Raw genomic sequence first — 50006 nt, 5'->3', positions numbered from 1 at the left:
GATGGTAAGGTATTGAAATTGTTATGCTTTCACTCACTCACACAGTCGAATGAGCGCCTTTCTAGGTGTTTATTACCGTTCTGATAGATACGTCAGGTGCATGGATAACACTGGCTCCCTCTGAAATACACTTGGGCGAGTATTGGACACAATCGAGGCTCAAGCCCGAAGACGAAAAAGCCGAATCATAAGAGTCGGCTTCTGAGCTACTGAATATTTAACATAAATTCGGTAACTCTCAGGAAAGCATGGGCGGATTATTCCCCTTCGGGCCATCGTCGCAGGCTCCGATGTTGTCTCGCTGCGCCCGGCTCGAACCTGTGCTTCTCATCCGCTAATCCCAACAAAAAAAACCGACACAAAAAAACCGCCAGAAGGCGGTTTCTCTTTTGTATCTGGTAGGACTAGGCGGATTCGAACCGCCGACCTCTACCATGTCAAAATAGCGGGGACATATTCCCCAGATCAGTCTTATCTATTTGTTTCATCTCAGGTAATCAACACTCCATTTTCCAGGATTCTGGAAAGTGCGAAGGCGCTTGCCTGTCACTTAATTTCAATATCAAAACCGATCAGCGGAGATCTGGTATGACTTACATTTTTAGAGTTCAAGACAGTAAAGGCAGAGGGCCATGGAGGCCGGGTTTCTCTCATAAGTGGAAAGATATGGATAGAGAAATACCTGATCCCTTTTATGATGAGTTTCCTGATATCGATCTGGCCAACGAAACCGGAAACCTTGGATGCGGGTGTGCCAACGCTAACCAGCTGAAAAAGTGGTTCTCTGAAGAAGAGTATGAACTGCTACTAAAGCTCGGATACAAAGCAGTGAAACTAAAAGTTGACCGAATAGTAAGGCAAAGCGAAAACCAATGTGTCTTTTTAAGAAATAAGCCTCTTAGAAAAAACACAGTAAGAATTGCTTTATATGAAAACAAAGAGGAACAGGCCAATGAGCTTTACCATGAATGAGCTTGGAGAAGTAATAACAGAAACGCAGGATGGTGTGACTATGCCTATTGACTGCAGCTTTGAAAATGTTAATGACTGGATACATGGGACAGATGTTCAGTTTGAAGAAATCCAGTGGCTATGCTTGGGCATGGCATCTGAAAATGACAGATTAAGAGCAGAGCTGAAAAAATTGGAGCAGGCCAATGACTGACCAACAACTTAACTTCCACATCCTATGGGATGCCATGTCAGAAGAGCTGAGAAACCTTTATGCGAACGAAGCGGTATTTTATCAGATCGTTACTGCTCACTCTATGGAGTCGAATAGCTATCAAGACCTGCTGGAAAAGTCGGTGGTGTTTTTGCTCGAGTACTCTAAAGATCTTCATAAAGCATCAGTGGATATTTTAAGACAGCAGACAAAGCCAATAGTGATACTTCGGGAGAAAACCAATGACTGAAGATCTGGTTAAGCGAGTAAAGCTAAAATTTAACAGCGGGAATAGCATTCGAGTAGAGCGCGCCATAATAACGCATGACGAAATGCAGGCACTGCTGGATTACGTGCCAGATGGCATGGTTACGCGAGATCACATGAATGGAGAGATAATTAAAGCGGTATCTGCTGCGCGGTTGCGGTGGGCAAAGTCTGATCAGATATTGGATGGGATGGTGATGGTGCCTGTTGATTTATTAACGCGAGTAACGGCTGACGCTCATGATAGCGCCTACGGGGCTCTTCAGGAGCACGATAGAGCGCTGGGACGAACAACAAACAAAAACAGACGCACTGCTGAAGAATACGAACATCAAATGAAAGATGCAGAACTACTGGAAGCTATGATCAAAGCAGCGCGGGAGAAGTGATATGAAAGTAGCTATCGTTGGGGCGGACGCTATTTTGCGTCACAAAATCACTGAAACGATAAAGGAATATGAGATAGTAGGATATGTCATAGATGACGTGAGGGTTTCGCTAAACGAGAGCCCAGAGATCTTAAACGGCATACCAGGTCAGGACTGGCGCGGGAAAGGCAAGCAGAAGATGAGGAGGCAGCGGTGAGCATGAGTCAGAGAGAGGTAATCTGGGATTCCATCAACTATCTGATTGATGATATGCCGGGCGATAAGTATGAGCAGTTGGTTGAGCTAATCCGATCCCTAGACAGTCTTAAAGCGACCTTCACAGTAATAGCAGGCAAGTGGGACGATCAGGAAAGAAACTGTAAATACTGCGAAGACTTCGATACTCTGGCCCAGGCTATTGAAGCTTATGATAAAGTGTCCGGGTATCCGTGGGCTTTCATCGAGTATCAGGGGCGGGTTTTGGAACTGTGGGACAAAGGGGCTCACCCCTTGAGGTAGGAATGATGGCTGAATGGGCTGATTACGTTACCGCATACGCATTATTCTTTGTGATCTCGTTCATCGTAGTTCACATTGGAGGAGTAGTTCACCCCAGAAATCAGAATATGACAAGCGTCCTCATTATGTCATTTGGCATCCCTGCCGCTCTAGTTTCTGTTCTGGGGGTCATCGGCCTTATTGCATAGCTTCTACGCGATCAACTATACGTTTTTGGATCTCGGTCTGCCGCACCCGGATTAGATCCAATTGACGGCGTTTAACGTCGCCGGAGAGCTTGCTGTTCGATTGTATCATCTTGGCTCTGGCACTTAGGGCGCTCAGCGTCCTTTGCGCCTTGTGCAGAAGATCACGCGCTCTCAGCTTGCCGCCACTTTCTTCAAGAAGATCCGCTGCTGCCTCATTTTCTCCCAGCTTTCGGAGATTCATGATATCGGCATACGTCCGGTCAACCTCTTTCAGCACTTTGTAAAACTCGGTACCGTAGCGGGTATAGCCTGGCTTGCTGTCATTCTTGTAAAAACGGCGGATAGGCTGGTACTCATACCATTCCTTTGATGGAGACTGCTGCCCTTGCGCAGTCTTTGCAATAACGTCGACTGTTGCTGCGCCCATTGATCCAATCCATCCAAGATATCCCTGGATCAGATAGTCTGCTTGCACAGGACTTATAACTAAACTTTCGCTTATTTGTCCAGTGGTTGCGTCGAGTATCTTAGATATTGCTTTAGCTCCCTCGGTTGTGTTTGAACGCATCCGATTAACTTTGCTCAGCTTATCCATACCCATTGACTCTATCGGTCGTCCAGTGAAGCTATCCTTGTTTGCATACATGTCCAGAACCGGCTTAACCATCTGGGGGGTTGGGTTAAAGGAGAAGGTATCCATCACAACATGGCCAAGGCGCTCAGCGAATAGATCTCCATGCTTGGTATCATCAACCATCTGTTCTATACCGCGCTCAGCGATAGTGGCGATAGCGCCCACCTCAAACGGCTTAGGAATGAAAAACTTATGCTCCCCAAATCTGACGAACCAATACATATCACGTTGCCAGTCTTCCAGTTCCTGATAATCATCATCATCTTTATTGTGAAGATACAGTGCGATACTGGCTGCAGTCATCCCTCCGACAACGATAGCGAAACGCTTCGCCGCCTGAAGGTCTGATATTGAAGCTGACTTACCGCCCATGATATGCCGGATAGCATTGAAGCTAGGCTTAACACCGCCACGGTACATTCTATCCAGACCCTGAATTCGCGCATTAAGGAAAGGTACTGTATCAACCAGGAAGCGAACAGCAGGCCAGGCACCATGAGAACTAAAGTCCATCAAATCACGCGCTTGGAAGGCAGAGTAAAGCTTACCTTTCTCCATATTCTGCTCAAACATCGATGCCCGGTTAGCATTTTCAAACGCATCACCAAAGCCTGAATAATAATCCCAGGCCTTACGCATCATGCCGGGAACATCCGCCGGCGACCGAAGCACCTTAGCCCCTTTAATTTTGCGCTCAAGCTCAGCATGAAGTGCGTCAGCATCACCGGTGCCGTAAACGTGACCAAAACTAAACGCCGCGCCAGAGGCCAGCATATCGCCTTTGACCCGGCCTTTGTGGACAGGAGATCCGTACTCTTTAAAGCCGTGGGCGAAGTTTCTGAAGCCGTTATAGCTCAGGTTCCCGATTGCCATTGAATGCAGTGTATCCCGAATCCCGTTGGCTACCATGAATTGCGGTGATGCCGTGGTGAAGCTGGTGAATATCCGCTTAAAGCTGCGCATCATCCTCCGGGAGAATGACCCGGTACCAGGATCATTCAGCGAGGTGAGTGCTTCAAATACCAGCGAATCCTCAATGTTATACCACTGTTTGATACCATCATTCAGAACAAATGTAGAGTTCTTCTTATCCCGAGAGCTCTCGCTGGTCGCTTCAGCAATGCCAACCGATTCAGCATTAGTCATTGCCTGTCGAGCTGCATTATTTTTCAGGGATGCAGATAGTAAGTGCTGGAAATTCATAAGGGTGTTTTCCAGTAGATCATTCAGCTCTTGATTGCCACCCTTCAGCTTTTTGTATGCCTGCTGTCGGGACAATCCCCCTGATATCTTTGGCCCCTTAACATCAACCTCTTCCATCACCCGGTAAAAGGGTACGTAAAACTCGTTCGCCCACATGTCACGCTGATCTGTTGTCAGCGCATCATACTCGGTATCAAAGCTATCGATCAGATTTGTTTCAAGCAGTTCACGCAGATCAGCCAGTAACTGGCCCTGCTGTGCAGCTGCGTCCAGCCTCTCGTCTTCATCCATCGCTTGATTAATCTTGCCGTTCAGACGTTTAATACGATCAACCAGATTCTTACCCAGCCCGTTGTTGTTTGCTATTACAATCAATGCCTGGTCGTCTTCCATTGCTTTGCGCAGCAGTCCAGCCGTGTCAGCAATCGCTAAAACATCATCACGATACTGCTGAAACTCTTTAAATACTTGATTGTAGAGCTCGCTCCGGTCGCTACCATTCTTGGTGGTGCCACGATTCAAATCAACACCTGCGGCAACCTCCTCCTCAGTGAACAGATTCTCTCGACCTTCACTGGCCAGCTTCTGTGATCGATTTGCAGCTATCCAGCCAAGGAATCGCTCTATCTCTGGTCCGGATCCAAGCTGTGACAATACGCCCATTAAGCCTTCTGATCCTTCCTGCCCTGACTTTAACTCGATAACGCCATCATTTATTTGTATTCGTCCATAGCTCATAAGCGCTGCCAGAGCACCATCGGCCGCGTGACTCATCTTAGCCAGCACCCACGAACTAAAGGCTGTATGATCTTCAATCACGCTTTCGCCGTGAACCTGCTTATCAAGCTCAAACAGCGCTGCATATCGATCAACAACACCCTGGCGGAACTTCAATCCACCTCGATTCAACGCCTCTTTTATTCTATCCTGGATGCGTTCAGCTGTTGTTCGCGGGGCGATTTTGCCCAGAAAGGATTCCTGATCCTGGCTTAAATCATCGAACTGATCTGCTGTAGAGGGGCGGCGGGAGAACATAGGCTTACTACTATCCGCTGCCGCCTGCTGATCGAGCTCAAGCTCATCAGCCAGATTGCTTAACTCAATATCCATTCGCTCTTCATCGGACACTCGCATGAAGTGTGGACGATCTGATCCTGCCGCGCTGCCCTGGGCCGCCTTACGCACCTTCCTCAGTAAATAGGAAAGATCCGAATCAGAAAGATTAGGCAGTTCTGCAAAGCCAAACTTACGAATAGCGTCACGAATAGCGCCGATAAACTCCTTAATCGCCAGCATAATACGTGCCGGTAAATTTTTACCCGCCTGCTGCTGGTTCATATGCGCCAGAAACTCATCGACCAGGTAAGTGTTTCTTTCCTTGATGGACATGCTGCCATCCTGGATACCGGCATCAGCTGTCTCAAAATACGGCTTCATAGTATCGCCAAGCCCTGCATCTTCCGCCAAGGCCTGCATACGCTTAACGCCACCGATCTTCATCCACAACTTGTTATAGGCCGATACCATATCTCTGCCAAACAATGCTCTGCCACCATAATGCGCTGCCTCATGGAAGATAGCCGTCTCAACCTCTGATATACTGCGCATTCTGTCAGCAACAACATGGATTGCCTTATCGTGATACACCGCGCCTATCTGGCCTTCCGCGCCATCTTCTGCCGCTTGTTCAAGAATAGCGGCAGGCAGATCAGCCTCAGTAGCAACGACATTAAGCCTGATTCCACGGAGACGGAGGCGCCTGGCAACCCGGTCAGCAGCGGACCGCACTGCATCCACAGTAAGTCCGGCATTCGGTTTCAGGTTACCCGGGAGTGCTTCGATAGAGTCGGCCCCGGTGGTGGTGCGGGAAAACATAGCGACACCTGATTCTGTCTCCTTGGTGTCAATGACATCAAACAAATTGTCATAGGCGTTATTTACCGCCTCCATCTCCGAAGCCAGCGGATAGGCATACGCCTGATCATCACCTAGAATATCATTAATGCGCTGGTGATCTTCTTCACTAACAATATTTGCCAGATAGTCGCTTTCAAACCCTTCAGATTTAAGTCGGTCGATCACATAGCGCTCAAAACTGCGAGCTGTCATCTCTCGAACGGTTGACCAGTAATCTTTTGATCGGGTGCTATCCAGCTTAGCAGAGCGTTCAGTCAGCTTAGTCTCTTTATTAATAGCCCTTTCGAGCGACTTGAACGCATCATAAACTTCTTGCCGTACATAAAAATCAGACGGTTCTGTTTTTGCCGCTGTTTGTTTTCCATCAACAACCTTTAGTTTATACGCTGAACGCTGATCTTCAGTCAGATATAGGCCCTCTCCATTGGGTCCGTCCATTCGACCAAAGTAATTATCCAGAGCATGAAACCACTCATGCGCCAGGCTTCCAGCCCCATTCTTTTTGGTCAGATTAATGACGATGGTGCTTGGCTCATAATGAGCGTTTGCGGTATTCTTTCCGCCCTTCCCTCGCGCCCCAAACGCAAGCCCAAGCTGCCCATCAAATGAAAGCGCTTTAGGTGGAACACCAATCAATTCAGCCAGGTCCATTAGCCCATCATAAGCGCTGTTCAGATCTTTCTGGCGCTTATCATTCTCCACCCAGTTGCCGAACTGAACACCACGGAAGCCAAAGGTTGCAGCAAACAGATCAGGAGTAACATCAATTCCAGACCGGTAATCCTTGCCTACTCGCTCATTGTTTTCGGCGCGGCGAACACTGCGCACTTCTTTTTTCTTCTTGAGTAGCGCGACAAGTTCATCGTTATGCTGCTGCACATACTCCCTGGCAGCGATTGATGAGTCTGCTTTATGCAGCTCAATATACTTTCTGGCAGAAAGCTTTTTGCCAATAAAGTAACCATCTTTACCGCGCTCAGTCCAAATATCGAACTTAGCCATAGGCTTGCCGGTATCGCTTTCCGTAGTAACCTGACCTTTAATATAGGCCTTTGCTTCATCAACAGTGTCGAAGTGCTGCTGGTTACCCATGCCACCGAACCCGCCCTTCTTGGCGGTGTCGATTACCACAATCTTATCTACGTCCTTTTCGCCGCGGAAAATGCTGTAGTGATGGCCCTCGATCTTATAACTACCCAGGTCTTTTATCTGGCTCGGCAGAATCTCAGTGGCGAGATCCATTATCACAGGCATGTACTTTAGGTGGCCAGCGCCATTCTCCAGCCTTTCAATGAGCTTTTCAGGTGGGATTGTTCCATCCATCAAGGAAGCTGACGTAGATCTGGCTGACTCTACTGTTTCAGCCCACCGACTAACCTTATACTTGGCGCGAGGCTTCGCTTTAATTTCAGACCGTAGCTGCGCGACAAACGCCAACACTCTTGGGTCTGCGCCCGCAGTGACAAGTTTTTCATAATCAGGTTGAGGGAATGACTTGGATAGCGGAACGGCTTTTACATCGATATCAGCCCCAATCGCCTCCTTGAATTGATAGGAATGCTTATTCGCACCTTCAAGCACCTCGCCAAAGTCTTCGATCTTTGAGGCTGGCTTCGCCTGAGACTCCTGCTCAGTTGACGGAACCGCGACTGTTTTAAGGCTGTCACTTGGCGCTTGAACTGTATCCTTATCCTGCTCTATACTTTTCTTTGAGGCTTCCGCTCCCTCTTCGGAACGGGTAGGTGTAGGTCCGGAGTGCGTAGAATTGGTTTTGTCATGTCCCTTGCCAATCTCACCGGAAGTCTCGACATTCTCTTTCCAGCCTGTCAGCAACCAATGATTTGTCTGAGGTTCCTTTATCAACCAAGCCGTATAGCGTCCATTTGAAACCGACGTCTTTTGAGTTCCGTTGATATTTGATTGATTAACTATATCCCCTAATACCAAAGCTACAGCCACTTCATCGGCAACAGCAATGGCTTCGGCCTCGGTTAGCCCATCTTTCCTCATCCGCGCTTCAAGGATATGAGATACCCCTTTGGCACCTTTGCGCTTACCAGAAGATGATGGCGCTTTACCTTCATCACCCCAAATAAAATCGATATCACCTATATCGTCTCGATGAACGGCGGAGACAACATCTTTTTGCGTTTCAACCACCGTCCGAATAGCTTTCACGGCATCTTCAGTAGTCGTTATTATTTTATCAGTGGCATTTGTTTGACTGGTGCTTGCCTTGCTGGCGCCGAACATATCATTCTGGCCACGGGAGGCAGCGATATCTGCGGTTCGATCTGAACCAGATAGGGTAAAATCATTTACTTCAGAGTCGGCCTGAGCTTTGTCCTGAGCGGCTTTGGCTTTTGCTGCCGCATCTGCTTCGGATTTAGCTTTAGCCTCGTCTTGCGTAGCGAGATCTTGCTCTGTGTAGGAATCTAACTCGAAGTCTGATTCTGATCCCCAGACTTCTTCTGCGGTTGTTGGTCGGCCTTCTGGGAAGCCTTCTTTCTGCGCTCCAGTTCGCGCATTCCCTTCATTACCATTTCCGGCCTGATCCCTTTCGGCTTGTACTCGGTCGATTTCATAACGTAGCTCCAGTGCAATATCTAATTCGTTGTCAGCAAATTCAATGAGGATTTGCTCTATACGATCCTCAGAAACGCCAGCCTCTTTTGCTTCAAACGCTGCAACGGAGGTCAGAGATTCTTCAGAAGTCTGCCCTTCAACGATAGGATCTGCTTTAGTTTCAAGTTTAGCACGTTCCTCTGCCTCAATCTCAGCCTGATTGATGTATCCATCAGGGGTGTAATGCGGCTTACCAGATAGGTGATCATATAAGCGAGCCCGGAATTCTTCCTGCGTGTTGATATATCCAACACCTTCTTGGCTTAGCGTTTCAAATAGTTCGCCTTCTGTTAATCCCCCATTCTTAGGAAACAGAGGTTTGCCAAACACACCGCCGCGCTTATCTTTAAAGTGGGCCTCATCGATGCCCATATTAATTGCAGCTTGGCGATTCATACCGCCAGAATATGCGATAGCATGAGCAAAGCTGTGCTTCTCGGGCTTAAAGGTAATGCGCTTAGGCTTTTGAACCGGCTTGGCCGCCATTGGTTCAGTCGCACCGGTAGCAGTCTCTGAGCTTGGGAACTCATTCGCCAACTTGATTAGGTCAGTCGCTGGTGCATCCAGGCGAATAGCCTTGATGGTTTCACCTTTGTCGAGACTTGCTAACCACTGATGATGGCCATCAATAACATGGTTATCAGCAGAAATAAGAATTGACCGGGCCCCACCCTTAAAGGCTTTCGCCTTCTTAACCTTAGCCAGTGAGAACTCTGCTTGTGTCGGTTTAAGCTCATTAGCGGGAATCTCTTCCTGCTGATGCTCAATGCCGCGGGCATTCATGAAATTAACCATGGCCCCGCGGTGTTCCGCTTTAATCTGCGGCATTTCTGCCCGGGGGATATTCAGGGTTTGTGTCTCAGGCGCGAAAGCGGTCCACTCATTATCAATTTTCTCGCCTGCTACATCCTGACCCACAGCGGACTGAGGTGCAATAGATTGCTTCCCTGGGATCTGCAACCCGCCGCGAGCGGTGTTAACGACATCAACTGGAATGGTTCGATTAATATCGCCCTGCGGAAGTCCTGGAGCCATGCTGGCTTGGCGATTAGTGACATTCAGGCCTACACCTTCGTAGGCATTTGACTGCGCTTCAGGGGCTGGCTGATCCTGCCCTGCGTAAATCATGCCTTCCTGGCCAATCTTATTTACGCCATCAAACTGCAGGCCAGCCAGCTTATTTTCCTGCGGAGCATTCAGCATCTGCTCTTCGTTGGTGATCTGTCCAGGCTGCAGCAGGTCACCTTCCATCGGCGCCTGCTGGTAAGGGGTCTGCCCTTCCTGTCCATACATAGCACTAAAGTTATCAGCTTGTCGCTGCTCTTGCTGAGCCTTACGCTGCGCGACTGTTGCAGGGTCTTCAGCACTGTAAATAACATCATCACTGCCAATTCTCGGAGCAACATTATCATTGAGATCTTGCCAGCCTTGATCGACAACGCCAGTCATTTGCGACTCAAGCGCATCAAGATCGGAATCCGAGCCTGGGGATGGCTGATCCGCTCTGGATTTTGCATCTGCAGAATATTTCCGGGTTGCCGCATACACATCAACTGGCGCGGTCACCAGTTCACCAACCGCCTCAGCCGCTACAGCACGACCATCTGAAACCTCGCCCTCTGTTACTAACTGGGCCAAAGCTTCTCCGGAGGCGCCCGCGCCAGCCTGAACGCCAGTCTGCAGCCCAAGGTTAGTCACTTGCTTTAACATTCCAGTGCCAAATCCAAGTGTTTTGCTGGCGATACCAAAGCTGGCTGCATCAAGGGATCCGATAGCAACGGCGCGTTTAAGTGCTTTATCTTTCGCCGCCTCGTAAGCTTCAGGCTGTTTCGATAGCTGCGCTCTCAGGTTTTCTGCATTGGTAACATCGAAGCCATTTGAGCGAAGATCCTCTGTTACGGTGTTAGCAAATTCTATTCGACCAGATCCCATTCCGCTTCCGGCACCAATAGCAAGAGGACCGCCAACTGGAGCCATCAACAAACCGGTCCCAAGCGCCTCGACTGATCCATAGGCAGATTGCGCGCCTATTTCGGCAACAATAGTTACGGGGTCAGCGGCAAAATCTTCCCACCACGTTGACTCACCATCCCCTGTAAGAAACTGCTTAGTGACGCCCGAAAGCTTTACTTTCCCCGCCTCTTTCAGCGACTGATTACCGCTATCCAATCGGCGCTGCTCATCTGCAGTGAGCCGCTCAACCCCACCTTCTTGCCCGGCAATTAATCGCCGACGTAACTCATCACCAGAAATACCGAGAAATGATGAATTGTCAGGTTTTGCTTTTTCAATTGAAGAGAACTCAGGGTCATTCAGATCATTTAGGTTTGATGCCGCTTTGCTTATATCGCGACTGCCCATGATGTTTTGATAGCCAGAAACTGCAATATCCCACAAGCTTGATGACTCATCGCCTGAGCTTTCTCGCGGCAGCTCATCCTCAAATACATAGCGTGACTGTGCCTGAGCGGGCTGCTCATCATCGAAAACATATGCCATTAACCGGCACTCCTTACGGTAGAAAAGGGAGGGAGGTGGAGGTGTTACTCTGCAGCCACCCAGTTAGCGCCATCAGATACCAGTCGCTTACCGGTGGTTGTGTCTCGAATAGTGCGCCCTTTATGCTGCGCAGGGTCAGGAAGTGCGTCCATTTCACCGCCGCCATCTGCAGGCGGTTGTGGCCTGGGAGACACGTTCAATAACTGTTCAAGCTCTCGCTCTGCAGCACTAATCTGAAGACCGATCTGATCCTTTTGATCACCCATTAACATGGGATCATTAGCTGACTCGTACAACGCTTTCAGTTCGTTCTGCTTATTTGAAACCAGCTTATCAACTTCTGGCTGCAGATAACGGCGCTTATTAGTGCTGGTAGGTATCATCCCCGATGTGGAGGCAAACGCATTGAGCTTCTGTTTAACCTCAGGGGTCAGATTCTGAGTCAGCATATTAAGCGTATTGAAACCGTATAGCTGTTTCGATACATCACCAATATTGACCTCTTTGACCTGATCATCATCGGTGGTACCGCGGTTGGCTGTCATGGGTGCTGTGTACTTAGTTCCGTCTTCTTTGGTAATTTCAAGCTCAAACGCAAGCATTCCCGGTTTTGACCCAGGGTAAACATTTACGATTCGCTTGCTTCCGCCATCGCCTTTATTTATCTGTCGCCCGTAGATAGCGTTAAAAGCATCAAGCGACTGAGGAGAGTTGGCAAAACGCAGAATATCTTTATCAGTTTTCAGAGTGCCCGACTTAATGTTATCGGCCATATACTTGATAGAGCTGGATGTTTTTGGATCAAGGAAGTTAAGCGGGCTCAGCGATGGATACTGTTCAAACAGCGCCATATCCTGCTCGTTAAGATGGGCTCCAGACGAGAGCCGCTGATAGGCTATTGTTATTTTTTTTAGATCCTTCTGCTCGTCCTCCTTGCTCTTCTGGTCTTTGCGATCGGTGTAATATCTGTTTTTAGAAAACTGATTTGCATCCTGCTGAAGCTCATAGGTTCGATCGGCATTTTTTTGGGCTTGTTCTCTGGCCTGCGCTGTCATTTCCAGCTGTTTATCAGCCCTCTCTGATTGCCGGTCCTGAAGCTCGTATGACTTCTGACGATAATCCCGGTTTTCAGCATCCAGTACACCCTGACGCTCTTCAGCTCTATCTCTTCGGTATATGCCATCTACAAATCCATAGCCACGATAAAAGCCATCAGCCATCCCGCGAGTATCAAGTCCTGCCATAATCAATCACCTCAAAATAGATCAGAAGCCAAATAGCCAACAACCGCACCAATAGCTGCGCCCCACGGCCCACCTATTGATCCAATTTCTGCACCCACCATGTAGCCTGCGGTAGCGCCGGCCATGGTTGTTCCCATCTGCTGCTGGCTTTCTGCTGCTTCAAGCGCATCATTAGCCTGTTTATTTGCGGCCTGCTCCGTTGCAACCCTACCAAGGTTGTTCATCGCATCGCCTTCCATCTTTTGCTTTAAGCCAATCAGACCATAGCCCATACGATCACCTACATTTGTTGAACGACTTTGCCCGGGATATTGGACAAGCCCATATCGCCAGCTAATATTTTTTGTTTCCGGTCTTCAGCTGCTACCCTGGCGCTGTTCATTGCATCAACCTGTGTCGCAGCGCGATTAAGGTTGATGTTTCTGTTTTGCGTAGCGGTTTCTGTAGCATCTAAAGAAATGCCAAGATCTGATTGGCCAGTTTTAAGCGTCTTCACTGAGTTATCAAAACTCAACCCAACAGCCTGCTGAGCCTGGAGTGCTGCGGTATTACCTGCATTCTCGTCAGTGGCCATATCTGAAAGCTGACCAATATAAGGCTGAAAGCGAAGTTTCCAGTCTTCCCACTGGGCTCTGCTAAGGTTGCCAAGCAATGTTGATGCGCCTTGGTCGCCACTGAATGCGCTATCTGGATTTACAATAGGAAGCCCTGCGCTGTTATAAGATATGCTCATCAATCACCCCTACATATTCGAAACGAATGTCGAGTTGTTATAGAGCGGCTTATCTCGACCTTGCATATTTACGCCGCCAGCATTATTCGCGTAGTAAGCAGTCCCCATGCCTGCAACATTTCCTAGCAGCTGAAGATTGGCTGAGTTCTTGTTAAATTCGTTGTAAGCATCTGATCGGGCATTTTGGCCAGACAATGACGAAATATCACTTAGACCCGCAACAGCTCTTGATTCCTGACCACTGCCCATAGCAACAATATTACTTAGACCTCCAGCTTTGGCCGTGTCCTGCTCAAACAGCGCCTGACTTGCAATATTACCGCCTGCTGAGGCCGCATTCGTTGTTCCTTCGGTTATGCCTAACTTAAACCGACCAGAAGAGGGATCGATGCCAGCAGACTCCCCACCGGCAACCGTACCATTAATTGCGCCAGAGACAGCGGCCTGAGTATTAGTGTTAACCTTTCCCTGAATAAAGCTTTTGCGCTCAGGACTATCCATTGTCTCAACAGAATCCATATAAGCCTGCTGAAGCGGGGCAAGATTTTCCTGCGCAAAGTTCCACTGCTCTGCCGCGACCTGCGCCAGATACTTTTGCTCTGGGGTGTCTTTTATTTTGTTATCACTACTGCCGCCACCACTCATACTTCAAGCTCCCGCATGTAATCACTCAGACTATCTTCGTGAAAGTGCAGTCGAATGTCTTTTGACACACCCTGCATATAATCGAATCCGCCAATAATTCCAGCACAATGAATAACAATGCTGGTTAGTTGGTCCCTTAGAACAAAAGCTAAATGCTTGCCGTGATGACCGTGGCCTTTTTCCAGCCTTGTAGCATCCATCCAATCCTGGAGCGCTGCCGCCATCAATGGCCTGATCGACATTTCATGCCGCCGATAAAAAGAGTTCTCCGGAAGGTAGATCAGAGCGTCCCAATAGCTGCGCACGACATCTATGTCGTGAACTGGCCGATCTTTATCAATCAAATCATCAAGAACCTGCGATATTTTGAATAACAGACAGCACATATTGATGGCATCAGAATGCCCCTGAAGCACTTGGCTTAGGAACTCTTGTTCATTCTTTCTAGGCATAAAGGAAACCGGAGGCAAAAAAAAGCCCGGACAGGATTGCCGGGCGTGAAGTTAGATCATGTGGATATACTACCAAAACTGGCTTAAATTGCTATTGCCAGCTCTCAATAAACTTCTGCTCAACAAACTCATCCACCGCAATTGCAAACCGCATGAATTCATCGGGTGTGAACAGATGCGGTGTGTTGGCTTCTGTCATCCAGTAAAAATCAGGGTGTAACTCGTTAAAGTATTTGAGAGCCAGTATCTTCGTAGCACGGCCAGAGATTAACGTTAGATCCTGGGGGCGTGTCTGAAACGTTGAACCGCCCCATGCAAACCCAGAACTGATACCAGCATCCCGAACTGCTTTCTTCCTGACAGTTGGGCTTGTAGCCTCAGGGGGTAACATGTATTCAGTAAGGCTAGTTGTAGGCCCTACCCAGTCAGGCACTTGTAACTTAGAACCAGCTGGAGAAATAAGGATAGCTTCATCAAATACAACACCGTTATGCCTGATACTTCCGTCATAGATATTAACGTCCCCCACTGCATCTACTAGTAAGTCCGAATTTATGACAGTAGTCGAAACTGCTCCCGGGAAGAACCCCACTGTTCCAGTGTCGAGATAAGAGGTAACCAGACGATCTATAAAGTCGATAGTCTGTCCCCCCGTGTTGCAGAAAAATATTATATTCATAAGTAGCTCGTCGCATCATCTGAGATTGTTAAAGTTCCTCCATGAACTGCATGGGCCGCATCTCCTGCATACTTGTAGCAATCCACTGTAACTGACAAGTCACCATCACCCGAGTAAGTTACATCAACAGTAGGCGTCAACGATAAAACAACGTCATAGAGTATGGCAGTGTGGACCACCGTTTCAGAAGAATAATCTGTTACAAAGTCCGCAGTTGCTGTGATGCTCCCTGAAAATCCCTGCTCATTTAGCCCTATAGTCTTTTGTGTGAAGTCCATGATCCTGCCAAAGTTGGAGACTTTGGTAATAGTTGCGACTGCAACCCCATCTACTTTAATACTAACTGTAAAGTTCACTACGCCCTCAAGTCCTGAGTTAGTACTGGTATCTGATGAAACTCCGCCCATCGTTATTAAAACAGTGGGCCTGACCCCAAAAACAGGGTATCTATTAAAGTTGGCGTACGCCGCATACCCCGCATAATCCGTTGTACCTTCTCCCTCGTAGTCTGCACTTTTAATGTCAGATGCCACACTGAATGGACTCCCACTGGTGTTTGTAACTGAATTCATATAACTCACACCAGATGCGTAGCAGAGATATCTTGGAAACGTGCCGTTGTCCGCAATAGTAGGCACTGTTAAGTCTGTACCACCAATGAATACACCACCATCAATAATCGAACCAACTATCCTTGAACCTTCTATGGTGCCTTTAACGTAAGCGTCTCTGAGGAACGCCTGGCCTAGCTTATTAATCTGCCATCCGTTATTTGCGTCATAATTATCAGACTGAATAACGTTACCGATCTTCGCGTTAGTTATAGACCCATCAGCGATATTGGCATTCACGAACGCTGCCTTATCCCCGGTGATCTTATCGACTGTAAGCTCTTTGATGGCTGCGGATTCGATGGAAGCGGTTTTCATATACGCGCCATCAATAATAGGCACGCCGTTGAGGGTTCCGAGAACAACCGTCGTCAGATCATCTGGGTCGAGTACAGAGAACGCGTCAGCAATAATCTCAAAGATACTGGTAGCCCCATCGTTCATGAGTCCTGTACCGGCCACACGCCCATTCACATCTGTCTTGATAGTCCACTGTGCATTAATGCCGTCAATGCTCTGTAGCTGCTGCTGAATTGCAGCTGTGTGACCGTCGGAAGTGGTAGTCAGTTGGGTAAGCTGGCTACTGTGTGACGACACTACACCGTCAATCGTAGAAACACTGTTTATCAAGGATTCCGTGGTATTGGCCATAACCTCAAGGCTGGCCATATTGGTTATCAGAGATTCTATTGTTGGTGCTGTCTCATCCAGAACCTCAAATCTCGGACGCGCAAACGACTGTGTGTTAGCAGCGTTAGTCGTATAGAACAGGTACGCTCTATGCGTCTGAGTCGTTGCCCCAACCGAGTTCTTAAATTCCGTACCGTTAACAACTTTTAGACCTGTATCTGGATCGTAAATTCCTGACATACCAGTGTCGGCACCGGCATACCCAGATCCGTGTAGGATGCCCACCATTAGATACCACTTGTCTGCTTCTGGTACATCTCCTGAAACAAAGTAGGGGTTGGTAGCTACATTGCCGTTCAGCTCTGAAGTTGGTCCAAACTTATCTGAACCAAGATACGTAGATCCGTCCGTTGCGTGTACCTTTCTCACCCATACAGTAACTCTGTAAGCTAAAGTGTGGTCTATAGGAATACCGGTGTAGTTCCACCCACCGTCTGTTGCGCCTGCGGGGGCAGGTGAGCATAACCACACTGGCTGAGTAACCCCACCTGGCCCGGTGTCCGATACGATACTATTCTCTTCGGTTAAGCCGTTCAGACTGAACGTACCACCATTTACCCCGACAGCTGCACCTGTATTACCGACCTTCCAGGCTGTCATATCGAGCAGGTTATTGCCTATCTTGATACTGTCCTGCAGCTTCGTAATATCAGAAGACTGTGCAGTTACTACACCATCAATGTCACTAACGGTTGATGAAAGAACGTTCAAAGCACTCGAATCTGCTTTGTCGTCAATGTTATTTTGCAGAGCGAGTACAGCTGCCCCTCTCGCTGTAATCTCCCCGTCAATTCTGGTATTGACTTCAGAATCCAGTAGCGCAACTGTACTCGAATCAGCCTTTTGCCCTATCGCTGAAGTAAGTGCATTATTCAGCGCTGTTATGGCAGCACCTCTTGCGCTAATCTCCCCGTCGATTCGAGAATTAACTTCGGAATCAAGTTGTGAAACCGTGCTTGAGTCCGCTTTCTGATTTATAGCAGCGGTGAGGGAGTTTTCGAGTGCAGTAACGGCAGCACCTCTTGCGGTAATCTCACCATCAATACGAGAATTCACCTCTGAATCTAGCAGAGCGACTGTAGTTGAGTCGGCTTTCTGGTTTATAGCAGTAGTGAGAGAGTTCCCAAGTGCTGTAACAGCGTCACCCCGTGCGGTTATCTCCCCATCAATCCGGTCATTTACTTCTGTTGACAAGCTGTTGAGTGCAGAAGTATCAGCTTTATTTGCTACGGTTGACCCAAGATCTGTAATTTCCTGGGACTGAGCTAACAGCCCTGCCTCAGTAGCTTCTACCCGGGTTGTGATGGCAGTCACTGCCTCTGCGGTTGCAACTTCTCCTGTAATATCGGTGATCTCCATTTCAGACACTTCACACGTACCATCACCGTTGTTGTAGTTGACGATAAACATTGGTCTTACGTATACAGTGCCTGGACGAAATTCGCTGTGTTCAATACCCTCTCCTGATATTGTGCCCTCGAATACCTGCTCCCCCATAGAAACATTAATAAGTGTACCGGCTACTGCACAGTATCTATGAGAACCGGCCCCACCAGTTATATATCCATAGTTCTCGTTAAGTGTCGCAACTCCTGCATAGACGCGCATCGTGTTTGTTATAGAGCTGTCTACTGTTTGCTTAACTTTTAGTCGAACACGGTACTTTCTTGAGGTGTCAATGCGGATAGCATTGCGGGAAAACATCCATTTTGTCCCAGTTATAGCTATACCGTTACCGACAATTGGAAGGTCACTACCATCGAGATCTCGCCCGGAGAATGCCCAGTCAGCCCAGTATGCGCCACCGGCTTTAAACGTTGGGTCTTCACCCATACTGATCAGCTCACCAACCTTGCTTGAGAGAACAGTAGCGGCATCTGACTGTGATACTATCGCTGTCTCTGTCTCCTCAACGCGAGTCGTCAGAGCGTTAACAGCAGAGCTATCGGCTTTGTTACTAACTGCAGAGTTTAAGGCGGTGACGCTCTCCGAGTTTGCAGCAGTTCCGCTTTCAGTAAGCGTCACCCTAGAATCAAGTACAGATATGGCGCCACTGTTTGCCGCAGTAGCATCCTGCGCATTAATCAGGCCGCTCTGAAGATTTATTATCTGCGTAGCTTGTGCCGCAGCGGTGTTACCGAGACTTGTGACGCTAGAGTCAAGAGACGCGACAGCTGCGGAGTTGGCGGAAACAGCGTCTTCGATAGTCGAGTAGTCGCCCTCTAGGTTATAAAAACTAGCGTTAGGTGGTGTGACGTTAGGCGTAGTCTGCGTAGCCGAAACAGAATAGATCTCACTGTTGTAGATAAACTTGTTGCCGATGTCATAGGTAAAATTGGCGTCGAACGGGCTTATGGATAGCGAGTTTATGGCCGCCTGCAGTGAGGTAATCTGCGAAGACTGAGAGGACGATTGGCCCTCTACCGCCGAAACACGAATAAGTGTCTCAGACAAACCTGACGCTGTAGCAGCCACACCAGTAGACGGGTGGTTTACAGTTGCAGCCAGCGCAGTAACAGATTCAGCAATCGCAGCGTCACCATCTACGCGAGCTGTCTGTTCAGACTGTATGGCAGCGCCACGGGCTAACGCTTCAGCAGCTACAGCGCCGGTTATAGCGGAGTTGCGATCACTGATCTCTTGAGTAATGGCGTTCACGCGAGCCATAGCTTCGGCTGATATGGCTGCCGCACGATCAGATGCCTCAATAGCGACAGCGTTAGCTCTGGCCACTTGCTCAGCGGCAAGGCCATTGACCCGGTCAGACGCCTCCTGCGCAATTGCGTCAGCCCTTTCTTGAGCCTCAGCGGCCACTTGGTAAGCAACAGAGCCCGCCGTATTCTGATCAGCGTCAATAAGATCTATACGCGATGACAAATCAGCATGTAGCTGTGAATCCGTGACCAAGCCTGTCAACTTATCAAGATAGAAATCAGAGTCAGAGGTTGGTATCTGGTAAACCCCATTTGCGCTATTGACTGGCCCCTCAATTCCGGGAGATGAAGAAGATACAAAGGTGATCCAGTAATAGTAGCCTTTTGCAATACCATCAACCTCGGTGTAGCCGGTATCATCTGCATAGATAAATGAGTTTGAGTTAGATATCAGAACGGCGTTTGAGAAGTTATCCTCATCTGAACGGTATATGTTTGTGTGGCTGTGATTGCTGTAGATCTCATACGGATTATCCCACTGAATAATTATTTTAGCAGGGACAGCAACCGCCGTTAGATTGATCGGTTGAGGGGGTGTTGATGTGTTTTGAGGGTAGGCTGGAGATATTGCAGTAGGAGGAATGTACGTATTTTTTCTGGTTGGTGATGGTGCGGCCGCGCTCAGAGTCACTACCCCTGACTGCACCAAATCCCGCAACGTAAGCTTTCTGTCAAGAGGATCGCCGCGAACACCCTCGCCGACTTCGGTAATTTCTTTGACTGCATCAAGGAATTGCCTGATTGACCTGTCTTGAGTAATGACAGATGGAAGCCCTTTTGTTGAACTCATACAATTTCCTCAACGGATTGCGCCATCTGGACGCTGAAGACTTCATGCGTAGTACGAACAGAAAACTCGATCTCTTCTGTCCCGGCGGGGAAGACGGGCAGTCTGAACTCTTGGCCGCTGGTGACTGTTAGTGTGATAAGCAGAGACCCGTTAGCATAAAGGTCTAAAAATACAGGAAATCCGGATGCCTTAATCTTTCCAAATGCCAGTGCAGTTCCGTTTGATATTTCGTAGATTTTTGAGCGCCACTCAGCAGTACGCCTTGCTTCAGCTTTTTGCCATGCAACCAGAGTGCCTAATCCTTCGACTGAGCAATGAACTATATTTGCTAATGGGTCATAAAATGATGCTTTGAAATTGGCTGTACTGTAGCGCTCAAGCCCTCTTTTAGCTGAAAACGAAAAGGCATTGATTTCGGTGCCATCGGCATTGGTGCCAAATGACACATAGCGCTCATTTATACGATAGGCTTTGATCTTCTCTGGATAGAATGTATCTCGCCACGCCTCAGCTGAAATAAAGCTTTCGGTAATGATGGTTGGTGCAGAGCCGCCACTAATCGCCGCCAACCCATCCGGACACGCATAAAAAACATACTCGCCCATATCAACAATTGAGTTTTTAGCGATACAGGGCTGCTGAGAATCAACTTCAACTTTTTGCATAACTGAAGGAGATGAGCCAACAACAAGTGCCGGAGTGCCTTCAGTAAGAACGACAACCCCTTGCGACACTAAAGCAATGCCGACAATATCATAGTCCATTGCCAGCCGGTAAGACGCAGGCCACGCATGGGGATAGCCTGGCTCACTGAAACATAGCGTATTGCCAAAAAATCCCATCAACGATCCACCCGGCCCTGCAGACATACCAATCATGCTTTCATTAGGCGGGAACCAGTCAGCGGTCTGATTTGTACCAAGCAGAGACGATGTGGAAACATCATCTGTAAAGCTGCCGATACCTGCTGCAATCTCTGCAACCATGCTGTAGTAACCGCCACTCTCTGTCCGGTATATGCGCACCCTGTCAATATTGCGACCAGGGGCAACAACTGACGGTATTGTCAGTGAGATATTCCCAGCCACATCATCATCCCACCGAGTAACAATTGCAGACGGGTCGCTAAGCGGCCCCTCTTCACCATACGCAGATACATAACTATAAGCATAAGCGGTGGATACCGCAGTCAACGGAATCTCTCCGCGATCAGGCTCAGCCGCAGCAAGTATTGTATCTGGAGAAGGAATCCCTAGCGTGTAGCTGGCCCCAGGGTACGGCCCAACACCGGATGTTAAGACATCGACTCCGGCCATCTTTGGCGCTCCGTCACCTGTCCAGTAATGCCGGTAGTGAACATCATCAACAATGGGGGATGGAACCACATCAACGTCAGTATCCCATGCCAGCCAATGATTGCTTCGAGTCCTGAATATTGTTCGCGCTCCAGAAAGGAAAATATTATCGCTCACAGAATCATTGCGGATCGGTGATAGCGTTCCGCGTGACACGTCACAATCTGTTGCATATTGTGCATATCCGTCAGGAATAAGGCGCGGAGTTAGTCCTACAGCCTCGCCCATGAACTTATCGATCACGATCTTTGACATTAACAAAACTCTTTATTTGTTTATTTGAATGGTTTTCAGGATGGGGAGGTGTTTATAGGAGCGTATTGTTGAAATTAAAGAAGGGGTTTAAGAAATAAAATAGGTTATAAGATTCTTGATCTCCGTCTGCATGTCAGTCTCTAGCGTAGCCAGTGCTACAAGATCATTCCACGCAGTCAACGCCTCCGGCTTAGCGACAGTGAGCATGTTAGTCATGTATGCCAGGTCTAAGTCGAAATCTTCTTGGCTCTCATAGTTCATGCAATAGAGAGCATAGGCTGCGTGATTGTACAGAGTGGTAAAGTTTACTAGATGCCCGTAGATAGGCGGGCGCACTGGATTGATGAGAAATTGAGCCATTGCCCACGCGAGGCTATCCGGCTCTAGCAGTACTCCCTCAACGTCAACAAACGTCTCTTCGAGTATGATAGCAGTAGGCTCTATCATCTCTCCGTTCGTAATCTCTTCAATAGTCTGAGCGAATAGGTAGTTAAACCCGTCATGACGGGCTGGCGTAGGGAATCGCTGTAGCAGTCTGGCTAGACAAGAGCCATCGGCTATAACAGACGGGGTTGGGTATAGTGCGCAAAGGCTAGACATTATGCGTACTCCAGTAATTGTTTTACAGACGCATTATCTATGCTGCCTGTGAATGGCCCTGAGCCAGTAAAGAATAACGGATTAGTGTTCGCCGGGATATGATCAAAGGAGTAGCTCCCTGCGGAGGTCATACTCCCAACCGCACCACCCAAAAAGATGGTCAAACTACCCGTGGTATAACTAACAACATCAACTCCTATTCTATACACGCTCCCAGAACTTTGTCCTATAGATTGATTTACATTAGTGTTATTTGCTGATTCAGTGGATGCAACACCATCAGAGATAGTCCATCCAGTTGCTTTCACCCAATTCGTATCAGTGTCAAACCCACCATTAACAACTAATTCCTCCCCTATCCAGCCTGTATCAATAGCAGTAAACAACCCACTCTCTGCTATGTTGACTGCTGTTCCATTATTTCCTGCGACTGAATCAACAGCTACTGACGTTTCAGCAAAGTTCTCATCAAGCTTATAGAATGCTACTAGCTCGCCAGCTAGGTACAGCTTAACGTTAGCTATATACGTACCATCTGGTACATATGTTGCCCCGTTTGCACCGATTACATCAATAGTCCCAGAGTATGCGAAATCAAGAGTCTCGTATTTGTTGGCTGTAGGAGTGGTGGCCCCAGTCGGAAGGCCGGTAGTAACACCACCCGGTGAATAAATATCCATCACTATCCGGTCTGCCGTGGCGGACGGGATGGATATTGATTTACTCAGCGTTGCGCCGAACTGCGTTAGGTAGCGCTGTAAAACTAAAGGAGCAGGAAATAGATAGCTATTTAAAAACCTTTTCTGAAATGGGGCGTTAAGAAATTCCATATCATTCGCTCACAGTAAATTGTCCATTCCCAATTCCGTACAAGTTGTCACTGAGTCCGTTCCGAGTAACATTCTCATACGCACCAATCCGATGCTTCGGAGTTTCAGCAGCCAAAGTTACTGGAAGCGATGCAGACCACGTTACAAAAGCGGCCTCTCCATCGTTTTGCGCCCAAAAGTTATCAGCATCTGTGATAAGCGTCCATGATGCGGTATTTAGCGGTACTGTACGTGATGACATGAGAAAACCTCTTAAACGAAATTGCGTGATTTAATGCGTGCCGGACCCGAGTTAAAGCCCAGGGCCATTGACTGTTTAGCGGTTGAAAGCTCGCCACTCCAAATATTAAAATGATGCTGCGCCAGCTGAGGGTTTGACCATTCTTTGCCTGGCATAATCATCATTCGGTAAAGAGCGTAATTCTCAATAGCCTCATCCCATCGCAGCAGATCAGGATGCAGATCAGAAGCTCCGTCAGCTGGTCGGCACGCCATCGTGACAACATAATCAATATCAACCACTTGCGTATTAAGAAACTTGAGCATGCTTTCTGATACCTGCGCATAATAGTTACGGCGCAGATCTTCGATATAGATAACTCTTACAGGCTCAAGGGTCGCATCAGTTACTGACAAGGAAATGCTGTCGGCACCCGCCGGAAGAGTTAGCGTCTCAGTCACCGCAATAACATTGGCCTCAATACAAAGCTTTCGCGCTGCTGCTATAACCGCTTTTCTTACCGTTGCTTTGATGACGCCAGGGATAGCAACCATAAGGTTCTGAGCAATGTCATCATAGGTCATGCTTGCTGCCCTCTATTGTTTGGTGATGTCGCAGCACTCATATTAACTTTCATACCAAGAGCTGAATTAAAGGCTTGTAAGTGCATATTGGCCCTGCCTGCCGATCCTTGAATATCAGCGTCTTTACTGAAGGCGCGATATAAGATGTAGTCGGTCATTATTGGCTGATACGAATCATCAACTTTGATTACATCGCTCTTAGCTGCTTCATATATCGAGTCATGCTTATCTGGAACTGCGGCATAAATAATTTCAATCTCGGCGCCGGTATCAGCAGGAGGATAAACATAAAACCCGGTTGGGTCGTCATCCAAAAATATATAATTGTCAATGGTTGCTGATGGGGTATCGGTATGCCACGAAGGGACTGCAATATCTATCTGCTCTCGGCTTGTTTGGATGACAGGAGTCATGCTTCCGGCAACGTTCCGGACAACATCAAGTAGGCGAAGGCCGGACGCCGGGATGCGCTGCTTAGTGCCAGTATCCAATACTATCGCCTCATTTTTAGCGCCAGCATCAGGCTTAATGGCGACAATCGCTGCGTAGGATTCATTCAGCCACTTCAGCAATTCATCATTTGACCAGCGCACACCTTCGGCACCCGTTTCTTTCAGAATCGCTTTAACGCTGCCAATTACGTCAGCGACTGTCATTAAGGCCATTACTCGCTAACCTCAACCAGCTGAGACATATTATCCATGCCTTCAGACCACAGCAAGATGCGGCCAGTTTTCTTGTGCCGGAACCGGCGCTGCTTTGGCTTTTCCTGAGCGGCCGACTCTTCAGTGTCGGCAGGAGGCGTAGCTTCCGTAGTTGGAGCAATGGTTTCAGGCGGAACAGCACCTTCAGCTGGTGTGGTGTCAGTCGCCGGTGTCAGCTCAGGTGAAGTCAAAAGTTCTTCAGTGGCTGCTGAATGCTGAGCAATATGCTCCAGCAGCAACTCTTTGATCGACTCAATCTTAGAATTCTTGTTGATATTACACGGCGGTATTAACGCCAGCCCAGTATCTTTCAGCAGCTGCTTATCTTCTGCCGCCTCGATGATGGGGATCATGCTTTCGTTGTCAGTCATGACAGATACTCCAGGGTTAACGAAAAAACGCCCCCGAAGGAGCGTTTTTTAGAAAACTACAAGGGGTTAGCCCTTATAGCAGTACAGGTGGCCAATGGCTTTAGGGTCAATAACCTTAGAACCAAACACGTTCAAGCCACGTACTAGGCGACCGAACTTAGTCGGGTGCGGCAACTCTTCCATCTTAGTCATCTGGGACGCGAAGGTGAGAGCCTTCTTGTGACCAAAGATAACGTTAGTGACAGTCGTTGCACCGTCCACGGTTTTCGCCAGGTTATTGCTCTGGTACACCATGAATCGATCGATCATACCGATACGACCATTACGCAGCGGGCTGGTGCCGTCACCGGTCATAGAGGCATCTTTCAGATCAGATTTTTTCAGTAGTGCGCACATCCATGCAGGCAGCACGATCCAGCGATCAGTATCCGGTACGTTCTGCTCATCCAGAATGGTACCGGCATCGACAATCACATCGATGACATCAGCTTTGGTAATGGCTACCGGCGCACCAGTTGTACCCATATCAATTCCAACAGACTCAACACCTGCGGTTGCACCAGCGTTTTCTGCCGCTACATCTACAAAGGCACCAGCCAGAATTACTTTGTCGATCTGGATTTTCATCTGCTGACCGGCATCGTTAGACCAGTTATCCATCAGTTTCAGGTCAGACTGGTGAGCCACAACATCATCAACGCGGAAGCCAAAGTACTTACCTTTGTCGATCTGCATTTCTACTTTGTCGGATTCTGGAGTCTCATAAGTGAGGTCCATACCCAACTCGTAGTCGTTGATAGCGATATCAGGGTTTGTGCGGATGACGACAGAATCGCCCTTGTTTTTAATCTCGCCTTCGTAATCGGTGTTGGCGATTTCAGCAAAACAAGTAGAAGCGTAAAGCTTCTCGATCATTTTGCCGGACCAGATTTGTGGTTGAAAACCATTTACACCGCTGGAAGAGTAATCTGGGTTATTACCAGCGCTAATTGGTAGACCATTTGGCATGAGAAATTACCTTAAATTGTTGCCCTATCTGGCTATTCGGCCTTCTGTCTGGGCAAGAAAAATATCATTCTCAATCCGCTGTTTTTCCTCATCACGACCGCGATATTGACCTATCGTCACATCTTTATAGAAAGCAGCAATTTCTTTAGCAGACCAGATACGCTTCTGCTCTGGAACTTGTGATTCGTTACGGACATTCGGCACCTGCACCTGCTCATTAAGCAAAGTTTGCCGGTCAGTGGTTTGAGGAGTGGGGATTGAGCTCTTGAATGTGTTGAAAAAGACAGCGACACGACCGTAGTCGAGATCGGATTGCGCTTCTTCTAGCAGCGTTTGTCGAGGCTTACCTACCATGGGGTCAACCTGGGATACCCAGCGCTGAAACTCAGGATTGCTATTCACTTCAATGAAGTCAGGCACAGCTTTTTTTAGGCCTTCCCAGAATGTATCTTCAGCAGATGACTTTCTCTGCTGACTCTGGGTAGCCACTTGCTGCTCAAGGGCTTCGAGTCGTTGTGAATCTCCAGAGTTGTTACCGGCAACCTTCTTGATAAAAGCCACCAATTCAGGACCGAACTCATCAATCTCGTCAGGGGTCAGATCCTTTACCCGATCTACTGCATCTTGCGCAGAGTCGGACTTGGCTATCTGTCCTTTGAGTGTGTTGATTTCTGTGCGCAGCGCTGGGATTTCCGTGTTGTACTTACCCTGGATCACATTAAAACGATGCTGCCAGTAGGTAGCATCATGCTCAGGGGCAGTATTCGGGGCTTCAGCGGGTTGCGCAGCCTGTGTTGGCGCTTCTTCAGCAGCTATCGGCTGTTTGTCTGGGTTCTCTGGTTTCTCTTCCTGTGCTGCAGGAGCTGCGTTTGCAGGATTCCCAGCATTCAGTAGTGCGTTAGCTTGATCGACCAGTTTTTGTGTTGCTTCGGGTAGGGACATCGTTTGCCTCATATGCGAGCCGCATTCAAGCGGGGTTCACGGGTTAGGGACTGGGATTCAGATGAGTCAGTCGCCACACAAAAAAGCCCGGCGCATGGCCGGGCTCTTTAATTTGAAGACTGTATGGTGTTAGTTGATTCGTTGGGGCGTTGTCTTGCGATTCGCAGCTTCCAGCATGATGGATGAAGACTCTGCCGCATCCAGAATATCTTTAAATGCTTGGCTCGCCCCCTGCTGCTGATGAATAAGACAGACCGCCTGCTGGCTGGTAAGATCCTCCATTAGGCTGTTGCGCGAATTGCTGATCAGCTTGAGCAGGGTATTGAAGTCCTCGCTGCGAGACAGGCGCTCCATTGCTGATAGCTCTTGAGGGTTGAGCGTAATTAGATGTTTCATAATCGGCTACCGTCATGTGTTGCAACTCAGACAGCAGCTTTTCTGTCTCAGCGCGGGTTTTGTCATTATCGACTGGCAGGCTTTCCAACAACTTCTTGGTCTTAGCCTGGATCTCCATGGCGCGTGATGTCTGTAACAGCTTTTCAAGCTGCTGCGCTTCCTGCTGCATCTGCATTTGCTGCTGCTGCGATTGCTGATTACGCTTAGCCAACTCATCACCTTCCGGTATCAGGTCAGGAACATCCAATTGCTCAGCCATCGTTTTCAGCAACCTGGCGCGATTCTCAACACCTATAATCTGCATATCGATTGGGTTCGCCGTGGACTGCAAGAACTCCTGACGCATTAACTGGGTACGATCACGCATCAGCATTGCAGAGGATCCCCGAGCGACAACCTTACAATCACCCTTAATGGAGTTGTCATCGTGATACATCATGTTGTGTATCCAGGTGTCCTCGATGATTGGTCGGGTTACCCGGCGATCGATATGGCTAATAGCGCCTTTAATGCCCTTGTTTGCCGACTCCATCAGCATCGACAAGCCGCCCATTGTGCTACCCGCACCGCCTACCCGTTCATTGCCGTAGGAATAGCGAGGGATGTTTGTTGCATCATCAGCCATGCGTTCAAACTTCTCATACACGCCCATGAGCTCGCCAGCCAGCAGGTTTGGCTGGTAGAACTTAACAGCAGGATTATTACCGGTGGTTTGTGATGACTTGGTTTTCCATACCTTCCAGGGATACATCGACGCGTCTTCACCTGGCTGCAGGCGATCCCATTCGATTTCTACTTGCGGTCCTGACGCGATAGCCAGGTTGTTAATCATAGCGCGAGCGGTTGCGTTGCAAGTATCCTGGATATCCTTCATCAGCTCAGCAGGACAGGTCCCCCAGAAGGCGCCAGGGATATTCTGATACGATGCAACTTTATACGGACGGCGCTCAAGCGGATTCTTTTGAATGACAGCACGAACAACCTGATCACCAATCAGCACCGCTTCGATGTCATAATCAACCAGCGGCTCCACATTGTCGGGAGACATTCCCCACTGAAGCAGCTTCAAGCCAATTGCGCCGCCGTGATAAATCAACGCATCAATCGATTCGCCCGATGACAGAAGAATGTTTTCTTTGCCTTCCAGCTCATTCCTCTCATTGTCAGACCAGATCCAATCGCGCAGACCGTTCATGCCATACTGCTGCAGAACCTTATCAATCGCCTGTTCGTTGTACCCTGGAACTCCACGCATGGATTGCAGCTGACCCCGGGTGAATCGAGCTCTCTCAATGAGAAAGGATCCATTATTGGCATCCGTTGAATCACCAGAGGGGTAAAGATCAAACGGCGATACGCGACTATAGGTTGGAAGAATCGCCATCTTTTTAACCGGATTCCATCCTTCCTGCCATGCTAATTCAGGTACCCGGCGCAGCACTGGGCCTTTAAGAACAGCCCCCGGGAAAGTGGCAAAATCATCAATAAACTCTTCCATTGCATCATCCCAGCCACCTTCAGCCAGCTGATCAGCAATTACTAACTCCATTCGCTTTGATGCGTCTTTAGCTGCCTGGTTTGCGCGCTTTTTCAAATCCTCTACAGCATCCGTCATCATCCGATGAACATCACCAGGAGGCCTTCCCTGCTGAAGCTCTGCCATAGCAGCTTGACGTATCTCTTCAACTATCTTGTTTTGAACAAAAGGGGGAATTTCAGATACCGGCGTAGGATTTAAACCCCAAGGCCGGTCAGATGCTGGCAGCAGGATGTCACGGATCCATGAGTTTGCAGCGCGGATCTTGGTTGAGGTCAGCATCATATAGATGTCAGAACCGCCGATTTCCTCCAGATCTTTCAGCTTCTGCTGATCATAAACACCATTTCTTCGGCGCAGACAATCCAGCATACGCTCCTGAATTGGACGCTTAACCCGCTTGGCCTCTTCCCAGTCACGGAAAATCTGCCCAGCCAGGCTATGCTCGAACGCTTCACGCTCTTTTGCTTTGCGCTCGTTCTCCACAGCATTAACCGATTGCTGTTGCGCATCAATCTCAGCGTTCGATGCTACATGCAATAAACCGAGTCCAGCCATTATGTGTATGCCTTCATTCTTCGAGAGCTATTTGCTTGATTACTTGGGGCTGTATTAAGTGATGGACCTGTGCCAATTAGCTCAAACAGATTTGAGCGAGCCAGGGTTTCAAACGCTTTTGCACCATGCGAAGCCCAGTCATGACGCGGTGTGCTTTTATAAACGCCCAGGCGAGCGTCCCATTCCTTGCGGTAGTTATCGAGGCAATCCACCCCTTTTGACGCACCTTCCTCACTAAACCAGCAGGAGGGTAGAAACTTCCGGACTGCGCTGATGCCTTCCATCTGGTTCGGCACCCGACTCACAATCTCAAAATTGAGCCCGTACCTCCTAAAGTCTTCTTGCCGTGTTTTCCCCTCTGCCCCCAGCTCTCTGACTGACAGATCATGCGGACCAAAGTGAAAGCTGTAGTGATAGCCTTTTTCTTTAAGCTTCGTCGCATAGTGATCCAGGCCTTCACCAGAGTTTTCGTAGTAGTCGATTACATGAATCTCACGACCAACCACCTGAACAAAGAAGATTGACATCGCATCATTCATCCCCAAGTCCCAAGCGGTGACAACCGGGTATGCCGGGTTATACTGAACATGCTTGGTAATGCGCTTATTCTTGCGCAAGAACTGCATTTGCCGGAGGTAGTAAGCCCCTTCAGCGCTCTGTTCAAACGCTTCTTCAGGCAGTGAAGGGTACTCCCGCTTCATATCATCAAGCAGGATTTCGGCTTTCTTCGCGTACCAGGCTCGTTGCTCATGACTGAGAACGATACTGTGATTGTCTTCCAGCTGCTGAAAGTAGTCGGTTAGGTGTTGCGGCACTGCCACATCACCATCGACCAGCTGATACTGCGGATCCTTCCACCAAGGGAAGAAGTGAAACTCAAAATCGAGCGCTGTTGGCTTTTTGCCCTGCAGCTTCAGGTTCTGAGCGCGCTCGCAGTAGTTAAAGAAGTAGCCTTCACGACCTTCAGCGGTGCTTTCTATCGTTAGATGGCCATTGATACCAACCGCCTCAAACGCACCGGTAACGATCTCCTGAGCCCTGTCAGGATACTGGCGACAAACCTTGCCAAATTCAGATACATGCAGATATTGCAGCGTGTCACCCCGGTAACCGGTACTGACATGGATGCTTGAGCCGTTATCGAAGATATAACCGTTATCGGTATCGCTGGTTGGCACTGGCAGCTTCAGCTTTAGCTGCTCAAATATGCCCAGCCAGTTCTTACCAATGTTCTTATAAGCAAACCGGACCTTGGACCGATAGATACTCTTTGCCGACTTCTCGTTATGAGCGATACAACCGGCTGAAAAGTTGTCAATAAAGAGGCAGCTATCCAGGCAGAGAATCATTACAAAAGTGGTAAAGCCAAGCTGACGGGCTTTTAAGATGATGTCGCGCAGATGACCTTCACGGTAGAACTGTTTCTGCGCCTCATTGGCCCGGAAACGTATCACCTTGCCGTTTTTGTCTTTGATCTTATACAGACAGTTCAGGCGGAACCACGGCAGCGCCAAGGCTTTGATAAGCTCTGCAGGCTCGGTTAACTCTTTTCTGTCAAACTTCCGGATATACAGCTCGGCAAGGACAATCTCCTGCGCCCGATTCACTCTTCAGCTGCAGCAGCCAGCAGTTCAGATAAGGTTTTAAACTCGACATTGACATCAAGCTTGTCCTTAAAGGCCTGTACTTTGACGTGTCGGCCAATATTCTCCAGGTTCTTGATTTTATCCGGCCATTTCATCTTCTTCAGCACCCCGATCATCCTCCGGTCATCGCCCTGCCCTTCATACAACTCGGCAAGATCGATCCCGGATATGTATGTGCGCCAAACCTTCGGCCACTCGAATATCGGCTTAAAGCCACCATCATTCGTAAGAATGTCGAGAATATCCATCTGATCGATATCAACCATACGATTCAACACATAGTCAGCATCGATTGCGGTGCGCTCTGACCGGGCAATCTTTAGCTCAGCAATACGTGCAGCTACTCGTGGCTTATCTTTAAGTGCCGCAGCATTGCGTGTAATCGTGGTGCGCTTCATTCGACTACAGTTGAACGCAGACTCGTAAGCCTCTGTTGCGCTATCAGTCGTCAATATTGCCTGGGCGAAACGCTCTTCTTTATCAGTTAGCTTATCTTTCGCCATAACTAAACCTGCTACTTCAGCTCACCCGCTCTGATTCTTTTCTCTTTGCCTCGGTGCCAGGATGCAACACCGAGAATTCCCGCCGGTATACCAAACAGCATGGTTGCTGAGGATATAAGCTGAGGAATCATAACCATCGCGTTCTGGTTTTCGCCTTTGATTGCTTCATGAGCCAGCGACCCAATAATCCACACAAAACCAAGAAATGCGAATGCAGAGATAATCCCCCAGATTGGGCGCCATGAGTATTGAACCCAGTGCTCTGACTTGGACTCAGCTTGCATTGTCTGATTGACGACAGCTAAGCGCTCAACATCTAACGCCTCAAGCTTTACTAGAAAATCGTTATTTGCGGTTTGCAGTGCGACAAGCTGCTCCGGTGTAGCGTTACGTGCAGCACCTGAAACAATATCGATTGATGACTCAGGGTCACCAGTTAACTCATTAGCTGCGATGCGCAGAGCCGTTGATGCAATGACACTGGTTCCTCCGGTTGCAATGGCTGCTGCAATATCTGGAGCATACCCAGCGATCTTTTTAAGCCAGTCCACTCAACCCTCCTTCGAGCGCTTACGCTGAAAATAGAAGTTTACGGCGAACGTAGCGATGCCCAGCATCACACCAGCAGCACCAGCATGGTTATCCATCCAGTGAATAGCATCACCAACAAATAATCCCGCACCAGTGAGGTACGACAGAAATGATGAAACCTTCTGCGCTGCAGGCATAGCGTTATCAGCCAGAACTTCTTTCACTTACAAAATCCTTTTCTTCAAGTAATGTGTAAGTGAATCGCTTGCCGTAAAGCCCTTGAGCAACCTCGCTAAATGAGTACAGCGCATCAAACTCATGCGGATCAGCAACTACCTGGCAACCGGCAGACCACTCATTTACCTGAGCGCTCTTGCGCTGCTCATTGGCACGATGAATGTTGATCCCATGCCAGCCGTAATCAATCGTACCTTGTACATCAACCTCGGAATCAAGATCGTTATCACGGTAAACCGGCAACGCTTTGGCTTGAGTTAGCGCCCCATACTTTCCTTGATGTAGCCCCAGCATAAACGCACCGCGATACTGGCCAGGTACCAGCACAGCAGTCCCAGCAGGATTAGCCGGATTATGGCGGTAATGAAGTCCAGGGTCGGTAGTGTAGTCGAACGTGAGTAGCACCCATCGTCCTGATTGCCTGAAAGCAACGGCCAGAACATCGTTAAACGCATTTGAATTTCTATCCTCACTGCGAATCCCGATGATGTTCAGGTTGTACTCACCACGCTCAAAAAAGGCATAGCCAAGGCGAGCGCAAGCCTCACGCAGATTATTAACCGTGATATCGGATTTATTCATGGGATCTCAAAAGGCAGGCATAAAAAAACCCCGCCGGAGCGAGGTTTTAAAGAATACTGGTTGCAAAAATGTGGCACTATGGGAAAACTTTACCACGTCTGGCAGTTGAGTCAATAGCCTTTTATCCTTGCAAAGATTAGTTAATTTGTGACATGTCACGATTATTTAGACAAGAACGGCTTGGTTGTTGCAATCTTGTTGCTGCATTAAAAAACCTGCACTTCACCACAGATAGAACACATTGATCCTTCAGGACTGATAAAGAACAGTGAGTTTCCGCAAGTGCATTCCCATACCGTATCTGGCGCAGTCAACCCCTTGAAAACTCCTTTAAAAGCCCCGCACTCTGGACAATCAAGGCCAAGCGTTCCGGTCGGCGCAACTGCCACCCATTCATGCTGACACGCCAAGCACTTAGCCTCACCATCTATATGAGCCCTATAATCATCCAGATAGATGACTGTCATTCGCTCTCATCTGCAGGCACCAGCTCTGCCCTTCTTTCTGTCCCGTCAGCATACTTGCATACAAAAAACACCTTTGGCCACTGAATCCGGTCAACGTAGAACATGAGCGCTTCCTGCTGATCCCATTGAAAGCCCTGATTACCTGGTGGGAATTTAACGTCTCCATTGCTTTGATAACTTACCCATTGACCGCGGCGCTGCAACTCCTCCACTTTGGCTGGGTCATTAATGTCCGGCTCAAGTCCTTCTCTGCGCAGAAACTCAATCAGCTCGTCTTCAATAAAGCTTTTAAAATTAACCATGATGTCATTGGCTGTAAGCTGCATTCTCTACCCCTTGCTACGCTTTATTGAGAACAGCTTCATGGCCGTCCCAGTCAAATGATGATGCTTCACTCATATCTTCGGTCATCAGCCAGACAACGCGAGCCACAGGCATCAGCGCTCGCTTATCCAGATCATCGATCACCCCTCGAATGCGGTCCCATGCGATACCATACTTCACACTGAAGCGGCGACTATTGATATCGACACCGTGTTGCTCATACAGCCACTCCCCAATCGCTCTAGCTTTGTTGAGCTCACTATCACGCCCCCAGACGTTCTGTTTGTAGCAATGAAGCGCACAGCGCGCCAGATACCACTCATCACACTCTGGATCGGTTATATCAGACAGCAGAGCAACCATCTGCCAGATAGCGTTCTCGTTACTGTCCGGAAATACACCATCAGGCGCATAAAGCCAGTGGCCCAGCATTTGAAGCGGCGGCGGTAGCTTGCTGATCGCTCTCTGTATGTGGCCGGCCATCACTTGATGCGCAGCCACTTCCGTTGCGACACTGCCAGCATCCCTGACGGTTTTCTGTACCTTTGGTTCAAACCCCTCCAGTTGTCGTGAATTCATGTAGCAATCATGCCAGCACTGTCGAGCAGATTTAATTCTCATTACTTCATGTTCTCCTGGGGTCGGACTGTGCACCATGCGTAAAACCTAAACTCTCTGAACATCAGTCGTTGCTGCTGCTCTTTGTCTAACACGCTCTGCTTAATATCTGCAGGCAGTGAATCTCTGATCTTCTTCCAGCCCTGCCTGTCACCATCGACATAGCACTGGAGCATTTCGTTTGCTTTTCTGAATATCCGCTCCATCATCGCTCTATCAGATAGCGAGCCATCAGCAATGCCTCTGCCCGGTCTGCATCTTTCTTGCGTGACAGCGGCGCCAGAGGGTAATAGCTGATAGCCTTTGCCCGGCACAGTTCTTTATCGCTGGTGAGTTTGAAGTGTTTCTTCCACGTTTGAGGAATAATCATTTCTGTTGGAATCCCCAGACCAAGCAATACCCCCTCGCAAACACCAACCGAATGCCCCAGGGAGAATCCAGAGCTTGCACCCTGCTTGGGCATTGCCCACACATTTTCAACCATAGCTGACCCGATCAGGCCGTGGATTCCTTGCCATTCTTGAACCATCAGACTAAGCGCTGCAGCATTCAGCTTATTCTTGGTTGCGCTTTTGGCCATTACAGGAAGGTCAGCCACCTCAAGAAACTGCTTTCGACCATTAAGTAATGCGATAGCCCCTTTAATTCCTGGATCAATCGCAAGGAATAAATCAGAAGCTGGCTGGCTTTGATTGCCACCTACCCAATCAACTTGCTCTTCAGTGCTCATGAACAGCCCCCGCTCATCAAAAATAGTCGGATAGCATCATCGAAAAAAACGAAGAAAAACATTCCCAGCAGAAACAACCAAAAACCGAATTCGCTCATAATTATTTAGCCCCCTTGATGGATATCAGGCCCATCTCAAACCATGTGCGCCAGGTTCTGATCATTGCCCGGCGGAAGTAGAAGTCTCTATCCCCTGCGGGCACCTTATGGGTATCAATAGCGGTATGACAGTTTGAGCAAGCAAAGCAGGCAGATATGTCATCTGCTTTCTTGCCCATGCCGTTACTCTCATCCGGAAGGTGGGCCAGAATAGTTGTCTCAGTGTCATAGCGGCATACACCGGCAATATTCAGAGAGCACTGTTGGCCCCGGGCGGAATCGCGAAGCTTTTTGGATATGATCATGCCGAAACCCTATCCCATGAAACAAAGATTCCGCGATCGCTCATACGCTGCAAAGCTCTGGCGTTATCAACCCCAAATGCGAATATCGCGGTACCGGCTCCACTTCGTGACTTCTTGTGCTTATTCTCATTACCTGGCACAAAATCAATCCTGCCGGACATTAATAGCGTTGCTGTTGCCGCCTTCATGGCATCCTGAAACCACTTTGCGTCAGTTCTGCTGAAGCACAGGGCGATACCGTTGTTGTGATCAATCATTCTATTCATCCAAAACGGCGTATCTCGCCCATACGGTGGGTTTAGCCATACACGCCCTTCCCATTCTTTACTGAGTCCATCGTCAAAGATTGTGTATGTGCGATCGGCAGGCACAAATGATTCATGGTCATGCGGGCTGGCAGGATCAAGATCGAAACGCAAACCAAGCAGATCAAACACCCATGCTGGCGTATACCACTCAACGCTTTTCTTTCCGGCAGAGTTATAACCTTCTCCTATTACGCCGCTCATGCCGCCTTAGCCTCTCTGTATTCCTGATACACCCGTAAAGCAGGCTCAGACCAATGAACTCCAAACTCTGTGCCTTTCATGTAGAGGTATTCGATGAACTCGGATGCTTCGTTAACCAAAAACTGTGTAGTAGACGGCCTGACAGTGATCTCTCTCCTGCCATCCAGAGAGATAATGGTTTGACCTTGGTGGCGAAGCGGTTCACCCATCGCCTCTTTCTCTCTGGCGAACTGCTCTACCAGCAGGGCTTTCCATACATCTAACGAATAACTCTTTCTCCGGCGAGTGCCGAACATGCGAATGACATTTCCTTCGTCGGGGTCAACGTCATAATCGAAACTTACCTGCCGGCTGATATCCTGGATCATCGCGTGGAATTTCTTTTCCTGCTCCCGGCTACGGCTCCAGCGCTTTATCTCAATAGCGATTTTCCCGCCCTTAATTGCTTCACATGCAATTTCCCATGCAGCTTTCATTTGCGGACGCAACTGGCCTACATCATCAATACGGATAGATCTCATTACTGCAGCACCTCAGCGATACGATTCATTGGCAGACGCAGCGCGTAGATATAACCGCTGTGCGCATCGACATAGTTGTTTTTATCAACCCCTAATTTGCTGGATATCTGATTACGAACAACCAGCAGCTGGTATTGTGTTGAGTCAGGGTATTTTTTGGATAGCATCCCCATTACTCGCTTCAATCGCTCCAGCGGATCGACAACCTCGCTGACAGTCATTGCCTGAAAGCCATCAATCAGCATGGATTTGACGATAGGCATCTTAGCGACATTTTTTTGAGTTCTGCGCCGGGTTAGTCCCAGTTTTGCTTTGACCGATGAAACGGTCTTTTCAGATAATCCTGACTGAACTGCATACCACTTCAGAGACTTGGCACCGCCAGTGTCTTGCAGCATCACTTCAAGCGCGGCGGTTTTACTTTTTCTGGCCATTAGCTTTCCCTCTTGTCACGAATAGGAAGATCAGTGTCTTTTGCTACATTTCCGCGATAAGAATCCCAATCAAAAGACACAAACTTACCGCCCCCCTCACGCATCCGATCCATAGCTCGCTCGCCGATATACGTTTTAATATCAGCAGCATTCAGGTTTGATATGAGAATCGTTGGGTTAAAATAAGCATTTCGCTCATTAATAATTTCAAAGAGAAGATGTTCTTCAGCTTCAGTGCCTCGCTGAATACCAACCTCATCGATGATAAGAAGGTCAGCATCACGAAAAAGATTGATCATTTGCTGCTCTGTATGCTCTGAATCTCTGCGATATGTTTCGCGGATCTTTCTAATCATCTTTGATGCTGGGATGAATACCGGGTTTTTTTGAAGACGGAAAATCAGATCATTAGCCAGTGCGCAAGCCAAATGCGTCTTCCCGGTTCCAGGCTTGCCAGCCATAACAATACCGGCACCGCTTTTTTCATGAGTCGTAAAGTCTTCCGCGTAGCTCTCAATCGCTTTCAAGGCCCGCTGCTGTCCCTCGCTGTCTGCTCGATAATTAGCGAATGTTCTTGTCAGATAGCGGGGAGGGATAAGGCTTCCACTCAAAAGCCTGTTGATTTGATTTTCTTTAGATTGGCGGCGCTGTTCCTGGAATTGCTTTTCGAGTCTCAACTTAGCCTCCACTGCGTCTCTTTCGCTCTGCTCCTTAGTGCATTCAGGGCATAAGCTAAGAAATTCACGACCAGCAAGCTTGGAAACCATTTCTTCGTAATCTAACTTATGGATTGAGCAAGTCTTAATCCCATTGCTTGTTTGGTTAAACATGTTCAAAGCCCTCCGCGCCAATGGTGTAATCTGTATTTTTGAAATCAGGAGTCTGGTACTGCCGAGACTGATTAGGCCGAGGAACAGGAGTTGTAAATATCCTATTTCGGATGAAATTCACAATGCCAAGGCAAAATTGACCTTGATTAGTTTTACCCCATGTTAACGGGTCACTAGCGCCAGCCTCCTTCAGCCATTTTATTGCTGTAACAGCGTCATCGGTGGTGAGTGATTCAGACTTCCAGGCATTCCAGGCAGCTTGATCTTTTCCTCCTTTTCTGTGTTCAGGATAAGCCTCAAAGAAATCTTTAAACTCTTGCGGTTTTCTGATTGATTGATTACGGGTTTTCTTTTTTGGTTGAGATTCAGTTTCTGAATTTTTAACACAAGTATTTATATCTTTAGGTTTAGATTTATTCTTGTCTTCTTGTATAGGTGTTGCTTCGTGTGCTTTTCGGTGTGTTATATCTGGTGTTAAATGGTGTGTTGCATTATCTCTGCAAACCTTTAATTCAGAGGGTTCTGGCGTGTTAATTTGAGTGTTGCTTTGCGTGTTGTTTTGGTGTGTTGCAGGTGTGTTGGTTTTTTTGTATAAATTTTGTTGGAAATTTTCATATTTCAGGACAGTAAACACTGTTCCTGATCGACTTGATTTATCCATATAGATCATTCCTTCCTGCTCAAAAAACGCCAGAGAAGAACGGATCTTTTGCATAGAAACTCCGGTCTCTTTTTCAAGATCGCGCAAGCCGGATATAAACTGACCTGTCTTAAGAGTGATGGACTTACCGCCTAACAATGTTGCGTAAGGCTTGTAAGGCTTACGTGATGCTTCAAGAAGCATGTGAATCCATAAAGCCATTCGTTCCGGGTTACGTTTGAATGAAACGCCCTGTAATGACCTGTACAGCTTTATATATCCGCTGCTTATGGATTCATCCTGCGGATCTTCTCGTCTCATACGCGCCTGCTCAATGCTTGCTACATTATTCATTTTGGCCGCCTTTAGCTGAACTAATTGCATGATCAAGTAGTGCGTCAAAATCAACAGTATCAAGCCATTGCTTACCACCGATATGTTCTTTCAGCGCCTGTTGAAGAGTTACAATTAGGCTGGCGGCTCGATCTGCATTTAATGCTAATGAGATAGGCTCCTTCATTGCATCGCTCTGTAGATCAAGGTAGATAGCCTTGGGTGCTGAATACAGATTCAGATAACCATCATGCTCCGTGTAACCGCCTCCGTCAGAGGCAGCAATAGGAACCCCGTGGTTGATCGGTATGCTAAAAAAATGATGCTCTATAGGATTTATAAATCCTGAGCCAATATTGATATCGCTTTCGTTTTGGGACATACTCATAACCTCAGTTTGATGATTAACCCGGTAGCTGCTACAACAGCGATGACCCGGGTTTTTTATTGTCTGTGCCTGATAGATCCCTTGCTCAGTAGGTCTGGGATCTGCCGCCTTCACATCTGCAGAGCAGTCTATGAGCAGCCAAGACACTCATTGAATGCCAAGGGAAGTCGAACTACCCATAAACCGATCTCAGATGTGTCCTGCGGTTAAACTGCGCCGCCGCAGGTCGGTCTGGGTTAACGCGATTCAACTGGACCAGCCCAGTTCTCAACCATCACGCGCATAGGGCTAATTTGTCGGGTAAGCATCCCGTTTGTTGTGATTGCTGGATCTGAACATCTTAATTCCGCACTCATCACAACGTAAAACACCCTGCTGGCCTGCCCCGGGGTCACCCAGAACCAGGATGCTTTACGTTGTGCCCCGGCAAACTTACTGGGCATGCCGGGACAACCTTTACTGCTTTCCAGATTTATGGGTTATTAACTACGCCAGCCCACCTCGAAAGATGAATAAGCCGCTGCCAGGGTATTACCAGTTTCACCAATGCCATCGTTATTGGGCCGGTTACTCGTCACCTTCGTTCGATACGACTCACCGAAACTGTTTGGCGAGTTGGCAGCCACCATGACGGACGGATGTGAGTACAGAGCCATTTTTCCAGCGGGTACCGTATCTGAGTCAGACGCTTGATAAGCCACAACGCCTGTAAAACCGCCCGTAGGCGGGGAATAATCGATATCAGCCAGTGCTGGCATCGAGAGTGCGGCCGTAATGGCCAGAGCAACACAGAGAAATACTTTCTTCATGCCTGTCTCCTATGGGTTAATGGAATGATTTCCACGATCAGGGGCGAACCCCAGCACCGCCAAAGCCCCAGCAAAGGGGCTTATTGGGGTTCTCATTTCGAGGCGGGCGAGAACTCTCCCTATGAAGGCCAAGGAGACCCCCTCTTGCTGCTTATTTGACTTCAGCCTGTGCGCTTTTCAGAAGCAGAGAAGAACTTCATCAAGGTGTATGTCTCACCCGCTAACACAGCCTCTGCGAACAGCCGCGCAACTGCTATATTTCGTTAGTCGTCATAACGTGACTTGTCACAGCTCATACCCACGCTGCAAATAATCACGCGCCTTAATCAAAACCGCCGCCGCAACCGGTGCATTTTCAGAGATGCCGACGGCCAGGCTATCTAACTGACTGATAACATCGGCCAGATCATCCGGGAGGCTGCGCTTACTCAGCACCTCGGCGGCGGCAATACCCTGGTTAAGCATCGCGATCTCATCTTCCAAAGCGGAAGCTTTAGTCGCGACGAATGTAGGGATCTCATAAAGTGCCTCTTCCTCAGTAAGCACAGCCTCGCCAGTCAAAGAAGCCGCAACAAACTTGATGGGGGCACCGCTTTCATCGATGCGCGAAAGATACCCGCAATTAATCAACGACTTGATCCGGCTGTTAAATGCTTTCGGCCCTACCTCATTCCCGATCACAGCCATAATCTCATCGGCTGTTTTTGGCTCATCAGCGACAAGATCAAGAATCTTTTTATTCAGTGCGTAACTCATCATTCAGTACCTATCGTTGTTTTTTAAAACCCCCTCATCGAAGAGGCTTTAAAAAAGAGCCGGGGTTACCGGCCCAAAGGCTCCCGAAAGAACCAGTGCGAGAATCAGGCTGCTGCCGTACCACCGACCAGCCGCAAAAAGTTGGCGCGCTTCTCAGCAGGCACTTCAGAGACGCTGGAAACCATGTTTCCGTTTGCATCAGAAAACACTTCTGCCAAACTTTGATACATGGATTGCTTAACGGCTTTGTCGGCCTCAATCAGCTGGTGAACGTAGACAGACGGGTCAACACCCTCAAGCTTCGCCATAGCAATGACGAAATCTTTTAAGCTGGCGGCGCACTTGGTGGTGATGGTTTCGGTCTTTTTTTCAACTGGCATAGGGAAAGTTCCTTTTTATGGTGGGGTTAGGCGGCTTTTGTAATTTCCGCCTTTACTTGGCAATTGGTTTTGAAATAGAGGGTGTACGCGGTGTTTTTTGGAAGGTATTCACCCCACTGGGAAACAGCCCCATGCGTGATATCAAGCTTTTCAGCCAGCGCGGTAACTCCGCCGCTTCCTCTGCCGCCGAAGTAGTTAATTGCATCCTCGGTTTTGATTTTGATTTGCATTGAGTAATCCAGTGAGGGTTTCTTATGACTCATAATGTTAGTTTACTAGCATTTCAAGTGCAACCCCAACTAACTAATTTTGTTAGTAAGATAGCTAACATGAGTATTGGAGAAAATGTCCGGACACTCCGGAAAGAAAAAGGCTGGACTCAAGAAGAACTGGCAAGACGCATCAGCATAAGCCGAGGCAGAATTGCACAGATCGAAAAGGATTCTCATGCCGATGTTAAAGCAGACACGCTACTAAGCCTGGCTAAGGCGTTCGGCTGCTCGCCAAATGACTTAAAGAATGGCTGGCAAACAGAGAGTGATCCACTAAACCATTTCCAGACGCACATGGTTGATATACCAGTGCTTGATGTTGAGCTTGCTGCAGGAAATGGCACTCACGTTGATGCCGAGAAAGTTAAAGAGTGGGTTCCCATGTCGCAAGACTGGATACTCCAAAATAATCTTTATGATCAGAACCTTGTTATTGTTAAAGTTCGCGGCGAATCAATGAAACCAAGGCTTCAGGATGGCGATCTTCTGCTGATTGATAAATCAGACAAAAAGCCGGTAAGCGGCAACATCTATGCGATAGCAACGGATGACGATCTAAGGGTTAAACGCTTGCAGAAACGAATTGATGGTGCCTGGGTTATCAGCTCAGACAACAAAGCGGACCCTACGTATCAGGATGAGATAATCTCTCATCACAACTTTGAGCGGCTTCGCATTATTGGGCGAGCGGTAAGAGTATTAATGGGGAATCTGTAAACGCAGCCCCAGAAGAAAATAGGAGCTAACATAAGGAGCGTGTATGAAAGATGAAAACCCTTCAAATAATGTCGCACTAATCACCAAGTCAATCCTCTTTTTGTCCCTTGCGGTAGCCGTAGGGCTTTCGTCTTGGCTTATTTATACAAACCCCAATCTTAATTACGTGCTCAGTGAGCAAACCAAGGAGAGGCAAGAAGCCCTAAACCGGGAAATAAGTAAGCAGCAGAAAAACTGGAATTATTTTAAATATTCCGATGTTGCGGTATCTTCAGAGAAGTATCCGCTCGTTGTATTGCAGACCAGCTATAAAATCATCAAGCTTGGAGCCGAAAAAGCTCTGGTTGGCTGGAAATATGAGGTTATCAATACATCCCCGCTAACTGAATACACTGTTACTGTGAATTATAAGATCGAGGATTTAGACGGCTTTGTTATAGGAGAAGGCACAGGAGAAAGCTATGTGACACCTGAGAGCTATGGATCCATTCAAGGAACGGTATTAATTGATAAAAATGATGTTGAGCGACTATCCAATTCTTCGTGGCTTGTCGGGCTTTCCCCGGATTGGTTAGAAAGCGAAATAAAGACTGAAAAGAAAAGATACGAAAGACTCCAGAACATCTTAAAACGTAAAGAGCCCACTCCACGCTGGGTTTTTGAACACCTCGCAGCCGAAGATAGCAAGCGCTGGAGATTTGAGAACCCTAAATGGGACGCCATCCGCTCTGCTTTAGCTCCTGAAACGGTCAAGACAGGCGAGCAGGACCATGATTTTCCCGACGCAGTAAACCCCTTTGATGTACAGTAAAGGCCCCGGACTCTCGGTCACTGATCACTGAAACCAGCAACTGGTGGATGAAAAAAAACTAGCTAACCCCAGCCTCGCGCGGGGTTTTTAATCTACCCAGTAGGAAGTCGGGTGGAACTCAAACCAAGGAGAAAACGATGAAAAAAACACTTCTAATACTCGCCACGGCAATCACATTTGCCCTGCCTTTAAGCGGCAATGCTGAAACGCCTCACCGACAAATGATTCCGCAACATGCAGATGCTGCTTGTCAGTGGATCAATGGCTATTACCGACAAGACGGAACATACGTCCAGGGTCATTGGCGCGGCTGCCCTTAAATCCTACGAAACATCCACATTAAACCCGCCCTGTGCGGGTTTTTTATTATCTAAAATTTCTTCCTCGCAAGCCTTGACTAACAATTGTTAGCGAACTAACATTACCTCAAATGCTAGTTTACTAACAAAAGGCCCTCACCATGATCAACGAAACAGAACTCCTCGCGCTCTACCTCTCAGCTTGCATTCTCTCCATTCTGGCGCCATTTGCTGCTGGTTACGGAGTCATGCTGTTGGGCTGCGCGATTAAAGGGCTGGTGACCGGTGAAGGTGTCGCCAAAGCAACAAAAGAACTTCGTGAAGAGTGGTAAGGAGAACGCTATGAACTCAAAACTAAATCAGGCCGCAGTGTTTGCAGAGGCGCGTTTACTTGATGCGCAGGATGCCGCTGATAAGCGTCAGTCTCATATCGAAGAACTGGCAAAGGAAGTGGTTCGCGAAGGACTTACGCTTTCTTTCGGCAATCTGAAAAGCATCGATATGGAAGAAGTTGTCACCAAAGCAATCGAAATGAGCGCCGAAGGTGATCTCCGGTACTTCATCGAGGATCTAGCTAAATACATGCGCTCAAGCTTCGAGAAAGATGATTATTTACGGGCAGAAATGCAGGCCTGCCACTTGGCAAATTTGCGAACTGCAGCAGCCATTCTCATCGCTGACAGCTATGACGAGATCTGCCAATCAATCGAAGACCAGTCAGCGGATGAAGCAGCTTAACCACCATGAAGAATCGAGACAAGCAGCGCGAAAACAAGCGCAAAAAACAGAATCAGCAGGCTGAGTTCGCTATGAGCTTGCCAGCCAAGAAACAGTCGAAGGGATAAAGGATATGAGTCAGCAACAAGTAGCACAGACCTATCAGCCGCCAGCAGCGCTATCAAGCCTCGCTTCTCGCTTGAATATTGATGCCGCCGAAATGCAGGGTATCGTCATGAATACGCTGATGAAGGCCAAGAATAAAGGCGACCAGGTTACCAATGAAGAGTTTGTCACATTTCTAGCGATCGCTAATGAATATCAGCTCAACCCGCTGACCAAAGAGATTTATGCCTTTGCCAATCGCGGCGCCATTCAGCCAATCGTCTCAATCGATGGCTGGTTAAAAATCATCAATAGCAATTCACAGTTCGATGGTATGGAGTTTGAAGACTCCCTTGATGCTGACGGAAAGCTATCTGCTATTACCTGTCGTATTTACCGAAAAGACCGCCAGCGCCCGGTTGAAGTTACCGAATACCTTAGCGAGTGCGCCGGGGTATCAGAGCCATGGAAGAAATGGCCAGCCCGTATGCTGCGCCATAAAGCCACTATTCAGGCATCGCGATATGCGTTCGGCTTGTCCGGAATAGTCGATCCAGATGAGGCGGACCGTATTGTATCCGTCACCAGCACCGAAAAAGACATTACCCCGGGTCGTCCCGCTATCTCCAGCTATCCAAGCGCAGAGTTTGACGCGAACTTCCCAACATGGAAGGGCGCTATTGAAGCAGGAAAGCGCACCCCAGAGCAGATTATCGCAATGGTCAGCAGTAAGGCGCAGTTGACTGAAGAACAACAAAATCTAATCAAGCAGGTGGCAGCATGAAAATTTTAAATCTCGTACAGGGTAGCGATGAATGGAAGGCGGTTAGATCTAAGTATTTCACCGCTTCTGAAGCAAGCATCATGATGTCTTGCTCTGAAAACGTGTCTCGGAATGATCTTCTGAAAATGAAAGCTACCGGTACAGAAAAAGAGTTTAGTGAGTGGGTGCAAAAAAATATTTTAGATAAAGGCCATAACGTTGAATCAAAGGCCAGGCCTATCGCTGAATCAATTATTGGTGAGGAGCTATACCCGGTAACAGGATTATCTGAAGGATTTGATGCTGAGTATTTAGCTTCCTTCGACGGACTAACGATGATGGGGAATATATGCTGGGAATGTAAGCAATACAACGCAGATAAAGCCAATGATCTTGATGCGGGGCAGGTTCCAAAGTGTGATTTCTGGCAGGTTGTTCAGCAAGTTATGGTTAGTGATGCAGCTAAATGCCTATACATGGTTACTGATGGTACTGAAGAAAATACTCGTCACATTTGGGTAACGCCTTCTCATGAAGATTTTAAGAAGCTGATATCAGGATGGGCTCAATTCGCTGAAGATCTCGCCAACTATGAGCACACAGAAGCCAAAGTCGCCCCCACAGCGGCCCCGGTGCTCGATCTTCCTGCTGTATCGGTGCAGGTGTCCGGCGAGCTTGCCATCACTGACAACTTTAACACATTTGAAGTAGCGCTCCGTGACTTCATTGAAAACAGGCTGATCGTCAAGCCGCAGACAGACCAAGACTTTGCAGATCTTGAAAGCCAGATTAAGACGCTGAAAAAAGCGGAAGGCGCTCTTGATGCGGCTGAAGCGCAACTGCTTGGACAAGTCGCTACCGTCGATCAACTAAAGCGAACTAAAGACCTGCTGCACAAACTGGCAAGGGACAACCGGCTGAGCGCAGAAAAGCTGGTTAAATCTGAAAAAGAGGCCCGTAAGCTGGAGATCCTTCAGTCTGCCAAGCAAGCTCTGACCGATCACATCACCAAGCTTAGCGCCAGACTGGCTGTTGTTTACATGCCCTTAATACAAGTTGATTTTGCTGGCGCTATGAAGGGTAAGCGCACTATCAGCAGCCTGCAATCTGCCGCTGATGATACCCTGGCAAGCGCTAAAATTGAGGCTAATGCCTGGGCAGACAATGCTGCCGACAATCTCCGCACACTGGATAATCTAGCAAGCAATCACCGCTTCCTGTTTAACGACCTGCAGGTGATTATCGCGCAGCATAATGACCATTTTGAACTGATCGTAAAATCCCGCATTGCCGATCATGAAAAATCTGAAGTAGAGCGCCGTGAGCGCGAAGAAGCTCAGATGCGTGAACGACTTGAGCGCGAACAGCAGGCCAAGCTTAATGCTGAGCGCGAGAAGATACGCCAACAGGAAGAGCAGCGCATTCTTGCAGAGCAGCAGGCCACTCCTAAAAAAACAGAGCAGGAAGCAGTCAGTGAGCGCGGCTCCGCTGCGTCAGCGCAAGAACAGCATCAACCAACAACTGAGCCCCGCTTCAAAGAACCCACAGGTCGTAAGCATGTAGCAACTGAAGCGCCCCTGCTTCGCCCTGTTGAAATGGTTGAAATCACTCCAGAGGAATACCGGCAACTCAAAGCAGACAGCGCCCTACTCGCAGCACTAATGGCTGCTGGCGTTGATAGCTGGGACGGGTATGACCAAGCCATTGAAATGACAAAAGCAGCCTAAGGATAACACCATGAAACCTATCTTATTTTTTGACACTGAAACAACGGGGCTTCCTAACTGGAAAGAGCCATCTGATAGCGAATGCCAGCCTCATGCCGTGCAGATCGGTGCAGTCCTGGCTGATGAAGATACCCGCGAGATCATTGAGGTTCTGGACGTCATCATTAAGCCCGATGGTTGGACCATCCCTGAAGAAGTTTCTGATATCCACGGCATTACGACAGAGATCGCTTTAGAAAAAGGCATTCCAGAAGCTGATGCCCTGCAGAAGTTTATGAGCCTTTATTCAAAAGCAAATTTGCGGGTAGCCCACAACACAACGTTTGATAACCGCATCATCCGTATCGGCCTGAAGCGCTTCCTTCCTGATCTAGTCTCTGATGAAGAGTGGAAAGATCGCGAACGCTATTACTGCACGCTAATGAACGCCAGAAAGCAGATGGGCGGAAAGTCTGGTCACACCCTAACTGAATGCTATGCCCACTACACCGGTAAAGAGCTACAGGACGCACATGCAGCGCTGGCTGATGCCAAGGCCTGCATGGAAGTTTACTGGGCCATTCTCGATTCACAGAAAGCAGCATAAGGGCCAGCTATGAACACGCTATCACTCAATAAAGAGCCTGAATTCAACCTGGACGCTCTTGAAAACTTCGAGATTAATCAGGCGCGGGCTGAGCGCGATGAAGCGCTGGCCAAAGCTAAAGCGCTTCAGCAGCAGCTGAAAGATCAGCAGCTATCGCACGTAGACGAAATCAGCGCCATCAAAAAGAAAGAAGGCGTTGTCATCGATCCTATTGGCCACGTTATCGACATTCTTCAGCGAGTGCCGGAAATGCAGTCTCTGATTCAAAATCTGCAATCAGAAATGATCGATCTGGCAGAGATGGCTCAAAAGGCAGAATCAGAAAAAACCTACCTGGCCGAGACGCTTGAGAAAGCATTGGACGCCGCAAGAATAGCCGCATCACAGCGCGACAATCTTTCGTCTGAGCTTGAAAACGCAACCCGCCAGCTGGACAACGACCTGCTGGTTATTGCTGACAAGCAGGCGAAGCTGAAGGCGCTCACCGCGCTGAACCCTGAGCGGCTGGCGAAGAAAAACAAAGAGTTGCAGAAAAAGAACGGCGAGCTGAACGATGCCAACACGCTGCTTAAAAAGCAGCTGGCCGCAGCGAAGAAAGATCTCGCTTCCGTAGAAAAGAAACTGGTCACCACTCAGAAGCAAAAAGAAGCCTTCGAGAAGACATTCAGCCAGCTTCATGAAGATGTCATCAGCGGCAACGTCACCGACGTTCTGGAAACCCGGGGCGACTGGCAGCTGTGCAGTGACGGTAAGCGCTTTGATCTGGTGTACATCGTCGACACCAAAACAGACGTTGTCCGCCCGGTTACCCGTGACGGTGTTGTAAAAGCCCGCCCTGTTCCTGCTGAAATGAAAGAACTGGCAGATCGAACAATCCTGAAAAACATGGATGCCGCCAAAAATCTCGACTTCCAAGGTGCTGCGTGATGGCCAAAACACCTGAACAGATCCGCGAAGCTAATCGCCTACGAAAGCAGAAGCAACGCGAGCAGGAAGCTATCCGCTACTCAGATCTTGGTATAGAGACAGTCAAGTTCGAGATCTTAAAAGGGACTCGTAGCTGCCTTGATAAGCTGAAGGCTGAGCAAGGATTTGATGATAGCAAGGAAAGTGATGCTGAATTACTCACCCTGCTAATTCACAACCTATCGTTTCGTGACGCGTCACAGGTTGCCGAATTATTAAAAGTGCCAATGACTTCGAATGAAGCGGCGAAGCTAAACGCTAACCGGTAATTAAGAAAACAGTATAGAGGACAGGGAAATGATCGTAGCCACCTATGAGAAATGGAAAAAGGAGCAGTTAGCAGTCATTCAAAACATGCCTGAAGAGGATCGTGAAGTTGACTGTCCTGAGTGCCATGGCGAAGGCGAGTATGAGTGTGACTGCTGCGGCCATGAAAGAGAATGCGATCGCTGTGAAGGTTACGGTCATATCGATATTAGCGATTCCGAAGAGCATCAGCCAAGCAAGCAGAAGTACTTCAGTCAGGTTGTAACTGAAGTTAAGCAGTTCTGCGCCTGGTGTAACCGCGACTTCCTTGGCGAGATCGGGCCATTTGTACGCGAGTTTCGTGTTGGGAAACACTGATCCCCTCACCGCCTTTCTGCTGCTATCCGCGTTCATGCTGACAGTAGCCGGACTGGGTTTATGGGCAATGGAAAAGATACTGAGGAACGAAAATGAAGAATAAATTATCAGATCTGAATGATCATCTATTTGCACAGCTTGAAAGGCTGGGCGATGAAACGCTCAAAGGTGAAGCATTAGATGGCGAGATCAGAAGAACAAACGCTATTACCGCTGTCGCTAAAGAGGTTGTCAGTAATGCAACCCTGCAACTGGAAGCGCTAAAGCTGAAAGCTGAATACCAGGGCCTGCAATCAGGAGATATGCCAAGCCTACTAACGAATGGATCAAAATCATGAAAGGTGTGGCAATAAAATACTCAGATGAAGAGCTCCAGTGGATTAGTGACAATCGCACCATGACAATCTCGGACATGCATGAAACTTTTATAAAAACATTCAGCCGGTCTGATGTTACCTCTGTAAATCTTCATTCGCTGAGAAAGCGTAAAGGATGGAAAACAGGGCGCTCTGGACAGTTCAAGAAAGGGAATGTCCCGGCAGCAAACGCCAGACCAAAAGGCCCGAACAGCAGCAGCTTTAAGAAAGGACGGAAACCACACACCTGGAAACCCATTGGCACTGAGCGCCTAACAAAAGAGGGTTATCTCCAGCGCAAGGTGACCGACACAGGCAGCACCAAAGACGACTACGTTGAAGTTCACCGCATTGCCTGGGAGGAACTTAACGGACCTATCCCAAAAGGCAGCATCATCATCTTCAAAGATGGAGATAGGCTTAACTGTGACCCAGACAACCTGATGATGATATCCAGAGCTGAGCATTGCGTAATCAATAAGATGGGGTTGGGCAAAGCGCCTGCTGATATGAAAGAAACCGTACAGCTTATCGCGCAGCTGAGAATTAAATCAACAGCAGCCGTCTAACCCAGAGGGAATAGTGATGAAACACCACGAACTTAAAACAGATCCAGACGTATTCCAGTTGTCCTGGGACGGAAAGAAAGGCTATGAAATCCGGCTAAATGATCGGGATTTTCAGCCGGGCGACTCATGCCTACTGAGAGAAACAAAATACTCTGGCGAAGAGATGGCAGCAGGAAAGCCTCTTGAATACACCGACCGAGCTATGGAGTGCATGATTAACGGCATACTCGGTGGCTATGGCCTTGATGATGGCTGGGTGATTTTAAATATTGGATATCAGCGCGGGCTTACCGGCAACCGAATAAGCGATCACACCCGCTGGAGCGAGGTAGGCCAACAGCGACAGAAAAGCCAACAGATTAGCGAACTGATTACGCATTGCTCACATCTTCAGCAGCAATCAGAGCTATGGATACAAGAAGCTCGATCCAATAGCGATACCGTACATGAGATATATACCTTGATAGGCCTTTATAAAGGCCCATGTAACGGCGCAGAGCCGGTGCGTGAATACATCAATCAGCAAGCCGCCCGCATCGCTGAGCTTGAA

The 50006-nt window shown here is 48.3% G+C and carries 55 protein-coding genes and 1 other RNA gene; 20 read left to right on the top strand and 36 right to left on the bottom strand.

Annotated features, from left to right (window positions below; translation table 11 throughout):
* Window positions 1-240: 240 nt before the first annotated feature.
* Window positions 241-352: non-coding RNA, RtT sRNA (locus Q0499_RS18545), on the bottom strand.
* Window positions 353-588: 236 nt separating this feature from the next.
* On the opposite strand from Q0499_RS18545, the gene Q0499_RS18540 reads away from it, so the two are divergent.
* The 6 genes from Q0499_RS18540 to Q0499_RS18515 are packed head-to-tail and all read left to right on the top strand — an operon-like array spanning window position 589 to window position 2319.
* Window positions 589-972, top strand: coding sequence for a hypothetical protein (locus Q0499_RS18540; RefSeq protein WP_299202615.1), 384 nt, complete (start codon window positions 589-591; stop codon window positions 970-972).
* The gene (locus tag Q0499_RS18535; RefSeq protein ID WP_299202612.1) at window positions 953-1165 is read left to right on the top strand and encodes a hypothetical protein; all 213 of its coding nucleotides are present in this window, start codon (window positions 953-955) and stop codon (window positions 1163-1165) included. Before Q0499_RS18540 ends, Q0499_RS18535 begins: the two co-directional genes overlap by 20 nt.
* On the top strand, window positions 1158-1415 hold the full coding sequence (locus Q0499_RS18530; protein WP_299202609.1) for a hypothetical protein: 258 nt from the start codon (window positions 1158-1160) through the stop codon (window positions 1413-1415). The genes Q0499_RS18535 and Q0499_RS18530 overlap by 8 nt, the downstream gene beginning before the upstream one ends.
* Window positions 1408-1821: a hypothetical protein gene (locus Q0499_RS18525; RefSeq protein WP_299202605.1), complete on the top strand. Its 414-nt coding sequence runs from the start codon at window positions 1408-1410 to the stop codon at window positions 1819-1821. The genes Q0499_RS18530 and Q0499_RS18525 overlap by 8 nt, the downstream gene beginning before the upstream one ends.
* Before the next feature lies 1 nt (window position 1822).
* Window positions 1823-2017: a hypothetical protein gene (locus tag Q0499_RS18520; protein ID WP_299202602.1), complete on the top strand. Its 195-nt coding sequence runs from the start codon at window positions 1823-1825 to the stop codon at window positions 2015-2017.
* Between the two features lie 2 nt (window positions 2018-2019).
* Window positions 2020-2319 carry a hypothetical protein gene (locus Q0499_RS18515; RefSeq protein WP_299202599.1) on the top strand — a complete coding sequence of 100 codons (300 nt, stop codon included), beginning with the start codon at window positions 2020-2022 and terminating at the stop codon, window positions 2317-2319.
* A 177-nt stretch (window positions 2320-2496) separates the two neighbouring features.
* Here the strand turns inward: Q0499_RS18515 and Q0499_RS18510 are convergent, their stop codons facing one another.
* The 35 genes from Q0499_RS18510 to Q0499_RS18340 form a co-directional block, all read right to left on the bottom strand.
* Window positions 2497-11385, bottom strand: a complete 8889-nt coding sequence (locus Q0499_RS18510) for an LPD38 domain-containing protein (protein ID WP_299202596.1) — start codon at window positions 11383-11385, stop codon at window positions 2497-2499.
* Window positions 11386-11429: 44 nt separating this feature from the next.
* Window positions 11430-12629 carry a hypothetical protein gene (locus Q0499_RS18505; protein ID WP_299202594.1) on the bottom strand — a complete coding sequence of 400 codons (1200 nt, stop codon included), beginning with the start codon at window positions 12627-12629 and terminating at the stop codon, window positions 11430-11432.
* Window positions 12630-12640: 11 nt separating this feature from the next.
* Window positions 12641-12901, bottom strand: coding sequence for a hypothetical protein (locus Q0499_RS18500; protein WP_299202592.1), 261 nt, complete (start codon window positions 12899-12901; stop codon window positions 12641-12643).
* A gap of 8 nt (window positions 12902-12909) precedes the next feature.
* Window positions 12910-13362 carry a hypothetical protein gene (locus tag Q0499_RS18495; RefSeq protein WP_299202590.1) on the bottom strand — a complete coding sequence of 151 codons (453 nt, stop codon included), beginning with the start codon at window positions 13360-13362 and terminating at the stop codon, window positions 12910-12912.
* A 9-nt stretch (window positions 13363-13371) separates the two neighbouring features.
* On the bottom strand, window positions 13372-14007 hold the full coding sequence (locus tag Q0499_RS18490) for a hypothetical protein (RefSeq protein ID WP_299202588.1): 636 nt from the start codon (window positions 14005-14007) through the stop codon (window positions 13372-13374).
* Window positions 14004-14459, bottom strand: a complete 456-nt coding sequence (locus Q0499_RS18485) for a hypothetical protein (protein WP_299202586.1) — start codon at window positions 14457-14459, stop codon at window positions 14004-14006. Before Q0499_RS18485 ends, Q0499_RS18490 begins: the two co-directional genes overlap by 4 nt.
* Before the next feature lie 91 nt (window positions 14460-14550).
* A complete protein-coding gene (locus tag Q0499_RS18480; protein ID WP_299202585.1) occupies window positions 14551-15138 on the bottom strand; it encodes a hypothetical protein in 588 nt (195 codons plus the stop codon).
* Window positions 15135-19943, bottom strand: a complete 4809-nt coding sequence (locus tag Q0499_RS18475) for a hypothetical protein (protein WP_299202583.1) — start codon at window positions 19941-19943, stop codon at window positions 15135-15137. Before Q0499_RS18475 ends, Q0499_RS18480 begins: the two co-directional genes overlap by 4 nt.
* On the bottom strand, window positions 19940-21553 hold the full coding sequence (locus Q0499_RS18470; protein ID WP_299202581.1) for a hypothetical protein: 1614 nt from the start codon (window positions 21551-21553) through the stop codon (window positions 19940-19942). Before Q0499_RS18470 ends, Q0499_RS18475 begins: the two co-directional genes overlap by 4 nt.
* Before the next feature lie 599 nt (window positions 21554-22152).
* Window positions 22153-22983 carry a hypothetical protein gene (locus tag Q0499_RS18465; protein WP_299202578.1) on the bottom strand — a complete coding sequence of 277 codons (831 nt, stop codon included), beginning with the start codon at window positions 22981-22983 and terminating at the stop codon, window positions 22153-22155.
* Window positions 22984-23235: 252 nt separating this feature from the next.
* Window positions 23236-23787, bottom strand: coding sequence for a hypothetical protein (locus Q0499_RS18460; RefSeq protein ID WP_299202576.1), 552 nt, complete (start codon window positions 23785-23787; stop codon window positions 23236-23238).
* Window positions 23784-24452 carry a DUF6682 family protein gene (locus Q0499_RS18455; protein WP_299202573.1) on the bottom strand — a complete coding sequence of 223 codons (669 nt, stop codon included), beginning with the start codon at window positions 24450-24452 and terminating at the stop codon, window positions 23784-23786. Before Q0499_RS18455 ends, Q0499_RS18460 begins: the two co-directional genes overlap by 4 nt.
* Window positions 24452-24862: a hypothetical protein gene (locus Q0499_RS18450; protein WP_299202571.1), complete on the bottom strand. Its 411-nt coding sequence runs from the start codon at window positions 24860-24862 to the stop codon at window positions 24452-24454. The genes Q0499_RS18455 and Q0499_RS18450 overlap by 1 nt, the downstream gene beginning before the upstream one ends.
* Before the next feature lie 66 nt (window positions 24863-24928).
* Window positions 24929-25870 (bottom strand): hypothetical protein, encoded by a 942-nt coding sequence (locus Q0499_RS18445; RefSeq protein ID WP_299202569.1) that lies wholly within the window; start codon window positions 25868-25870, stop codon window positions 24929-24931.
* A gap of 24 nt (window positions 25871-25894) precedes the next feature.
* Window positions 25895-26812: a hypothetical protein gene (locus Q0499_RS18440; RefSeq protein WP_299202567.1), complete on the bottom strand. Its 918-nt coding sequence runs from the start codon at window positions 26810-26812 to the stop codon at window positions 25895-25897.
* Window positions 26813-27023: 211 nt separating this feature from the next.
* Window positions 27024-29303, bottom strand: coding sequence for a hypothetical protein (locus Q0499_RS18435; protein WP_299202565.1), 2280 nt, complete (start codon window positions 29301-29303; stop codon window positions 27024-27026).
* On the bottom strand, window positions 29303-30910 hold the full coding sequence (locus tag Q0499_RS18430) for a terminase (RefSeq protein WP_299202563.1): 1608 nt from the start codon (window positions 30908-30910) through the stop codon (window positions 29303-29305). The genes Q0499_RS18435 and Q0499_RS18430 overlap by 1 nt, the downstream gene beginning before the upstream one ends.
* Window positions 30907-31452: a terminase small subunit gene (locus Q0499_RS18425; RefSeq protein WP_299202561.1), complete on the bottom strand. Its 546-nt coding sequence runs from the start codon at window positions 31450-31452 to the stop codon at window positions 30907-30909. Before Q0499_RS18425 ends, Q0499_RS18430 begins: the two co-directional genes overlap by 4 nt.
* An 11-nt stretch (window positions 31453-31463) precedes the next feature.
* Window positions 31464-32003, bottom strand: coding sequence for a hypothetical protein (locus Q0499_RS18420; protein ID WP_299202557.1), 540 nt, complete (start codon window positions 32001-32003; stop codon window positions 31464-31466).
* Window positions 32004-32207, bottom strand: coding sequence for a hypothetical protein (locus Q0499_RS18415; protein ID WP_299202554.1), 204 nt, complete (start codon window positions 32205-32207; stop codon window positions 32004-32006).
* Window positions 32188-32802: a hypothetical protein gene (locus Q0499_RS18410; RefSeq protein ID WP_299202551.1), complete on the bottom strand. Its 615-nt coding sequence runs from the start codon at window positions 32800-32802 to the stop codon at window positions 32188-32190. The genes Q0499_RS18415 and Q0499_RS18410 overlap by 20 nt, the downstream gene beginning before the upstream one ends.
* Window positions 32803-33265: 463 nt before the next feature.
* Complete coding sequence (locus Q0499_RS18405) at window positions 33266-33595, bottom strand: hypothetical protein (protein ID WP_299202548.1); 330 nt, start codon at window positions 33593-33595, stop codon at window positions 33266-33268.
* 13 nt (window positions 33596-33608) lie between these two features.
* Window positions 33609-34172 carry a hypothetical protein gene (locus Q0499_RS18400; RefSeq protein ID WP_299202545.1) on the bottom strand — a complete coding sequence of 188 codons (564 nt, stop codon included), beginning with the start codon at window positions 34170-34172 and terminating at the stop codon, window positions 33609-33611.
* Between the two features lie 244 nt (window positions 34173-34416).
* A complete protein-coding gene (locus Q0499_RS18395; RefSeq protein ID WP_299202542.1) occupies window positions 34417-34941 on the bottom strand; it encodes a hypothetical protein in 525 nt (174 codons plus the stop codon).
* A 100-nt stretch (window positions 34942-35041) separates the two neighbouring features.
* The gene (locus tag Q0499_RS18390) at window positions 35042-35344 is read right to left on the bottom strand and encodes a nuclease domain-containing protein (protein ID WP_299202539.1); all 303 of its coding nucleotides are present in this window, start codon (window positions 35342-35344) and stop codon (window positions 35042-35044) included.
* A complete protein-coding gene (locus tag Q0499_RS18385) occupies window positions 35341-35853 on the bottom strand; it encodes a DNA N-6-adenine-methyltransferase (protein ID WP_299202536.1) in 513 nt (170 codons plus the stop codon). The genes Q0499_RS18390 and Q0499_RS18385 overlap by 4 nt, the downstream gene beginning before the upstream one ends.
* Window positions 35850-36374, bottom strand: coding sequence for a recombination protein NinB (locus tag Q0499_RS18380; protein ID WP_299202533.1), 525 nt, complete (start codon window positions 36372-36374; stop codon window positions 35850-35852). Before Q0499_RS18380 ends, Q0499_RS18385 begins: the two co-directional genes overlap by 4 nt.
* Window positions 36374-36808 carry a hypothetical protein gene (locus Q0499_RS18375; protein WP_299202530.1) on the bottom strand — a complete coding sequence of 145 codons (435 nt, stop codon included), beginning with the start codon at window positions 36806-36808 and terminating at the stop codon, window positions 36374-36376. Before Q0499_RS18375 ends, Q0499_RS18380 begins: the two co-directional genes overlap by 1 nt.
* Entirely contained in the window at window positions 36808-37638 is an 831-nt protein-coding gene (locus Q0499_RS18370) for an ATP-binding protein (protein WP_299202527.1), read from the bottom strand. Before Q0499_RS18370 ends, Q0499_RS18375 begins: the two co-directional genes overlap by 1 nt.
* Window positions 37631-38632: a hypothetical protein gene (locus Q0499_RS18365; protein ID WP_299202524.1), complete on the bottom strand. Its 1002-nt coding sequence runs from the start codon at window positions 38630-38632 to the stop codon at window positions 37631-37633. Before Q0499_RS18365 ends, Q0499_RS18370 begins: the two co-directional genes overlap by 8 nt.
* Window positions 38625-38993, bottom strand: coding sequence for a hypothetical protein (locus Q0499_RS18360; protein WP_299202521.1), 369 nt, complete (start codon window positions 38991-38993; stop codon window positions 38625-38627). Before Q0499_RS18360 ends, Q0499_RS18365 begins: the two co-directional genes overlap by 8 nt.
* A 488-nt stretch (window positions 38994-39481) precedes the next feature.
* Entirely contained in the window at window positions 39482-39808 is a 327-nt protein-coding gene (locus Q0499_RS18355) for a hypothetical protein (protein ID WP_299202518.1), read from the bottom strand.
* Between the two features lie 285 nt (window positions 39809-40093).
* On the bottom strand, window positions 40094-40564 hold the full coding sequence (locus tag Q0499_RS18350) for a hypothetical protein (RefSeq protein WP_299202514.1): 471 nt from the start codon (window positions 40562-40564) through the stop codon (window positions 40094-40096).
* A 104-nt stretch (window positions 40565-40668) separates the two neighbouring features.
* A complete protein-coding gene (locus tag Q0499_RS18345) occupies window positions 40669-40944 on the bottom strand; it encodes a hypothetical protein (protein WP_299202511.1) in 276 nt (91 codons plus the stop codon).
* Window positions 40945-40970: 26 nt separating this feature from the next.
* The gene (locus tag Q0499_RS18340) at window positions 40971-41174 is read right to left on the bottom strand and encodes a Cro/CI family transcriptional regulator (RefSeq protein ID WP_299202509.1); all 204 of its coding nucleotides are present in this window, start codon (window positions 41172-41174) and stop codon (window positions 40971-40973) included.
* 24 nt (window positions 41175-41198) lie between these two features.
* On the opposite strand from Q0499_RS18340, the gene Q0499_RS18335 reads away from it, so the two are divergent.
* The 14 genes from Q0499_RS18335 to Q0499_RS18270 form a co-directional block, all read left to right on the top strand.
* Window positions 41199-41933 (top strand): LexA family transcriptional regulator, encoded by a 735-nt coding sequence (locus Q0499_RS18335; protein ID WP_299202506.1) that lies wholly within the window; start codon window positions 41199-41201, stop codon window positions 41931-41933.
* Between the two features lie 43 nt (window positions 41934-41976).
* Complete coding sequence (locus Q0499_RS18330) at window positions 41977-42744, top strand: hypothetical protein (protein ID WP_299202503.1); 768 nt, start codon at window positions 41977-41979, stop codon at window positions 42742-42744.
* A gap of 137 nt (window positions 42745-42881) precedes the next feature.
* On the top strand, window positions 42882-43064 hold the full coding sequence (locus tag Q0499_RS18325) for a hypothetical protein (RefSeq protein WP_299202500.1): 183 nt from the start codon (window positions 42882-42884) through the stop codon (window positions 43062-43064).
* A 140-nt stretch (window positions 43065-43204) separates the two neighbouring features.
* Window positions 43205-43375: a hypothetical protein gene (locus Q0499_RS18320; protein ID WP_299202497.1), complete on the top strand. Its 171-nt coding sequence runs from the start codon at window positions 43205-43207 to the stop codon at window positions 43373-43375.
* A gap of 10 nt (window positions 43376-43385) precedes the next feature.
* Window positions 43386-43781, top strand: coding sequence for a hypothetical protein (locus Q0499_RS18315; RefSeq protein ID WP_299202494.1), 396 nt, complete (start codon window positions 43386-43388; stop codon window positions 43779-43781).
* A gap of 112 nt (window positions 43782-43893) precedes the next feature.
* Window positions 43894-44649, top strand: coding sequence for a RecT family recombinase (locus tag Q0499_RS18310; RefSeq protein ID WP_299202491.1), 756 nt, complete (start codon window positions 43894-43896; stop codon window positions 44647-44649).
* The gene (locus Q0499_RS18305) at window positions 44646-46355 is read left to right on the top strand and encodes a YqaJ viral recombinase family protein (RefSeq protein ID WP_299202487.1); all 1710 of its coding nucleotides are present in this window, start codon (window positions 44646-44648) and stop codon (window positions 46353-46355) included. Before Q0499_RS18310 ends, Q0499_RS18305 begins: the two co-directional genes overlap by 4 nt.
* Before the next feature lie 10 nt (window positions 46356-46365).
* Window positions 46366-46941, top strand: coding sequence for a 3'-5' exonuclease (locus tag Q0499_RS18300; RefSeq protein ID WP_299202484.1), 576 nt, complete (start codon window positions 46366-46368; stop codon window positions 46939-46941).
* Between the two features lie 9 nt (window positions 46942-46950).
* On the top strand, window positions 46951-47868 hold the full coding sequence (locus tag Q0499_RS18295; RefSeq protein WP_299202481.1) for a hypothetical protein: 918 nt from the start codon (window positions 46951-46953) through the stop codon (window positions 47866-47868).
* The gene (locus Q0499_RS18290; RefSeq protein WP_299202478.1) at window positions 47868-48176 is read left to right on the top strand and encodes a hypothetical protein; all 309 of its coding nucleotides are present in this window, start codon (window positions 47868-47870) and stop codon (window positions 48174-48176) included. Before Q0499_RS18295 ends, Q0499_RS18290 begins: the two co-directional genes overlap by 1 nt.
* A 28-nt stretch (window positions 48177-48204) precedes the next feature.
* Window positions 48205-48531, top strand: a complete 327-nt coding sequence (locus Q0499_RS18285) for a hypothetical protein (RefSeq protein ID WP_299202475.1) — start codon at window positions 48205-48207, stop codon at window positions 48529-48531.
* A 92-nt stretch (window positions 48532-48623) separates the two neighbouring features.
* Entirely contained in the window at window positions 48624-48869 is a 246-nt protein-coding gene (locus Q0499_RS18280; protein ID WP_299202472.1) for a hypothetical protein, read from the top strand.
* A complete protein-coding gene (locus tag Q0499_RS18275) occupies window positions 48866-49456 on the top strand; it encodes an HNH endonuclease signature motif containing protein (RefSeq protein WP_299202469.1) in 591 nt (196 codons plus the stop codon). Before Q0499_RS18280 ends, Q0499_RS18275 begins: the two co-directional genes overlap by 4 nt.
* A 16-nt stretch (window positions 49457-49472) precedes the next feature.
* Window positions 49473-50006 (top strand): DUF3850 domain-containing protein (locus tag Q0499_RS18270; RefSeq protein ID WP_299202466.1); only part of this gene is annotated, 534 nt, incomplete at its 3' end.

The organism is uncultured Amphritea sp. (genome assembly GCF_937127095.1).
GTDB lineage: Bacteria > Pseudomonadota > Gammaproteobacteria > Pseudomonadales > Balneatricaceae > Amphritea.
Note: the sequence above shows the minus strand (reverse complement) of the source record. Positions and strands in the feature narration are given on the sequence as shown.

What these genes read in the sequence shown, in the direction of transcription:
- Q0499_RS18540 (WP_299202615.1), top strand. Translation starts at nt 589, where the DNA reads ATGACTTACATTTTTAGAGTTCAAGACAGTAAAGGCAGAGGGCCATGG.
- Q0499_RS18535 (WP_299202612.1), top strand. Translation starts at nt 953, where the DNA reads ATGAGCTTTACCATGAATGAGCTTGGAGAAGTAATAACAGAAACGCAG.
- Q0499_RS18530 (WP_299202609.1), top strand. Translation starts at nt 1,158, where the DNA reads ATGACTGACCAACAACTTAACTTCCACATCCTATGGGATGCCATGTCA.
- Q0499_RS18525 (WP_299202605.1), top strand. Translation starts at nt 1,408, where the DNA reads ATGACTGAAGATCTGGTTAAGCGAGTAAAGCTAAAATTTAACAGCGGG.
- Q0499_RS18520 (WP_299202602.1), top strand. Translation starts at nt 1,823, where the DNA reads ATGAAAGTAGCTATCGTTGGGGCGGACGCTATTTTGCGTCACAAAATC.
- Q0499_RS18515 (WP_299202599.1), top strand. Translation starts at nt 2,020, where the DNA reads ATGAGTCAGAGAGAGGTAATCTGGGATTCCATCAACTATCTGATTGAT.
- Q0499_RS18510 (WP_299202596.1), bottom strand. Translation starts at nt 11,385, where the DNA reads ATGGCATATGTTTTCGATGATGAGCAGCCCGCTCAGGCACAGTCACGC.
- Q0499_RS18505 (WP_299202594.1), bottom strand. Translation starts at nt 12,629, where the DNA reads ATGGCAGGACTTGATACTCGCGGGATGGCTGATGGCTTTTATCGTGGC.
- Q0499_RS18500 (WP_299202592.1), bottom strand. Translation starts at nt 12,901, where the DNA reads ATGGGCTATGGTCTGATTGGCTTAAAGCAAAAGATGGAAGGCGATGCG.
- Q0499_RS18495 (WP_299202590.1), bottom strand. Translation starts at nt 13,362, where the DNA reads ATGAGCATATCTTATAACAGCGCAGGGCTTCCTATTGTAAATCCAGAT.
- Q0499_RS18490 (WP_299202588.1), bottom strand. Translation starts at nt 14,007, where the DNA reads ATGAGTGGTGGCGGCAGTAGTGATAACAAAATAAAAGACACCCCAGAG.
- Q0499_RS18485 (WP_299202586.1), bottom strand. Translation starts at nt 14,459, where the DNA reads ATGCCTAGAAAGAATGAACAAGAGTTCCTAAGCCAAGTGCTTCAGGGG.
- Q0499_RS18480 (WP_299202585.1), bottom strand. Translation starts at nt 15,138, where the DNA reads ATGAATATAATATTTTTCTGCAACACGGGGGGACAGACTATCGACTTT.
- Q0499_RS18475 (WP_299202583.1), bottom strand. Translation starts at nt 19,943, where the DNA reads ATGAGTTCAACAAAAGGGCTTCCATCTGTCATTACTCAAGACAGGTCA.
- Q0499_RS18470 (WP_299202581.1), bottom strand. Translation starts at nt 21,553, where the DNA reads ATGTCAAAGATCGTGATCGATAAGTTCATGGGCGAGGCTGTAGGACTA.
- Q0499_RS18465 (WP_299202578.1), bottom strand. Translation starts at nt 22,983, where the DNA reads ATGGAATTTCTTAACGCCCCATTTCAGAAAAGGTTTTTAAATAGCTAT.
- Q0499_RS18460 (WP_299202576.1), bottom strand. Translation starts at nt 23,787, where the DNA reads ATGACCTATGATGACATTGCTCAGAACCTTATGGTTGCTATCCCTGGC.
- Q0499_RS18455 (WP_299202573.1), bottom strand. Translation starts at nt 24,452, where the DNA reads ATGGCCTTAATGACAGTCGCTGACGTAATTGGCAGCGTTAAAGCGATT.
- Q0499_RS18450 (WP_299202571.1), bottom strand. Translation starts at nt 24,862, where the DNA reads ATGACTGACAACGAAAGCATGATCCCCATCATCGAGGCGGCAGAAGAT.
- Q0499_RS18445 (WP_299202569.1), bottom strand. Translation starts at nt 25,870, where the DNA reads ATGCCAAATGGTCTACCAATTAGCGCTGGTAATAACCCAGATTACTCT.
- Q0499_RS18440 (WP_299202567.1), bottom strand. Translation starts at nt 26,812, where the DNA reads ATGTCCCTACCCGAAGCAACACAAAAACTGGTCGATCAAGCTAACGCA.
- Q0499_RS18435 (WP_299202565.1), bottom strand. Translation starts at nt 29,303, where the DNA reads ATGGCTGGACTCGGTTTATTGCATGTAGCATCGAACGCTGAGATTGAT.
- Q0499_RS18425 (WP_299202561.1), bottom strand. Translation starts at nt 31,452, where the DNA reads ATGGCGAAAGATAAGCTAACTGATAAAGAAGAGCGTTTCGCCCAGGCA.
- Q0499_RS18410 (WP_299202551.1), bottom strand. Translation starts at nt 32,802, where the DNA reads ATGAATAAATCCGATATCACGGTTAATAATCTGCGTGAGGCTTGCGCT.
- Q0499_RS18405 (WP_299202548.1), bottom strand. Translation starts at nt 33,595, where the DNA reads ATGCAGCTTACAGCCAATGACATCATGGTTAATTTTAAAAGCTTTATT.
- Q0499_RS18400 (WP_299202545.1), bottom strand. Translation starts at nt 34,172, where the DNA reads ATGAATTCACGACAACTGGAGGGGTTTGAACCAAAGGTACAGAAAACC.
- Q0499_RS18395 (WP_299202542.1), bottom strand. Translation starts at nt 34,941, where the DNA reads ATGAGCACTGAAGAGCAAGTTGATTGGGTAGGTGGCAATCAAAGCCAG.
- Q0499_RS18390 (WP_299202539.1), bottom strand. Translation starts at nt 35,344, where the DNA reads ATGATCATATCCAAAAAGCTTCGCGATTCCGCCCGGGGCCAACAGTGC.
- Q0499_RS18385 (WP_299202536.1), bottom strand. Translation starts at nt 35,853, where the DNA reads ATGAGCGGCGTAATAGGAGAAGGTTATAACTCTGCCGGAAAGAAAAGC.
- Q0499_RS18380 (WP_299202533.1), bottom strand. Translation starts at nt 36,374, where the DNA reads ATGAGATCTATCCGTATTGATGATGTAGGCCAGTTGCGTCCGCAAATG.
- Q0499_RS18375 (WP_299202530.1), bottom strand. Translation starts at nt 36,808, where the DNA reads ATGGCCAGAAAAAGTAAAACCGCCGCGCTTGAAGTGATGCTGCAAGAC.
- Q0499_RS18370 (WP_299202527.1), bottom strand. Translation starts at nt 37,638, where the DNA reads ATGTTTAACCAAACAAGCAATGGGATTAAGACTTGCTCAATCCATAAG.
- Q0499_RS18365 (WP_299202524.1), bottom strand. Translation starts at nt 38,632, where the DNA reads ATGAATAATGTAGCAAGCATTGAGCAGGCGCGTATGAGACGAGAAGAT.
- Q0499_RS18360 (WP_299202521.1), bottom strand. Translation starts at nt 38,993, where the DNA reads ATGTCCCAAAACGAAAGCGATATCAATATTGGCTCAGGATTTATAAAT.
- Q0499_RS18355 (WP_299202518.1), bottom strand. Translation starts at nt 39,808, where the DNA reads ATGAAGAAAGTATTTCTCTGTGTTGCTCTGGCCATTACGGCCGCACTC.
- Q0499_RS18350 (WP_299202514.1), bottom strand. Translation starts at nt 40,564, where the DNA reads ATGAGTTACGCACTGAATAAAAAGATTCTTGATCTTGTCGCTGATGAG.
- Q0499_RS18345 (WP_299202511.1), bottom strand. Translation starts at nt 40,944, where the DNA reads ATGCCAGTTGAAAAAAAGACCGAAACCATCACCACCAAGTGCGCCGCC.
- Q0499_RS18340 (WP_299202509.1), bottom strand. Translation starts at nt 41,174, where the DNA reads ATGCAAATCAAAATCAAAACCGAGGATGCAATTAACTACTTCGGCGGC.
- Q0499_RS18335 (WP_299202506.1), top strand. Translation starts at nt 41,199, where the DNA reads ATGACTCATAATGTTAGTTTACTAGCATTTCAAGTGCAACCCCAACTA.
- Q0499_RS18330 (WP_299202503.1), top strand. Translation starts at nt 41,977, where the DNA reads ATGAAAGATGAAAACCCTTCAAATAATGTCGCACTAATCACCAAGTCA.
- Q0499_RS18325 (WP_299202500.1), top strand. Translation starts at nt 42,882, where the DNA reads ATGAAAAAAACACTTCTAATACTCGCCACGGCAATCACATTTGCCCTG.
- Q0499_RS18320 (WP_299202497.1), top strand. Translation starts at nt 43,205, where the DNA reads ATGATCAACGAAACAGAACTCCTCGCGCTCTACCTCTCAGCTTGCATT.
- Q0499_RS18315 (WP_299202494.1), top strand. Translation starts at nt 43,386, where the DNA reads ATGAACTCAAAACTAAATCAGGCCGCAGTGTTTGCAGAGGCGCGTTTA.
- Q0499_RS18310 (WP_299202491.1), top strand. Translation starts at nt 43,894, where the DNA reads ATGAGTCAGCAACAAGTAGCACAGACCTATCAGCCGCCAGCAGCGCTA.
- Q0499_RS18305 (WP_299202487.1), top strand. Translation starts at nt 44,646, where the DNA reads ATGAAAATTTTAAATCTCGTACAGGGTAGCGATGAATGGAAGGCGGTT.
- Q0499_RS18300 (WP_299202484.1), top strand. Translation starts at nt 46,366, where the DNA reads ATGAAACCTATCTTATTTTTTGACACTGAAACAACGGGGCTTCCTAAC.
- Q0499_RS18295 (WP_299202481.1), top strand. Translation starts at nt 46,951, where the DNA reads ATGAACACGCTATCACTCAATAAAGAGCCTGAATTCAACCTGGACGCT.
- Q0499_RS18290 (WP_299202478.1), top strand. Translation starts at nt 47,868, where the DNA reads ATGGCCAAAACACCTGAACAGATCCGCGAAGCTAATCGCCTACGAAAG.
- Q0499_RS18285 (WP_299202475.1), top strand. Translation starts at nt 48,205, where the DNA reads ATGATCGTAGCCACCTATGAGAAATGGAAAAAGGAGCAGTTAGCAGTC.
- Q0499_RS18280 (WP_299202472.1), top strand. Translation starts at nt 48,624, where the DNA reads ATGAAGAATAAATTATCAGATCTGAATGATCATCTATTTGCACAGCTT.
- Q0499_RS18275 (WP_299202469.1), top strand. Translation starts at nt 48,866, where the DNA reads ATGAAAGGTGTGGCAATAAAATACTCAGATGAAGAGCTCCAGTGGATT.